This is a genomic window from Kitasatospora sp. NPDC090091 (assembly GCF_044747365.1).
In the GTDB taxonomy this organism is placed as follows: domain Bacteria; phylum Actinomycetota; class Actinomycetes; order Streptomycetales; family Streptomycetaceae; genus Kitasatospora.
This window is the reverse complement of the sequence record NZ_JBIVDY010000032.1, coordinates 1-55,214: the sequence shown is the minus strand read 5'-3', so window position 1 is coordinate 55,214 and position 55,214 is coordinate 1. Positions and strand designations below refer to the sequence as shown.

The 55,214-nt window shown below is 74.4% G+C and carries 53 protein-coding genes and 1 pseudogene (1 of these 54 running past the window's edge); 30 read left to right on the top strand and 24 right to left on the bottom strand.

The genetic code is table 11. The features are described 5' to 3' along the window. From ACIPSC_RS36010 to ACIPSC_RS35995, 4 genes are all read left to right on the top strand, one after another. A protein-coding gene (locus ACIPSC_RS36010) for a hypothetical protein (RefSeq protein ID WP_400833445.1) crosses the window boundary here: on the top strand, positions 1-430 show its 3' portion. The gene continues 17 nt to the left of window position 1, outside the view; the window shows 430 of its 447 coding nt (coding positions 18-447); its start codon lies beyond the left edge, outside the window; the stop codon is at positions 428-430. Positions 431-691: 261 nt separating this feature from the next. Then, the gene (locus ACIPSC_RS36005; protein ID WP_400833442.1) at positions 692-2,614 is read left to right on the top strand and encodes an ABC1 kinase family protein; all 1,923 of its coding nucleotides are present in this window, start codon (positions 692-694) and stop codon (positions 2,612-2,614) included. 118 nt (positions 2,615-2,732) lie between these two features. Then, positions 2,733-4,397 carry a murein biosynthesis integral membrane protein MurJ gene (murJ, locus tag ACIPSC_RS36000; RefSeq protein ID WP_400833439.1) on the top strand — a complete coding sequence of 555 codons (1,665 nt, stop codon included), beginning with the start codon at positions 2,733-2,735 and terminating at the stop codon, positions 4,395-4,397. Positions 4,398-4,670: 273 nt separating this feature from the next. Next, complete coding sequence (locus tag ACIPSC_RS35995; protein ID WP_400833437.1) at positions 4,671-5,801, top strand: DUF3103 family protein; 1,131 nt, start codon at positions 4,671-4,673, stop codon at positions 5,799-5,801. Positions 5,802-6,020: 219 nt separating this feature from the next. Here the strand turns inward: ACIPSC_RS35995 and ACIPSC_RS35990 are convergent, their stop codons facing one another. Then, complete coding sequence (locus ACIPSC_RS35990) at positions 6,021-6,278, bottom strand: hypothetical protein (protein WP_400833434.1); 258 nt, start codon at positions 6,276-6,278, stop codon at positions 6,021-6,023. 127 nt (positions 6,279-6,405) lie between these two features. On the opposite strand from ACIPSC_RS35990, the gene ACIPSC_RS35985 reads away from it, so the two are divergent. Together ACIPSC_RS35985 and ACIPSC_RS35980 are read left to right on the top strand one after the other, a co-directional pair. Beyond that, positions 6,406-7,236: a Scr1 family TA system antitoxin-like transcriptional regulator gene (locus ACIPSC_RS35985; protein WP_400833432.1), complete on the top strand. Its 831-nt coding sequence runs from the start codon at positions 6,406-6,408 to the stop codon at positions 7,234-7,236. After that, entirely contained in the window at positions 7,233-7,439 is a 207-nt protein-coding gene (locus ACIPSC_RS35980; RefSeq protein WP_400833425.1) for a DUF397 domain-containing protein, read from the top strand. The genes ACIPSC_RS35985 and ACIPSC_RS35980 overlap by 4 nt, the downstream gene beginning before the upstream one ends. Before the next feature lie 146 nt (positions 7,440-7,585). On the opposite strand, the gene ACIPSC_RS35975 is transcribed toward ACIPSC_RS35980, so the two are convergent. The 7 genes from ACIPSC_RS35975 to ACIPSC_RS35945 all read right to left on the bottom strand — a co-directional run bounded on the left by ACIPSC_RS35975 (position 7,586) and on the right by ACIPSC_RS35945 (position 12,581). Beyond that, entirely contained in the window at positions 7,586-8,461 is an 876-nt protein-coding gene (locus tag ACIPSC_RS35975) for a hypothetical protein (protein ID WP_400833422.1), read from the bottom strand. A gap of 62 nt (positions 8,462-8,523) precedes the next feature. Beyond that, positions 8,524-9,042: a SigE family RNA polymerase sigma factor gene (locus tag ACIPSC_RS35970; RefSeq protein WP_400833418.1), complete on the bottom strand. Its 519-nt coding sequence runs from the start codon at positions 9,040-9,042 to the stop codon at positions 8,524-8,526. 242 nt (positions 9,043-9,284) lie between these two features. Continuing rightward, entirely contained in the window at positions 9,285-9,626 is a 342-nt protein-coding gene (locus ACIPSC_RS35965; protein WP_400833412.1) for a hypothetical protein, read from the bottom strand. Between the two features lie 82 nt (positions 9,627-9,708). Then, entirely contained in the window at positions 9,709-10,122 is a 414-nt protein-coding gene (locus ACIPSC_RS35960) for a hypothetical protein (RefSeq protein ID WP_400833409.1), read from the bottom strand. 5 nt (positions 10,123-10,127) lie between these two features. Then, positions 10,128-10,709: a hypothetical protein gene (locus ACIPSC_RS35955; protein ID WP_400833404.1), complete on the bottom strand. Its 582-nt coding sequence runs from the start codon at positions 10,707-10,709 to the stop codon at positions 10,128-10,130. Between the two features lie 34 nt (positions 10,710-10,743). Beyond that, on the bottom strand, positions 10,744-11,730 hold the full coding sequence (locus tag ACIPSC_RS35950) for an alpha/beta fold hydrolase (protein ID WP_400833401.1): 987 nt from the start codon (positions 11,728-11,730) through the stop codon (positions 10,744-10,746). Further along, complete coding sequence (locus tag ACIPSC_RS35945; protein ID WP_400833398.1) at positions 11,727-12,581, bottom strand: hypothetical protein; 855 nt, start codon at positions 12,579-12,581, stop codon at positions 11,727-11,729. Before ACIPSC_RS35945 ends, ACIPSC_RS35950 begins: the two co-directional genes overlap by 4 nt. Before the next feature lie 97 nt (positions 12,582-12,678). Here ACIPSC_RS35945 and ACIPSC_RS35940 point away from each other — a divergent pair, with 97 nt between their 5' ends. Then, complete coding sequence (locus ACIPSC_RS35940; protein ID WP_400833395.1) at positions 12,679-13,032, top strand: hypothetical protein; 354 nt, start codon at positions 12,679-12,681, stop codon at positions 13,030-13,032. Between the two features lie 207 nt (positions 13,033-13,239). On the opposite strand, the gene ACIPSC_RS35935 is transcribed toward ACIPSC_RS35940, so the two are convergent. From ACIPSC_RS35935 to ACIPSC_RS35920, 4 genes are all read right to left on the bottom strand, one after another. Beyond that, complete coding sequence (locus tag ACIPSC_RS35935; RefSeq protein ID WP_400833392.1) at positions 13,240-14,898, bottom strand: beta-1,3-glucanase family protein; 1,659 nt, start codon at positions 14,896-14,898, stop codon at positions 13,240-13,242. A 196-nt stretch (positions 14,899-15,094) separates the two neighbouring features. Next, entirely contained in the window at positions 15,095-16,219 is a 1,125-nt protein-coding gene (locus tag ACIPSC_RS35930) for a serine hydrolase domain-containing protein (protein WP_400833389.1), read from the bottom strand. A gap of 127 nt (positions 16,220-16,346) precedes the next feature. Then, on the bottom strand, positions 16,347-17,609 hold the full coding sequence (locus ACIPSC_RS35925) for an MFS transporter (protein WP_400833385.1): 1,263 nt from the start codon (positions 17,607-17,609) through the stop codon (positions 16,347-16,349). Positions 17,610-17,655: 46 nt separating this feature from the next. Continuing rightward, complete coding sequence (locus tag ACIPSC_RS35920) at positions 17,656-18,966, bottom strand: MFS transporter (protein ID WP_400833377.1); 1,311 nt, start codon at positions 18,964-18,966, stop codon at positions 17,656-17,658. Positions 18,967-18,992: 26 nt separating this feature from the next. Here ACIPSC_RS35920 and ACIPSC_RS35915 point away from each other — a divergent pair, with 26 nt between their 5' ends. Further along, positions 18,993-19,523: a CGNR zinc finger domain-containing protein gene (locus ACIPSC_RS35915; RefSeq protein ID WP_400833372.1), complete on the top strand. Its 531-nt coding sequence runs from the start codon at positions 18,993-18,995 to the stop codon at positions 19,521-19,523. Between the two features lie 28 nt (positions 19,524-19,551). Here the strand turns inward: ACIPSC_RS35915 and ACIPSC_RS35910 are convergent, their stop codons facing one another. Next, entirely contained in the window at positions 19,552-21,174 is a 1,623-nt protein-coding gene (locus ACIPSC_RS35910) for an FAD-dependent monooxygenase (RefSeq protein ID WP_400833367.1), read from the bottom strand. 332 nt (positions 21,175-21,506) lie between these two features. Here ACIPSC_RS35910 and ACIPSC_RS35905 point away from each other — a divergent pair, with 332 nt between their 5' ends. From ACIPSC_RS35905 to ACIPSC_RS35895, 3 genes are all read left to right on the top strand, one after another. Next, entirely contained in the window at positions 21,507-23,153 is a 1,647-nt protein-coding gene (locus ACIPSC_RS35905) for a cytochrome D1 domain-containing protein (RefSeq protein WP_400833361.1), read from the top strand. Positions 23,154-23,347: 194 nt separating this feature from the next. Beyond that, positions 23,348-24,091, top strand: coding sequence for a transcriptional regulator (locus ACIPSC_RS35900; RefSeq protein WP_400833356.1), 744 nt, complete (start codon positions 23,348-23,350; stop codon positions 24,089-24,091). After that, positions 24,088-25,224 carry an aminotransferase class I/II-fold pyridoxal phosphate-dependent enzyme gene (locus ACIPSC_RS35895; protein ID WP_400833350.1) on the top strand — a complete coding sequence of 379 codons (1,137 nt, stop codon included), beginning with the start codon at positions 24,088-24,090 and terminating at the stop codon, positions 25,222-25,224. Before ACIPSC_RS35900 ends, ACIPSC_RS35895 begins: the two co-directional genes overlap by 4 nt. An 85-nt stretch (positions 25,225-25,309) precedes the next feature. Here ACIPSC_RS35895 and ACIPSC_RS35890 read toward each other — a convergent pair whose 3' ends face one another. The 3 genes from ACIPSC_RS35890 to ACIPSC_RS35880 all read right to left on the bottom strand — a co-directional run bounded on the left by ACIPSC_RS35890 (position 25,310) and on the right by ACIPSC_RS35880 (position 28,604). Continuing rightward, on the bottom strand, positions 25,310-26,506 hold the full coding sequence (locus ACIPSC_RS35890; RefSeq protein WP_400833345.1) for a GNAT family N-acetyltransferase: 1,197 nt from the start codon (positions 26,504-26,506) through the stop codon (positions 25,310-25,312). 22 nt (positions 26,507-26,528) lie between these two features. Then, the gene (locus ACIPSC_RS35885) at positions 26,529-27,668 is read right to left on the bottom strand and encodes a polysaccharide deacetylase family protein (protein ID WP_400833342.1); all 1,140 of its coding nucleotides are present in this window, start codon (positions 27,666-27,668) and stop codon (positions 26,529-26,531) included. Positions 27,669-28,193: 525 nt separating this feature from the next. Beyond that, on the bottom strand, positions 28,194-28,604 hold the full coding sequence (locus ACIPSC_RS35880) for a hypothetical protein (RefSeq protein ID WP_400833339.1): 411 nt from the start codon (positions 28,602-28,604) through the stop codon (positions 28,194-28,196). Between the two features lie 312 nt (positions 28,605-28,916). Between ACIPSC_RS35880 and ACIPSC_RS35875 the strand changes: the two genes are divergently transcribed. The 3 genes and pseudogenes from ACIPSC_RS35875 to ACIPSC_RS35865 all read left to right on the top strand — a co-directional run. Continuing rightward, the gene (locus tag ACIPSC_RS35875) at positions 28,917-29,750 is read left to right on the top strand and encodes a serine/threonine protein kinase (protein WP_400833336.1); all 834 of its coding nucleotides are present in this window, start codon (positions 28,917-28,919) and stop codon (positions 29,748-29,750) included. A gap of 45 nt (positions 29,751-29,795) precedes the next feature. Next, the gene (locus ACIPSC_RS35870) at positions 29,796-31,436 is read left to right on the top strand and encodes a protein kinase (RefSeq protein WP_400833333.1); all 1,641 of its coding nucleotides are present in this window, start codon (positions 29,796-29,798) and stop codon (positions 31,434-31,436) included. A 157-nt stretch (positions 31,437-31,593) separates the two neighbouring features. Continuing rightward, a pseudogene (locus ACIPSC_RS35865) lies at positions 31,594-31,915 on the top strand (ionic transporter y4hA); the annotation flags it as partial. Between the two features lie 100 nt (positions 31,916-32,015). Here ACIPSC_RS35865 and ACIPSC_RS35860 read toward each other — a convergent pair. Continuing rightward, a complete protein-coding gene (locus tag ACIPSC_RS35860) occupies positions 32,016-33,053 on the bottom strand; it encodes an LPXTG cell wall anchor domain-containing protein (protein WP_400833330.1) in 1,038 nt (345 codons plus the stop codon). 618 nt (positions 33,054-33,671) lie between these two features. On the opposite strand from ACIPSC_RS35860, the gene ACIPSC_RS35855 reads away from it, so the two are divergent. The 8 genes from ACIPSC_RS35855 to ACIPSC_RS35820 all read left to right on the top strand — a co-directional run bounded on the left by ACIPSC_RS35855 (position 33,672) and on the right by ACIPSC_RS35820 (position 41,581). Continuing rightward, complete coding sequence (locus ACIPSC_RS35855; RefSeq protein ID WP_400833327.1) at positions 33,672-34,628, top strand: ABC transporter substrate-binding protein; 957 nt, start codon at positions 33,672-33,674, stop codon at positions 34,626-34,628. A gap of 270 nt (positions 34,629-34,898) precedes the next feature. Then, positions 34,899-36,227, top strand: a complete 1,329-nt coding sequence (locus ACIPSC_RS35850; protein WP_400833325.1) for a geranylgeranyl reductase family protein — start codon at positions 34,899-34,901, stop codon at positions 36,225-36,227. A gap of 399 nt (positions 36,228-36,626) precedes the next feature. After that, positions 36,627-37,226, top strand: a complete 600-nt coding sequence (locus ACIPSC_RS35845) for a GNAT family N-acetyltransferase (RefSeq protein ID WP_400833322.1) — start codon at positions 36,627-36,629, stop codon at positions 37,224-37,226. Positions 37,227-37,322: 96 nt separating this feature from the next. Further along, a complete protein-coding gene (locus ACIPSC_RS35840) occupies positions 37,323-37,964 on the top strand; it encodes a GNAT family N-acetyltransferase (RefSeq protein ID WP_400833319.1) in 642 nt (213 codons plus the stop codon). A gap of 115 nt (positions 37,965-38,079) precedes the next feature. Next, positions 38,080-39,507 carry a ferric reductase-like transmembrane domain-containing protein gene (locus ACIPSC_RS35835; RefSeq protein ID WP_400833316.1) on the top strand — a complete coding sequence of 476 codons (1,428 nt, stop codon included), beginning with the start codon at positions 38,080-38,082 and terminating at the stop codon, positions 39,505-39,507. A 100-nt stretch (positions 39,508-39,607) separates the two neighbouring features. Beyond that, positions 39,608-40,069 carry an FMN-binding protein gene (locus tag ACIPSC_RS35830; protein ID WP_400833313.1) on the top strand — a complete coding sequence of 154 codons (462 nt, stop codon included), beginning with the start codon at positions 39,608-39,610 and terminating at the stop codon, positions 40,067-40,069. Positions 40,070-40,110: 41 nt separating this feature from the next. Continuing rightward, a complete protein-coding gene (locus ACIPSC_RS35825; RefSeq protein ID WP_400833554.1) occupies positions 40,111-40,812 on the top strand; it encodes an FAD:protein FMN transferase in 702 nt (233 codons plus the stop codon). Between the two features lie 370 nt (positions 40,813-41,182). Next, the gene (locus ACIPSC_RS35820) at positions 41,183-41,581 is read left to right on the top strand and encodes a hypothetical protein (RefSeq protein ID WP_400833310.1); all 399 of its coding nucleotides are present in this window, start codon (positions 41,183-41,185) and stop codon (positions 41,579-41,581) included. Here ACIPSC_RS35820 and ACIPSC_RS35815 read toward each other — a convergent pair. Beyond that, on the bottom strand, positions 41,532-42,770 hold the full coding sequence (locus ACIPSC_RS35815) for an MFS transporter (protein ID WP_400833306.1): 1,239 nt from the start codon (positions 42,768-42,770) through the stop codon (positions 41,532-41,534). The genes ACIPSC_RS35820 and ACIPSC_RS35815 overlap by 50 nt on opposite strands. A gap of 54 nt (positions 42,771-42,824) precedes the next feature. On the opposite strand from ACIPSC_RS35815, the gene ACIPSC_RS35810 reads away from it, so the two are divergent. The 5 genes from ACIPSC_RS35810 (at position 42,825) to ACIPSC_RS35790 (ending at position 45,836) form a co-directional block, all read left to right on the top strand. Next, the gene (locus tag ACIPSC_RS35810) at positions 42,825-43,622 is read left to right on the top strand and encodes an AraC family transcriptional regulator (protein WP_400833303.1); all 798 of its coding nucleotides are present in this window, start codon (positions 42,825-42,827) and stop codon (positions 43,620-43,622) included. A 134-nt stretch (positions 43,623-43,756) separates the two neighbouring features. Next, positions 43,757-44,242 (top strand): hypothetical protein, encoded by a 486-nt coding sequence (locus ACIPSC_RS35805; RefSeq protein WP_400833296.1) that lies wholly within the window; start codon positions 43,757-43,759, stop codon positions 44,240-44,242. A 70-nt stretch (positions 44,243-44,312) separates the two neighbouring features. Next, the gene (locus tag ACIPSC_RS35800) at positions 44,313-44,846 is read left to right on the top strand and encodes a hypothetical protein (RefSeq protein WP_400833293.1); all 534 of its coding nucleotides are present in this window, start codon (positions 44,313-44,315) and stop codon (positions 44,844-44,846) included. A 5-nt stretch (positions 44,847-44,851) separates the two neighbouring features. Then, positions 44,852-45,175, top strand: coding sequence for a PRC-barrel domain containing protein (locus ACIPSC_RS35795; protein WP_313767150.1), 324 nt, complete (start codon positions 44,852-44,854; stop codon positions 45,173-45,175). Between the two features lie 7 nt (positions 45,176-45,182). After that, positions 45,183-45,836 (top strand): type 1 glutamine amidotransferase domain-containing protein, encoded by a 654-nt coding sequence (locus tag ACIPSC_RS35790; RefSeq protein ID WP_400833288.1) that lies wholly within the window; start codon positions 45,183-45,185, stop codon positions 45,834-45,836. A gap of 85 nt (positions 45,837-45,921) precedes the next feature. Here ACIPSC_RS35790 and ligD read toward each other — a convergent pair whose 3' ends face one another. From ligD to ACIPSC_RS35770, 4 genes are all read right to left on the bottom strand, one after another. Further along, positions 45,922-47,859, bottom strand: a complete 1,938-nt coding sequence (gene ligD, locus ACIPSC_RS35785) for a non-homologous end-joining DNA ligase (protein ID WP_400833285.1) — start codon at positions 47,857-47,859, stop codon at positions 45,922-45,924. Between the two features lie 227 nt (positions 47,860-48,086). Beyond that, positions 48,087-48,521, bottom strand: coding sequence for an MmcQ/YjbR family DNA-binding protein (locus ACIPSC_RS35780; RefSeq protein WP_400833279.1), 435 nt, complete (start codon positions 48,519-48,521; stop codon positions 48,087-48,089). 7 nt (positions 48,522-48,528) lie between these two features. Continuing rightward, the gene (locus ACIPSC_RS35775) at positions 48,529-48,972 is read right to left on the bottom strand and encodes a VOC family protein (protein WP_400833274.1); all 444 of its coding nucleotides are present in this window, start codon (positions 48,970-48,972) and stop codon (positions 48,529-48,531) included. A 121-nt stretch (positions 48,973-49,093) separates the two neighbouring features. Further along, complete coding sequence (locus tag ACIPSC_RS35770; RefSeq protein ID WP_400833270.1) at positions 49,094-49,987, bottom strand: helix-turn-helix domain-containing protein; 894 nt, start codon at positions 49,985-49,987, stop codon at positions 49,094-49,096. A 205-nt stretch (positions 49,988-50,192) separates the two neighbouring features. Between ACIPSC_RS35770 and ACIPSC_RS35765 the strand changes: the two genes are divergently transcribed. Further along, positions 50,193-50,627 (top strand): CBS domain-containing protein, encoded by a 435-nt coding sequence (locus tag ACIPSC_RS35765; protein WP_313767155.1) that lies wholly within the window; start codon positions 50,193-50,195, stop codon positions 50,625-50,627. Between the two features lie 125 nt (positions 50,628-50,752). On the opposite strand, the gene ACIPSC_RS35760 is transcribed toward ACIPSC_RS35765, so the two are convergent. Continuing rightward, complete coding sequence (locus ACIPSC_RS35760; RefSeq protein WP_400833267.1) at positions 50,753-52,600, bottom strand: glycoside hydrolase family 15 protein; 1,848 nt, start codon at positions 52,598-52,600, stop codon at positions 50,753-50,755. Positions 52,601-53,052: 452 nt separating this feature from the next. Here ACIPSC_RS35760 and ACIPSC_RS35755 point away from each other — a divergent pair, with 452 nt between their 5' ends. Next, positions 53,053-53,406 (top strand): VOC family protein, encoded by a 354-nt coding sequence (locus tag ACIPSC_RS35755; RefSeq protein ID WP_400833262.1) that lies wholly within the window; start codon positions 53,053-53,055, stop codon positions 53,404-53,406. A gap of 20 nt (positions 53,407-53,426) precedes the next feature. Here the strand turns inward: ACIPSC_RS35755 and ACIPSC_RS35750 are convergent, their stop codons facing one another. Continuing rightward, positions 53,427-54,230, bottom strand: a complete 804-nt coding sequence (locus ACIPSC_RS35750; protein ID WP_400833257.1) for a TetR/AcrR family transcriptional regulator — start codon at positions 54,228-54,230, stop codon at positions 53,427-53,429. 61 nt (positions 54,231-54,291) lie between these two features. Here ACIPSC_RS35750 and ACIPSC_RS35745 point away from each other — a divergent pair, with 61 nt between their 5' ends. Continuing rightward, positions 54,292-55,029: a DUF4386 domain-containing protein gene (locus ACIPSC_RS35745; protein ID WP_400833252.1), complete on the top strand. Its 738-nt coding sequence runs from the start codon at positions 54,292-54,294 to the stop codon at positions 55,027-55,029. Positions 55,030-55,214: the final 185 nt, after the last annotated feature.

The following is a 55,214-nucleotide window of genomic DNA, read 5'->3' as shown; positions in this document are numbered from 1 at the left end:
AGGTGACGGCGGGAACACGATGGGCCCGCCGCCGGGCGGCAACTGGAACAGCGGCGGTGTCCAGGTCGCCGGAGGCAGCACCGTGCACGGGCCGGTCGCCGGCGGCCAGGGGGCCACCGTGCGGATCATCATCGGCGGCGGTCCCGCCGCCGAGCCGGCGGGCCCCGAGGGCCTGCGGGCGGCGGCCGAGCAGCTGCGGGCCGCACTCGGCCGGCTGCGGGCCGAGCAGCCGGACACGGTGGCGCCGGAGGACGCCGAGGACGCCGACGCGGCCCTGGCCCAGATCCTGGCGGAGACGGCCCGGGAACGGCCGCACGAGGGCGTCCTCCGCCGCCGGGTCGACACCGTGGTCGACGCCCTGCGGACGGTCACCCTGCTGGCGGCCGCGGTGGCCGGGCTGGAGAGCGCCTTCGCGGCCCTGTTCGGGTGACCCGGGGGGCGGGCCGGTGAACGGCGTCCGCCGTCCATCCCTCCGCAGTACCCGCCGTGACGGAGCGTCAATCCATCGCCGGGTGATCCGCCCCGGGCCGATCACGGACCTGCGGGCGATGGCATGATGGGTCGTTCCCGACCGTGCGGTTGGGGCACTGGGGAGTGTCAAGGGGACGAACGCCGCCCCGCTCGCAGGAGCGCCGGTGCGGCGGACCGCCGGCCGTACCTGCGGGCGGATCGGTGACGGGGGAGCGCGAACGTGTGGATCATCGGCATGCTGGTCGGCGGCTTCGTGCTGGTGGTGCCGCCCGCGCTGCTCGGCCGGCGGCTGCTCGGGATCGAGGCGAGCCTGCCCAGGGCCGTCCTCGCCGGGCTGGTCGGCATCTCCACCGCCGGCGCCCTGCTCGGAGCCCACCTGCGGCGGGACGACCAGCGGCTGGTGCTCAGCCCCGTGATGCTCGGCATCGCGCTGCTGGTCGCCATGGTGACCCTGGTCGTCCTCGACCTCGCGGCGCCCGCCGGCAGCGTCCGGCCGTTCTCCTGGCCGCGCTCGCTGCGCGACCGGCTCGCCCGGATGCGCCGCTACTCCCGGATCGTCCGCATCGCCGGCCGCCACGGCCTCGGCCCGTACCTGAGCGGCCGCGGCCGGGGCGACGGGACGCGGCACGAGCTGCTGGCCCAGGAGCTGCGCCAGGCGCTGCAGGCCGGCGGGACGACCTTCGTGAAGCTCGGCCAGGTGATGTCCACCCGCCGGGACCTGCTGCCCGCGCCCTACATCGAGGAGCTCAGCAGCCTCCAGGACCGGGTGCCCGCCGCGCCCTGGCTCGAGGTGGAGCGGGAGCTGGTGGCCGCGCTCGGCGCCGCGCCGGAGGAGGTGTTCGCCGAGTTCGACCACCGGCCGCTCGCCGCCGCGTCCATCGCCCAGGTGCACGCCGCCGTCCTGCCGGACGGCACCCGCGTCATCGTCAAGGTGCAGCGGCCGGGGGTGCGCGAGCTGGTCGAGCGCGACCTCGACATCGTCGGCCGACTGGCCGTGACCCTGCAGACCCGCACCGACTGGGGCCGCAGCCTCGGGCTGGTGGACCTCGCCAAGGGCTTCGCCGTCGCGCTGCGCGAGGAGCTGGACTTCCGGGTCGAGGCGCGGAACATGACGGCCGTCCGCCGGGCCGCCGCAGCCCGGCGTGACGACAGCGTCGCCATGCCCGTCGTGCACGAGGCGCTGAGCACCGAGCGCGTCCTGGTGATGACCCGGATCGACGGCACCCCGCTCGGCCAGGCGGAGCCCCGCGACGAGAAGCACGGCCGCGAGCTGGCGGACACCCTGTTCACCGCGCTGCTCAACCAGATCGTGCGCGACGGCGTCTTCCACGCCGACCCGCACCCCGGCAACATCCTGCTCCAGCCGGACGGCCGCCCCGCCCTGCTGGACTTCGGCTCCGTCGGCCGGATCGACCCAGGCCTGCGGGACGCCATGGGCAGCCTCTTCCTCGCCGTGGACCGCGCCGACCCGGCTGCCCTGCGCGACGCCCTGCTGGACGTCACCGACCGCCCGGAGGAGGTCGACGAGCAGCGCCTGCAGCGCGCCCTCGGCCAGTTCAGCGCCCGCCACCTCGGCCACGGCTCGACGCCCGACGTCCGGATGTTCACCGACCTGTTCCGGCTGGTCACCGACTTCCGGCTGGCCGTGCCGCCGGAGATCGCCGCCGTCTTCCGCGCCCTCGGCACCCTGGAGGGCACCCTGCTGCGCCTCAGCGCGGGCTTCGACATGCTGGCGGCCTCCCGCTCCTTCGCCGCGGACCGTCTCGCCGACCGGCTCGGCCCGAGCAGCGCCCGACAGCTGGCGCAGGACGAACTCCTCGGCCTGCTGCCGGTGCTGCGCCGGCTGCCGCGGCGGATGGACCGCATCGGCAGCGCCCTGGAGGAGGGCCGGCTCGCGGTGAACGTCCGGCTGCTCGCCGACCCGCGCGACCGCCGGGTGGCCGGTGAACTGCTCAGCCGGGTGCTCCTGACCTTCCTCGGGATCTTCTTCGGCGTCACCGGAGTGCAGCTGCTCGGCCTCAAGGGCGGCCCGATGGTGACGGACGACCTCGGGCTGTACGCGCTGATCGGCTACCACCTGCTGGTGCTCTCGGCGGCGGTGGTGGTGCGCACGGTCTACGTGCTGGGCCGCCCGCTGAGCTGAGACCGGGGGGGTGGCGTCGGAAGCGGCTGCGTGCCCGGCCCCGGCGCTCCACCCGGGTGAGCTCCACGCCGTTCCAAGTCCCCACGTGCGAGCGAGATCCGGGCCGTAGATTGTGTCCATGATCGAACAGAAGCGGGCCGAGCAGTTACCGCGATCGGGCAGGAGCCGTGGGAAGCACGCTGCGCCCGGGCGGATCGAGGCCGGCGGGGTGCTGCGGTCCTCCGCGCTGATGGCCGCCGGGACGGTGGTCTCGCGCGCCACCGGACTGATCCGGCAAGTGCTGCAGGGAGCGGCCCTGGGCACGGGACTGCTGGCCACCACCTACAACCAGGCCAACACGGTGCCCACCAGCCTGTACTTCCTGCTGATCGGCGGCGCGCTGAACTCCGTCCTGGTCCCGCAGCTGGTCCGGGCCCGGACAGAGGACGCCGATGGCGGGACGGCCTTCGAACAGCGGCTGGTGACCCTCGTGCTCTGCGTGCTCGGTGTCGGCGCCGTGCTGGCGACCTGGGCAGCTCCCGAGATCATCAGCGTCTACCAGCAGGACACGCCGACCAACCACGACGCGTTCGAGCTCACCGTGGTCTTCGCCCGCTTCCTGCTGCCCCAGATCTTCTTCTACGGCGTGTTCAGCATCTTCGGACAGGTCCTCAACGCCCGGAACCGGTTCGGGGCGATGATGTGGACGCCGGTCCTGAACAACGTGGTCCTGATCACCGTGTTCGGCCTCTACGTCGGCATGATGACCACCCCGGAGGCGGTCGCGGACATCACCGGCTCCGAGGTACGGCTGCTCGGAATCGGGACCACCCTGGCCCTGGCCCTCCAAGCGGTCGCACTGGTTCCGTACGCCCGTGCAGCCGGATTCCGGCTGCGACCGAGCTTCCGGTGGCGGGGCTCCGGCCTGCGCAAGAGCGTGAACGCGGCCCGCTGGACCCTGCTGTTCGTCCTGGCCAACCTCGTGGCGAGCACCGTGGTCACCCGCCTGGCCTCCGCCGCGGACACGGCCCTGCCGCACGACGGCGTCGGCTACACCGCCTACAGCTACGCCCAGCAGATCTGGATGCTGCCGCAGTCGATCGTCACCGTCTCCCTGGTCACCGCCCTCCTCCCGCGCATGAGCCGGGCGGCGGCCGAGGCCCGTCTCGACGACCTGCGGGCCGACCTGTCCCACGCGCTCCGGGTCAGCGGCGTCGTCATCGTCCCGGCGGCGTTCTTCTTCGTCGCCTTCGGCCCGCAGATCGCCCGACTGCTGTTCGCCCACGGTGCCGCCGACGCCGCGGCCACCGTTCCGCTGGGCCGCATGCTGCAGGCGTTCGGGCTCGGGCTGGTCCCGTTCTCCGCCCAGTACCTGCTGCTGCGCGGCTTCTACGCCTTCGAGGACACCCGCACGCCGTTCCGCATGGCGCTGTGGATCAGCGGCATCGACATCGCCTTGGCGGTGGCCTGCCACCTGCTGCTGCCTCCGCGGTGGACGGTCACCGGGATGGCCGCCGCCTACGGCCTGTCCTACGCCATCGGCCTCCTGCTGACGGCGCTGCGGCTGCGGAGGCGCACCGCGGGCCTGCTCGACGGCCGGCGGATCTGCCGCACCTATGCCAAGTTGACCGCGGCCGCCACCGGCGCCGGGGCCGCCGGCTGGCTCGTCGCCCGCCTCTGCAGTCACAGCCTGGCGTCGGCCGTCTCGCTGGCGGCGGGCGGGATCGCGATGGCGCTACTGTTCTACCTACTGGCACGGCTGCTGCGCGTCGGTGAGCTGCGCAGCCTGCCCCGGCTGGGCTGACTCCGGCGTAGGTGGTGATCGAGGGCACCGTCCACCGCCCGGGCGTCGCTCCGGGTCGTCCCGGTCGAGGACTGGAGGACTGCGTAGGTCCGTCGGTGCGGGGTGGCCGTGGGGTGCAGGCCTTCGGACTCGGGCCACGGGGCGCACCCCGCACCGACGGAGAGTGTTTTCCGAACCGCGTCTTGATGGGCGGTCCGCTCCTGACTTTACTTGACATGGCGTCGTCCAAGACGGGGCCGGTTCCCTCACCATCCGAGTCAGGAGGACAACCACATGGCGCTCTCCCTCTCCCGGTTACGGCGTACCACCGTCGCGGTCGCGGCCCTGTCGCTGGCCGCGCTGACGGCCGGCCAGGCCGCGGCCGCGCCGACGCCCGCCCCCGCCCCTGCGCCCGCCCTGGCGGCGCAGTCCACGGGCCGGGTCGCCGCCATCGAGGACCAGGTCGCCCGCAGCCTGGCCAGATCCCTCACCGACGCCACCTGGCGCTCCCGGGTCCGCGCCGCGGCCGACGCGGCCGGCACCGAGCTCGCCCCGCTCGCCGCCGCCACCGACACGCCCGCCGCCCACTCCCTCGCCGAGACCGCCGCCGACGCCGACCGCCGGATCGCCGGGGCCAAGGGCCTCGACGCCGGCCTCGGCCCGCTGCTGCGCGTCCAGTTGGCCGACGCGTCGATGCGGGCGGCCCTCGACGCGGGCGCCACGCCGCTGGTGGCCACCGCCGTCGCCGACGACCACGCCCGCACCATTCGCGCCTACGACACCGCCGGCCGCGTCCACACGCTCGACGCCACGACGATCCCGGACCGGCCGGTCTACCTCGTCGACATCGACGCCGCGAAGGCGATGGCGGCCGGAATCGACGTGCTGCGCAAGGAGTTCACCGCGCACGGCCTCGCCGGTGCGCAGGCCGCGGGCGGCTGGTGGGCCACCAAGATCGACAGCATCGAGGTCTCCGACGACCAGGAGCCGTGGTTCAAGGGCGCGGCCGAGATGTTCAGCCTGGTCACGGGCTTCGGGCAGGACGGCAAGGTCCGGGTCGACTCGGTCGCCATGCCCTACCTGCGCTACGACGGCACGGTCTACAACCCGAACCAGATCCTGGTGAACTGGTCGAACTACAAGTACAACCTGGCCGACGTGGTCCTGATGGAGGACGACGGCGACACCAACTACCTGGCCCTCGCCCAGGCCGTCGCCGCGGTGCTGCTCACCATCGCCGACCAGGGCGCGTACATCCCGCTGGTCAACGCGGTGCTCGCCGCCCTGCCGAGCTCCTGGTGGACCGACGACCCGGACTACGTGGAGTCCTGGTACACCCTGGCCCGGACCATCTCCGGCCGACTCAACGGCGCCACCGGCAACGGCTGGATGACCGTCCAGCCGTACTGGGTGGAGCAGTTCTGACGTAGTGGCCCCCGGCGGTCGCCCCCACGTCCTCGCGGCGTCGGGGCGGCCGCCGTCCGGCTGTCCGGGGTGCGTGACCGGGGTGCGGGACCTGAACGCCCGCCCGGATCGCACGGGTCGCGATCCGGGCGGGAGGGCGGGGCAGGTCCGGTCACTCCCGGCGGGTGGCGCCCTGCAGCCGGCCGGAGCAGGCGGGCATGCCGGCGATGCCGCTCACGCTCACGCCACCGTGTCGTTCGCGCGCGGCCGGCTGGGCTGCTGGACGACCAGGTAGCGGGGGCGTTCGAGCCGCTGGACGTACTCCGGGCCCGTGGTCCACTCGCAGCCGCCGGGCTCGGGCCGGAGGTAGGTCAACCCGTTGAGGGTGTCCATGTAGACGCCCTCGGTGGGGGCGCCCGTCGCGTTCCGGTGGGCGAGGTCCCGGACGACCTCGCCCACCTTCGGCGCGTACGCGGGCATACGGGGGCAGCTGGGCATGTTGTCTCCCATGGTTGCTCTGAGTCCCGGATCTCTCACCGGGTGTAGCCATGGTGGCCCGCCGGGTCGTACGATGGCCAGGGTTCCACCGTTGACCAGTCGGTCATGTGAAAGGTCTTCAGTTCGCATGGAACAGCGAACAGTTGATGTTCTCTCCTCGCCCGCGATCCGGTTCGGGCAGGAACTCCACAGGTCACGGCGGGCGCGGGGCTGGTCCCAGGTCGGCCTCTCGAAGCGGCTGGGGTACTCCAACACGCTTGTGTCGTACGTCGAACGAGCGAAGCGTGCGCCAACAAGGAACTTCGCTGTCAAAGCCGACGAGGTGTTCGAGACGGGCGGGACGTTCTACGAACTCTGGCGCCGGTACGCCAAAGCGAGCCTGCTGGAGGGCTTCCCCGAGTATGCGGACGCGGAAGGGCGGTGCCGCCGTCTGCGCTCGTTCGGGCTGACCGTCGTCACGGGCCTGTTCCAAGTCCCCGCATATGCGGCCGCTCTGGCGTACGCCGCCGTGGCGCGCGGGGCGATCACTCAGTCCCAGGCGGACGAGCGTGTCGACTTCCTGGCAGCGCGTCAGCTTGTGCTGGACAAGAAGAATCCACCGGTGATCCACGCTGTGCTGGACGAGAGCTGCCTGGCGCGGCCGATCGGCGGGCCGGCCGTCATGATCAAGCAGCTCGACCGGATAGCGGAACTGGCGGCGCGGCCCAACGTCACGATCCAGATCGCGCCGTTCGACCTCGGCGAGCACCTGCCGTTCACGATGCCCGTAACACTGCTGGATCTGCCGGACAGCTCGGTCGTGGGCTACGCCGAATCTCATGCACGAGGCCACCTGGAGCGGGCGCGCGAAAGGGTCATGGAGTGGGAGAGACAGTATGATCAGCTGGTGGTGGAGGCGCTGCCCAAAGCGGCATCCTTGGCTGTGATTCGCAAGGCTCGGAAGGAGTTCGCCCCATGAACCTCGATCTGTCTGCTGTGTCCTGGGCCAAGTCCTCGTACTCCAACAACGGTGGCGAGTGCGTCGAGGTCTCCGCGAGCCTCCCGGGCCTCGTTCCCGTCCGTGACTCCAAGGACCCCGAGGGCCCGGCGCTCGTCTTCCCTGCCGACGCCTGGCGCTCGTTCGTCGCCGGCGTCCGGACGGGTGAGTTCGGCACCGTCTGACGCTCCAGTGGCCCGGGTCGGGCCGGGCCGCACCTTGCCGCGCCCATCCTGGCGAGCTGACATTCCGGGGGTGCCTGCGCCGCGAACCCGCGGGCACCCCCTGTCTCCTGGCGGCAGCCGACCGCCCAGCAGTCCCGGCGAACGGCTCAGGGCGTCGGGCCGTCCTGCCAGCCGTCCCGGATCGCGGGGAGGAAGCCGGGTGTCTGGCCCAGCGTCAGCAGTTGCTGCAGCGAAACGGTCGGCGAGGTCTCGTCCGGCTGGGAGACGACCCGCAGGAACGTCAGGGCGTACGGCGTGTTGTCCGGGGTGATGACATTGACCTCGCTGACCTGACCCTGGAGGGTCTGGGGCAGGTGCCGGACCATGACGACCGAACCGTCCGGCAGCACCCGGCTCTCGCAGTCCGCGGCCAGGGGTTCCGCCCTGCCCCCGGCAACGGTGTGCGCGTCGCACGAATCGTTCGGCGTGGTGCGGTCGACCTCGCGCAGCCAGGAGGGGCGCCGGACCACGGTGACCAGTCCGCCGTCCGTCCTGGTGGCCTTGTAGACACCGGGCCGTCCCTCCTTCGGGCCGTCGGCGATCGCGCTGAAGTCCTCCGGCAAGTGGGCCCGGAGGAATTCCAGCAGTGCCAGGTTCCCCTGTGCGCTGAGCTGCCGCTGGTACGCGTTGGTGGCAGCGGTGTCCGCAGGATCCGGCCGCGGAAGGCCGGTCACCGGTGCCGCAGTGCTCGGTGCCGCGGTGCTCGGCACCGCTCGGGTCGCGGCAGCGGGGGAGTCCGGCCCCGCCGGGGTGTGCTGCGCCGCAGGGCGCCCACTGACCACCCAGCCCGCCGTCGCCAGCACGCTCACCGCCGCGACCGTCGCGCCGCCCGCCAGCAACTGCCGGCGCCGTCGCAGCCGTCCGCCGCTGCGACGGACCTGCGGCAGCAGGGCCGGGGGAAGGCCCGGCTCCGGCTGGTCCAGCACCGTGCGGAACAGCGCGCCCATCTCGTCGGCGCCGAACGCCGGATCGTCCTGGTCCATCCCGGTCTTCCTCTCGTCTTCCGTGCCTGTCGCGTGGTCCCGCCCGGGCGGGGTCGCCGTGGTCAGCCGCCTGCGATCTCGTGCAGCGAGTCGCCGAGGATGGCCCGCAGCTGGATCAGCCCCCGACTGGTGCCGGACTTCACCGCACCGGTGCTCTGCCGCAGGATCGCCGCCGTCGCCTCGATGCTCTGGTCCTCCCAGAACCGCAGCACCAGCACCGCCCGGTACGCCGGGCTCACCTGTGCCAGCGCGGCCAGCAGCGCGAGCCGCAGCTCCGGATCCGCGGGAGCGGGCGACCGGCCCGGCGCCATTGCGTCAGGCAGGTCGGCCGCCGTCACCTCGGTCGAACTGCGCCGGCGCCGGGTGTCGACGAAGGCGCGCACCAGCGTGGTGCGGGCGTACCCCGCCGCGGCCTCTGGCTCCCGCAACCGCGGCCACCGTGCGTACAGCTTCACGAGGGTGGTCTGCACCAGGTCCTCGGCCAGGTGCCAGTCGCCGCACAGCAGATAGCCGGTCCGGCGCAGCGCCGCGTACCGGCCTGCGACGAACTCGTCGAACGACTGCTCCAGCTCCGGTGACATACGGCCTCGCTGCTCCTCGCGTGTACTCCCCGGCACACCACACGTGCCCTCGCTCCTTCTACACGGAATCAGGGCCGCAGAATGTTGCGTCCGATCGGAGGTGATCGATTCGTGGGCGTGGAGAAGGCGCATCGACGGTGTCCGGCCGGGCGGGCTCGGCGCGGTGTGACGACGCATGAACGGCAATCGGCCGCCCTCGTGAACCACGAGGGCGGCCGATCTCCGGTGACCAGGCCAGAGGGTCAGGCCTTCCGGATGTTGTACGCGTAGCCGCTTCCGACGCAGTTGCCGGTGCTCTGCGAGCCGGTCACGACCCAGCCTGCGGGGATGGGGGAGAAGGAGCAGACCGTGGCGTAGCTCTGGTTGGCGGTGCTGGCGAGGGAGTAGGCGACGCCGGTGCCGGCGCAGCCGCCGCTGCTGTAGGAGCTGGTGATGACCCATCCGGTCGGGATGGGGGACATCGAACAGGCGGTGGCGCTGGTGCGGTTGGCGGTGCTGGCAAGCGAGTAGGCCACGCCCGTGCCCGCGCAGCCGCCGCTGCTGTAGGAGCTGGTGATGACCCACCCGGCGGGGATGGGGGACATCGAACAGACCGTGGCGTACGTCTGCGGTGCCGCTGGGCGGCGCCGATGCCCCCTTCGACGGGGCCGGGGGAGCGGGGCGCGTTCAGGAGCGCCTGCTCCCGTTCGCCAGCGCGGCCCTGCGGACCCGCAGCAGTTCACCAACCGAGGCGCTCTCCCGGAACACGTCCGCGCCCGGACCGCCACCAGCCCCCGCGACGCCCGCCTCGAACGCCGCCCCGACCAGCGTCGCCTCCTCCGCGAAATTCGCGATGGCGTCCAGGATGTTGTCGCCGATGTCCGTCAGGTTGTCGACATCGCTGCTGATGTCCGACTGGACGTCACTGACGTCCTGCGCCTCCCGGACGTCGTCGCCGATGTCCCGGGCGCCCTCGACGTCCTCGCCGGCGTCCGCACAGAGCGTGGGCGGCACCGAGACCGCCGCCGGCTCCGCCCCCGCCCCTTCCCCCACGACACGGTCGGCGAACCCGGTCACCGCCGAGACCTTCACCTCGAACATCCGAATCACTCTCCTTTGCTTCCCGCAGGGATTCCGTACATGCCGGGCCCGGCGTCCAGGTCGTGGAAGTCGGACACGAAGAGGATCTCCGGCTCCACCCGCGGCTCGTACGCCGCCGTCCTGGCGATCGCGAACTGGGTCTGCCGCGCCCCCCGTTCGTGGAGGACCCCGAACGTGGCCACGTTCAGCAGCGCCAGGTACGCGATCGTGGTCTTCCACTGCCGCGCCCCGGCGCCCCCGCGCCGGATGACCGCCATCTCCCGCGCCGCGTCGAGCAGCCCCTTCTCCACCCGCCGGTGCGGCGCCCACAGCACGTGGACCGCGCTACGCTCCCGGCCGACGTCCAACTCCCGCCACCGCCCCACCCGCTCGCCCTCCAGCCCGTCCCGCACCAGGACGTGCAGATCGTGCATCGACGGGGTCGGCCCGAAGAACCGGTAGTTCGGGACGACCCTGCCCGCCCACCCCAGACGCACCAGGACACCCCGGCCCAAACCCATCTGACGCAGCACCGTCAGAGCGCCCCAACCGCACAGGCCCGCGTACAGCAGCTCACGGGCCACCGGCCCGGCAACCGTCGAAGCCATCCGTCCTCACCACCCTCTCTCCGCAACTCCCGCTTCACCCGTGGTCGATGACCCAGTGGACCGCCTCGGCCACCCGCGCCGCGTGCCACCGATCGGTCAGCAGCGACACATGACCGGCCCCCGCCACGACCTGCGACCAACTCACCGACGACAGCGCACCCAGCTCACACTGAAGCCCGCCGTACGCCGGATCCCGCCCGTACGTGACGCCCGCGGAGACCACCGCGACCGGACACGGCGCCACCGAGGCCAGCACAGCCGCCCGCCCCGACCAGTCCGCCCGGCTCAGACCGAACTCACCCCGCGCGGCCAGCAGCGAGGAGAACCGGAACATCGCCCGCTTCGTCGCAGCGCGGACCTCCGCCGGCAACAGCAACAGGTCCTCCGCCACCGCACCCTGCTCGGGCAGGCCCAGTACACTGCGCGTGACCATCCGGTCCAGCGACTGCCCGAACAACGCCAGACCCGCCCGCTGCCGGGCCGAGCGCCGGCACTGCTCGGGATGCGCGGAGTCCACGAACACCAGACCGGCGGTCAGTTCCGGACAGCGCTGCGCGAAGATCCTGATCAGCAGCCCGCCGACCGAGTGCCCCACCAGAACGAACGGCGCCCGCGCACCCGAACGCCGAAGAACCTCCAGCAGATGGTCCGGATACCGGGCACCGTCCAGCCCGCTGCGCCCCGCGGCGCTCCATCCGATCCCGGGCCGGTCGTACGCCACGGCGCACGTGCCCTCCCGCAACTGCTCCAGGACCCAGCTCCACACCGTGGCCGGGGTGCCCAGGCCGCTCTCCAGGACCACCGTCGGCGCCCGCCCCGGCCGCTCCAGGACGTGCAGCGCACGGCCGCCCACCCGAACGATCCGGCCCGGCGGGGCCGGGGGCGTGCCGCTGTTCCTCAGCTCCGTGACGACCACGCCCGCGGCGGTGGCGACCAGGGCGCCGGCCATCAGCCGGTCCTGGAACGCACCACTGCGGCTGCGGCTGGGGACGGCGGCCGGGGCCACCGGACAGGTGTTCACGGGCGGAGCGACCGGGAGACGTGGGCGATCGCCGGGTAGGTGGCCGTGAACGCCCACAGGAAGCGGTTCAGGCCCATGTACCGGCCGTTGGCGAGGTGGAAGACGACGCCCGCGCCCAGGATGCCCCGGGCCACCGGTTTGGGGGCCACCAGCACCAGCGGGAACGTCAGCTCGCCCAGGATCACGCCCCACGCCACGGTACGGGCGAGGGCGGGACGACGGCGCACCAGCCGGTACAGGCCCCGGTCCCCGTAGACGCGGGTGCGCAGGATCCCGGTGATGGCGGAGCCGTCCCGCCACACCGGGGACACCAGCTTGACCGCCCCGGCGGCGGTATAGGCCACGCATGCGTGGAAGGCGATGAACCGCAGGCACGCCTCCCGCGCCCGATCGTCGCCGGGGAAGGCCTTGGCCGCCGTCGCGACCAGGAAGGTCACCAGGGAGATGTTGTCCGACCCGTCGAACCCGTAGTACTGACGCACCTGCATCCCGGCGGCCGTGCCGGTGAGCGCGAACAGCAGCAGGGCGCGTTCCCCTCCGCCCGGGTGGCCCAGCAGCATCCGGGCCGCCGCCGCCAGCCGCACCCGCGGAATCACGAGCACCCGCGGGTACTCCAGCACCTTGGACAGGTAGGTCAGAGGGAACCGGTCGATGCGGCGGAACCTGGTCCGGTTCACGGTCCAGGAGAAGATGCCGTCGTCACCGAGCGTGGACGGCACGGCGAGCTGCTCCAGCGCCCCGATCAGCGCACCCATGGCGCCGATCTTCTCGATCCTCACGAAGACCCGGTCCACGGCGGCGGCCTCACCGCCGGCGACCGGCCTGCCCACGGCCTCTGGGATCCGTCTCATCGGTAGCATGCGGCCTCCGAACAACGCCACTGCTGCACCGCGCCGTGCAGACACCTGCTGTGACGGGTGTCCCACACACGGTCCCTACCGTTCCACCGTGGCCGATGCCGGCGGCTGCTGCAAGCCGGGCGCGGGCAGGCTCACGGACACGATCGGACGATGCCGAATCGGCTGGTTCGCCGCGGTCGGGGCCCTCGCGGTCGGGGCCCTCGCGGTCGGAGCGCCCGGCCGCAGCGGTTCGCGCGGCTGCACGGCAACGCTCGTCGACCCGCTCTGGGTCCTCACCGCGGCGGTCATCATCGTGCCGGTGCTCTGCCTGTTCGGCCCGATCTGGGGGTTGGTCAACGGGTGGATGCGCCGCAGGACGACGGCCGTCCGGGCAACGTGGTACTGGCCTGTGTGCACGGCTGCGACGCTCGTGCCGTTCTTCGCGCTCTTGAGTCAGTCCTGAAGCATGTCCCGTCTCCATGGAGTTTGGGTCAGTCTCACCGAAGTGGACTGGCGAGGGGTTGTCTCAGTGATGGTTGCCCGTCGGGTGCCGGCGGCGGCTTGGTGCGCCTGTCGGCGGAGGTGGCGGACGGTTCTCGACCCGGATTGTCCCGGCAGGGTGCGGGCGTCGTGATCGCGGGATGGCTGAGGCCGACCTTGACGACGATCCCTAGCCGAACGTGAACCAGTTGAGGTTGACGAAGTCGGCGCCCTGTCCGCTGGCGAAAGTCAGATACACGGTGTGGGTGCCGGTGGTCCGGGCGATGTCGGCGGGTACCGTCCGCCAGTTCTGCCAGCCGCCGGTGTTGGCGACGGCGAAGCTGCCGACCGGGGCGGCGGTCGGGCTGTCCAGCCGTACCTGGACCAGCCCGCTGACGCCGGGCGCGGCGCCGGAGGCGACCCGTGCCTGGAACCGGGTCGCGCCGGAGCTGCCGAACTCCACGCCGGCGTAGCCGAGCCAGTCGCCGTTCGAGATCCAGCCGACGTCCCGGCCGCCGCCGGTGTCGCCGCAGCTCTCCACCGCGGTGCCGGACTGCGAGTTGTACGACTCGGCCTGGATGGTGCCGAACGCGCTCGTCCCGCCGCCGGGTGTCGGCGACGGCGTGGGGTCGGTCTGGCCGTGGCCACCGCCGACGGTGACGGAGAACAGGCGCGGGCTCGCCGACTGCACCCTGCCCTCGAAGTCCACACCCTCCGGGCGGACGTCGTCGTACGGGAACGCGTAGCCGAGGTGGTCGGGGTTGGCCGCGTGCAGGATGCGGGCGTAGTGGTTGGTGCGTGCGGCGGTGTAGAAGGCGGCCGGGTTCTCGCCGTTCGGCTGGCGCGGATTGTCCAGCAGGGTGGTGCGGTTGAGTGCGGCGGCGAGCCGCGCGCTCAGGTTGCCCATCAGGTCGTTGCCGGTGGTGAACGGCGCCGAGCTGCAGTTGAAGACGGCGGCGGTGGAGGGCTGGGCGAAGCCGCCGACGCCAGGGAAGGTCAGCACGCCGTTGGCGACCCGGCCGGTGACGGTGCCCCAGCCGGCCTGGGTGTCGATGACCAGGTCGGTGGTCCGGTACTTCTGCCACACGGCGCCCAGGTAGCTGTCCAGGTAGCCGTTGAACAGCGACGGGTTGGCGCTGATGGCGGTGTTGGGGCTGAGGATGCGCAGCGGTCGGCCGGCGGAGTCCGGGACGATCAGCCGCGCCCAGTCGCCGCCGTCGCGGGCGGCCTGCGTGCGCAGCGCACTGGCTGCCGACTCCAGGCCGCCGGCGGGCAGGCCGTTGACGCTCTGCCGCCCGTCGGCGGCGGTCAGGTCGAATGCGATCGGGACGGAGGCGAAGTCGACGTAGCTGATGTTGGCGTACAACTGGTCCGGCCCGTAGGTGAATTCGCAGAAGCCGTAGGGCGTGCCGATGTTGGGGTCGGTGGGGTTGCTCACCGAGGGCAGCGCGATGCCCGGCCCCGGGTTGATCAGGAAGACCAGCTCGCGGCCGACGGAGAAGTAGATCCGCCCGCTGGAGAGGTACGGCAGGTGGATCCGGCGCGGCGCGCTGCCGGCGGCACCCAGCGCGATGGCGCAGTCCGCGCCGAGCGGCGCGCCCGGCGAGGCGGGGGAGGAGGGGTGGTAGAGGGTGCTGCCGTCGGAGCGCAGGAACGCCCAGCTGTTGCCCTGGGCCGGGTCGAGGCCGAGGACGTAGGCGTAAACCGGCTGGGACGACACGGTGTTGACCAGATCGACGTCGAGCCGCTGCGGGGTGGTGCTGCCGTCCGCGGTCTGCGACAGGGCGAAGAGGGTGGGCGCGGTCAGGGCCGCGACGGAGGCGCCGAGCATGGTCCGACGAGTGATCACGAGGGCTCCGGGGGCGTGGGGGTGGATCGGCGGCGCGGACTGCACCGCCCTGCCGCCACCCTCCCGCCCGGACCCGGACACGTCAACGTCTGAAACCGTAAGTGGCCCTTAAGCCTGAATGTGTTCATTTGTTGAAGATCACGAAAGGGGCCCGGCAGGGGGTCGGTCGTCGGCCGGGCTCCTCGGCATCACCCGGTCAGCTGCAGAACTCGGCCTCGGCGAGACCGAGTTCGCCGGTGAACCAGTCGGCATTGACGTTGAACGCCACCGCGTGGCCGCCGTCCCGCGTCGTCAGGGCGAGGGTGGAGGAGCCGTGGATGCCGCCCTCGTGACCCCAGACGGTGACGCCGCAGGAGAGCGTGGCGCCACCGATGCCGAGCCCGCGTTTGGCGTCGGCGCCGCCGCCGAGCATCTCGTCCAGCGCGGCCTTCGGGAGGAGCCGGCCGCGCATCAGTGCGGAGAGGAAGCGGGTGAGGTCTTCGCCGGTGGAGATCATCTCCCCGGCCGCGCCGCCCCAGGAGGGGTTCAGCTCGGTGGTGTCCACCGGGGGCGGCGTGCCGCCGGCGAGGGTGGAGTAGCCGCGGGCGTGCGGTCGGGGCAGGCCGGCGGCGGTGCCGGGCAGGCTGGTGGCGGAGAGGCCCAGCGGCCGGATGATCCTCCGTTCGATCTCCTCGCCGTAGGGGTGCCCGGTCACCCGGGCGACGATCATCCCGGCCAGGACGAAGTTGGTGTTGGAGTACTGACGCTGCGTCCCCGGCGGGAACAACGGCGGGTGCGACGTCGCGATCCGCACCAGCTCCTCCGGGCGGTAGGTGTCGTAGCGGTGGGTGAGGAACGCCGGGGTGAACAGGAGCTCGGCCAGCCCAGGGTCCTCGTCGTAGCTGAACAGGCCGCTGGTGTGGGCGAGCAGTTGCCGGACGGTGATCCGTGATCCGTCGTTCCCGTTGCCGCCGACCACGCCCGGCAGCCACTTCTCCACGGTGTCGTCGAGGTCGAGCCGCCGTTCGGCCTGGAGCTGGAGCACCACGGTGGCGACGAAGGTCTTCGTCACGCTCCCGATCCGGTACCGCTCCCGGGGCGACCGCGGCTGCCCCGTCGAGGTGTCGGCCACGCCGACGGCGGCGGACCACGTCCTCTGCCCCGTCCGGGCCGTGGCGATCACGCCGGGCAGTCCTTCGGCGCGGAGCGCCGCGTCCATCGCCGTCCTCGTCGCGCCGTGCCCGGTGCCGCCGGCCGCCGCCGGCAGCGCCGTCCCCACCACCAGCGCGGATGCCGCCGCCACCGCGGCCGCCGCACGCCGGATCGTCCTGCTGAGAGCCATCGTGTCTCCTGAGGTCCGTAGCCCTCGTCCCCCGCCCCCGTGTGCACGAGGACGACCCGCCGACGGCGGGCGGTTGCGAGGCACGCAGACCTGTCCGGAAACCGTCGGGGGCCATGGCCGGGGCGGGTCAATGCCCCGGGGCGGCGCCCGCCTCCGCCGCTCGCAGCCCGGGCCGGAGGCGGTCGGTGCCCGGGCGGACGACCTCCCGCGGCCGTCCGGTCAGCCTGACGACGAGCGGGGCGGCGAGGCCGGTCAGTGCCAGCAGCGCGCCGACGACGTACCAGCCCGGGCGGCCCCAGGTGAGGCAGAGGGCGATCAGCAGGCCCGGCCCGACCGCCTCGGCCAGGCCGGCGCCGAGGCCGAACACCCCCTGGTACTGGCCGGTGGCGTGCTCCGGAGCCAGCGCGAAGGAGATCTCGAAGCCGCCGGCGGCGTGCCAGAGTTCGCCGACCGTGTGGATCACCACCGCGGTCAGCACCAGCACTGTGGCGGCCCACGCCGGGGTGCCTGCGGAGAGCGAGAACAGGGCGCAGGAGAGCAGGAACGCCACACCCGCCCGGCGGTAGGCCCGCGCTCCGGCCGCCGGGGAGGTGATGCCGCGGCCGGCCCGGACCTGGCAGCCGACCACCAGGGCGGTGTTGACCAGCATGGAGCCGGCGACCAGCCAGCGCGGGGCGGCCGTGGCGGCGATCAGCCAGAGCGGGACGGCCACCGTGAGCACCTTGAACTGGATCGCCATGACGCCGTCGACGGCGGTGAGCAGCAGGTACGGCCGGTCCCGCAGGGCGATCCAGCGCGGGCCGTCGACGCCGGGCCCGGGGGTGACCGGCGGGAGCAGGAGGATCACGGCTGCGGAGGCGGCGAAGGCGGCCGCCGTACCGAGCACCAGGAGCCGGTAGGCGGCGGGGGTGCCGGTCTGGACGGCCCAGCCGGCCAGCAGGGCGCCGAAGGAGACGCCGACGTTGGTGACCGCGCGCAGGTAGCCACGGAACTCCTGGGGCCGCGCGCCGCCGTGCCGTCGGATGATCGGTCCGCGCGCGGCGAGCCCGGCGGCCTGCGCGCCGGCGGCGGCACAGACCGCGAGGACGAACGGCCAGAAGCTGTCGGCCGTGAGGAAGGCGAGCGTGGCGAGCGCCCGCACGGCCAGGGTGGCCGTGTAGACGCCACGGGCGTCGCGGGTGTCGGCGAGCCGTCCGGCGGCGACGCCCACCGCGAGGGCGAGCAGGCCGGCGATGCCGAGCCCGAGGCCGACCTGGCCGGCCGGCAGGTGCGCGGCCTCGGTGAAGTAGAGGACGCCGGCGGTCAGGTAGAGGCCGCTGCCCAGGGTCTGGACGAAGTTGGAGGCGGCGACGACGCGTTGGGGGCCGGGTTCCGGGAGGAGACGGGGCATGGCGGGGGCTCCGGTTCTGGAGGGGGGGAGAGGGGCGGCTCTGTGCTCAGACGCCGGTCGGGCGGCGGCGCTCGGCTCGGGCCGTGACGGCCAGGGCCGCGGCCGTGAAGGCGGCGAGCAGGCCCCAGGCGGGGGCGAAGCCGTGCGTGGCGTCCCGCAGCAGGCCGAGCACGGGCGGGGCAGCGATGACGGCGACCTGGTTGACGGCCATGGCCAGGCCCAGGGCGAAGCCGGTCCGCTCCGGCGGCGCGGACTCGGCCACGTACGTGACCCAGGGGCCGTACCAGCCGAGGCCGAAGAACCCCAGACCGACGAGGAGCAGGCAGGCGGCGACCGCCGAGTGCCCGAGCGGGGTGGCCAGCGCCGCCGTCGCGGCGGTCGCGGCCGCCATGCAGGCCATGACAGTGGCGTAGCGCCCGGAGGTGCGGCGGTCGCTCCAGGCCGCGAGGGAGATGCGGCCGACCGCGCCCGCACCCTGCGCGGCCACCAGGACGAGCGCCGCCGCCCCGGGGCCGAGCCCGGCCGTGTCGTGGAGGTGAAGCACGGTCAGCACGAGGACGCCGCTCTGCACCGCGACCAGGCTGGTCCCGGAGAGCATGATCCTCGCCATGGCGGGATCGCGGACCGTCCGCAGCCGCTCGCGCAGCCGTCGACCCGCCGGAGCACGTGCTGCGGGCGGCGCGTCGGCCCGCCGGCCGGCCGGAGACGCGGCCGCGGGCCGGCCGGGCGGCGGGCGGTACAGGCCGGTGAAGACCGCCGCCCCCAGCAGCGCGACCAGCCCGCCGCACAGCAGCGTCGCCCGCCAGCCGAACGCCTCGGCCAGCACCGGCTGGACGGCCGCGGCGAGGGCACCGCCCAGCGGCAGACCCGCCTGCCGGATGCCCATCGCGAGCCCCCGCCGGGACGGGTCGAACCAGCCCGCCACCGACTTGCTGCCGCCGGGCTGCGCCGTGCTGTAGCCGGCGCCGACGACCACCAGGGCCGACAGCAGGGCCGGGTAGCCGGGCGCCGCGCTGCCCGCGAGCAGGCCGGCCGCGACCACGCAGGCCCCGGCGCCGACGATCCAGCGCTCGCCGTAGCGGTCCAGCAGCTCGCCGGCCACCAGCAGTCCGACCAGCGGAACCGCCTGGGCCGCCGACAGCAGCAGCCCCAGCTGAGCGGTGCTCAGGTCGAGGTCGTGCCGGAGCTGCACACCCGTCGCCCCGATGCCCTGGACGAAGAAGCAGGAGGTGACCTGGGCGAAGGTGGCGGCGCCGAGCACGGTCCACCGGTATCCCGGCCGGGCGGTACGACGGTGATGATCCGTCACCACGGCGTCGGCCGAAGAACTTCGCACCGCGACGGGGGGCTGTGTCATGCCGACCAGCGTGCTGTAATGCCCTTGTGCACCTCAACCCTTACGGCGCGGACGCCGTCAACCTCGCCGCCGACCTGGCCAACCGTCGCCCGACCGGTGTCGAGGAGCTCGCGGACCGCTGCCGCGTCGCCGGGCTGACCCTGGAGCACGCCGTCGGACCCGAGGACCTCGCCCGCACGCTGTCCGCCGTCGACGCCTGGGAGCGCGTCGTGGACGCCGCTCCCGGGAGCGAGCGGGCCGGGCGGCTCAACCGGATGCTCGCGGAGGCCTCCGCCCACCCGCGGCTGATCGACCACGCCGGCAGCGGCTGGCACCTGCACTACCGCGACGAGCACCAGCCGCTCGGCGCTGTGCTGTTCTCGCTGTTCGCCGTCGGCACCGCGCTGCACCTGGCGGGCCGCGGCATGGACCGGCTCGGCCGCTGCACCGTGGCCGAGTGCACCGTGATCTTCGCCGACACCTCCCGCACGGGCCGCCGTCGCTACTGCTCCCAGCGCTGCGCCAACCGCGACGCCGTCCGCCGCCACCGGGCCCGGGGCGCGCCGGCGCGGCTCTGACCCACCGGGGCCCGTCCGCGGCCCACGGTCACGCCGCGAACGTCCGGCGCAGGCAGGTGGCCAGGCGCTCCGGGGCGGGCGGGGCGAAGCGGCCGGCGAGGTACCCGTCGGGCCGCACGAGGAAGGCCTCCCCGGGGCGGGGCCGGTACGCGGCCGCGAACTCGGCCGCGGCGTCGCGCACGGACGGCAGGCGCCACTGCGGCGCGGGCGCGCCGGGGGCGAGCACTGCATAGACGTCCAGCTGCCCGTGGGCCGCGGACAGGGCGGCGACCGCGCAGGTGGTGACCTGGTCGTCGGGGGCGCCGGGGTCGACGTGGAGCAGCAGGGTGTGCCGCGGGCTGCGCAGCAGGTCGAAGAGGCGGACCGGGTACGTCGCCAGGTCGCGCTCCAGCCCCCGGCAGTCCGGCGCCCGGTCGCCCGGCGCGGGGCCGGCGGGCGCGGCGTCCGCCGCCCCCGGGGGCGGCTCGGTCAGCGGGCCGTCCGGGTACCCGACCAGCAGCTGCGCCTCCCGCCGCAGCACCGTGTCGAGGTCCTCGGCGTCGGCCGGCACGCCCGCTGCCCTGGCGTGCCGCACGGTCCGCCCGACCACCTCCTCGCCGACCGGGTGCCGTTCGGCGTGGTAACTGTCGAGCAGGCCGTCCGCGCCCAGCCCCCGCACGGCGAGCGCCAGCTTCCAGGCGAGGTTGTAGGCGTCCTGGATACCGGTGTTCATGCCCTGGGCCCCGGTCGGCGGGTGGATGTGCGCGGCGTCGCCGGCCAGGAAGAGGCGGCCCGCCCGGTAGCGGTCCACCAGGCGGTGGCTGATCCGGAAGGTGGACGACCAGCGCAGCGAGGAGGCCCGGGCCGGCTGGGGCGAGAGCCGGTCGAGCACGGCCTGGATGTGCCGAAGCTCGGGGGTCCGGCCGCCCTCCAGCCCGTGCTGCACACCGCCCGCCGGGTCGGCGGCCAGCTCGTCGGGCACCATCATCGACATCCGGTAGCGGCCCCGCCCGGGAAGCGGGATGCAGACCAGCACGTCGTCGACCCGCCCCTCCGCGTCGTGGTGCGTGGACCGGATGCCGTACCCGGGCGGGAGGTCCCAGTCGACCTCGACGTCGCCCAGCATGTACTGCTCGGGGAAGGCGTCGCCCCCGAAGCTCAGCCCGGCGGCCTTCCGCACCGGGCTGTGGGCGCCGTCGCAGCCGACCACGTGGCGCGCCCGTACCTCCCGCGGCCCGTCCGGGCCCCGGAGTCCGGCCCGGACGTGGTCGGCGTCCGGCTCCAGGGAGACCAGCTCGGTGCCGCGCTCGACGCGGGTGCCGAAGCCCGCGAGGTGCTCGGTGAGCAGGCGCTCCGTCGTGTACTGCGGCAGGGCGGCGAAGCAGTACGGCACGTCCGGCGGCAGGACGAGGTCGATCCGCGGGCCGGGCTTCCCGTCGGAGTAGAGGAGCTGGCCGAGCATCGGCACCGCCTCGTCGAGCGCCGCGCGGACCAGGCCCATGGTGTCCCAGACCTCCATCGTGCGCGGCTGGACGCCGACCGCCTTGGCGTAGTGCTGCGGGGCGGCCAGCCGGTCCACGATCCGGCAGCCGACGCCGTGGCGCCGCAGCTCGGCCGCGGCCGTCAGCCCCACCGGGCCCGCACCCACCACCAGCACGTCGATCTCGTCCATGACCGCTCCCGGGGGCTCGTCCGACTCCCTCCAGGCTGCGCCCGACCTGCGGCGGGCCGCCACCGGTGGCCGGCGCCGCGCTGCGCGGCCCGGCGACCGGACGGGGCCGAGGGCGGGGGAGGCGGCGAGGTGAACGGCAGGCCCGGCCGTCCCCGTCAGATTGCGACCAATTTTGAACACTTGGCAACAAAGACGATCAAGTCCTGACGGTCGGTCAAGCAGGCTTCTACGCTTCGTGCGGCTCCGGTTCGATCACGGAGCCGCCACCGTGCGGCACGGGTCACCGTGCCGCACACCCGCCCCGTCCCCCGACGAGCCTGGAGAAACCCCTCGTGAGAATACGTCGTTCACCCCGCCGCGCCTGGACGGCCGTGGTCGCCACCGGTGCGGCCACGGCCGCGCTGCTGGCACAGCCCGGCACCGCCGCGGCGGCCGCGCCGCCGCCGAACGTCACCGCCACCGTGGCCGTCGCGGCCTACCCGGCGGGCGTGGCGCTGGCACCGGACGGCGCCCGGGCCTACGTCGCCAGCCAGAGCAGCGGGGCCGTGACCGTCCTGGACACCGCCACCGACACCGTGGCCGCCACCTTCACCGCGGGCACCGGCTCGTACGCGGTGGCCGTGGCGCCGGACGGGCGGCACGCCTACCTGACCCACCACCTCGACGGCACGGTCAGCGTGGTGGACACCGCGAGCAACACCGTCACCGCGACCGTCCCGGTGGGTGCCGGGGCCTTCGGCGTGGCCGTCGCCCCCGACGGCGCCCACGCGTACGTGACCAACGCCGGCGACGCCACCGTCAGCGTGCTGGACACGGCGACCAACACCGTGACCGCCACCGTCGCCGTCGGCGCGGAGCCGCACGGCGTGGCGGTCGCCCCGGACGGCGCGCACGTGTACGTGGCCGCCTCGGGCGCCCAGTCGGTGGAGGTGATCGACACCGCGAGCAGCACGGTGGGCGCGCACATCCCCGTCGGCCACGGCGTCTTCGGGCTGGCGCTCAGCTCCGACGGCTCCCGGCTCTGGACCGGCAACGGCGGCGACTCCACCGTGAGCGTCCTGGACCCGGCCGCCCGCACCGTCACCGGCACCGTGACGGTCGGCACCAACCCGTTCGCCGTCACCCTCGCACCCGACGGGCGCCACGCCTACGCCTCCAACTACGCCGACGACACGCTCAGCGTCATCGACACGGCCACCCTCGCCGTGTCCGCGACCGTCCCGGTCGGCGCCAGCCCGTACACGCTGGCGCTCAGCCGCGACGGGCGGCGCGGCTACCTCGCCGACTTCACCGGCGGGACCGTCACCGTGCTCGGCTTCCCGCTGCCGGTGCCCGCGGTGACCGGGATCAGCCCGGCCTCCGGTCCGCAGGCCGGCGGCACGACCGTCACCGTCACCGGCACCGACCTGGCCGGCGCGACCGCGGTGAGCTTCGGCGCGGCCGGGAACGCCACCGCTTTCTCCTGCACCGCGACCAGCTGCACCGCCACCGCGCCCGCGGCCGCCGCGGCCGGCGCCGTCGACGTCCGGGTCACCACCCCCGGCGGCACCAGCGCGCCCGTCGCCGCCGACCGGTACACCTACGTCGCGCCCACCGCCGACCTCGCCGTCTCGCTCGGCGCCACACCGGTCGGCGGGCTGCTCACCGGACGGGTCGACTACACCCTCACGGTGACGAACCGCGGCCCGAACGCGGCCACCTCGGCCACGGTCACCGCCGACCTGCCCGTCGGGATGATCGCCTCCTCCACCGACTGCACCGTCGCCTCCGGCCGGCTGACCTGCACGCTCGCCACGCCGCTGGCGTCGGGCGCGAGCACCACCCGGCACCTGTCGCTGCACGTCGGGCTGTTCAACCTCGGCCGGACCTTCACCGTGACGGCCGTCCGCACCGCGAGCGCGCCCACCGACCCGGCCCCGGCCAACGACAAGGCGTCCCGCACCTGCACCTCCAGCCTGGCGCAGCTGAGCTGCAGCTGAGCGGTGACCGCACCCGCGTGACCGGACCGCGCCGGGCCGCCGGCCCGCCGCCCGGTCATCGGCCGGCGGCCGGGTGATCCGCCACGGCCGGGCCCGCCGCGACCGCCCCCTCCCCGCACCCGGGGAGGGGGCGGTCGCCGTTCCGGGCCCGAACCCACTGGACGAATCGTCCAGACTGGACGTACAGTCCAGATATGACCGCAGAGACCCCAGACCCGCGCGTCCAGGCCTGGTCGCCCGTCTGTCAGGCCGTGGCACTGCTTCTCGGGCCGTACGCCGAGGTGGTGCTGCACGACGCCGTCCGGGACGAGGTGCTGGCCATCTGGAACCCGATGACTGCGCGCGCCCCCGGCGACCCGTCGCTGCTCGGCGAGCTGGACCGGCAGGGCCCGTCCGCTCCTGACGTCTACGGGCCCTACGCGAAGCTGCTGCCCGACGGCCGGCGGCTCTCCTCGGTCAGCGCCGTGCTGCGCGACGCCGAGGGCACGCCCTCGGCGGTGCTCTGCGTCAACCTCGACCGCGGCCCGCTGGAGCAGGCCTCGGCGCTGCTGGCCGCCTTCGCCGCCCCGACCGCGCCCCGCCCCGCCCCGCTCTTCGAGCGCGACTGGACGGAGCGGATGAACGACGTCATCGGCGGCTACGTCCGCGCCCACGGCCGCCCACCGGAGCGGCTCACCCGCGAGGACCGGATCGCCGTGCTGCGCCGGCTCGACCAGGCCGGGGTGCTCGCGGTGCGCCGCGCCGTCCCGGCCGTCGCCACGGCGCTCAAGGTGTCCCGCTCCACCGTCTACACCCTGCTCGCCGACCTCAAGGCCGAGCCCGGCAGCGACCACGAGCCCGAAGCCGACCCCGACAGTGATCCCGACGCCGACCCCGGCCCTGAGTCCGACTCCACCCCCACCCCCCGACCCGCCGCACAACCCAGGACGACGCGATGACCAAGCTTCCCGACTTCCGGCTGGAAACCTACTTCTCCCGCTGGGAGTTCACCGCCCGCCACCACCTCACCGCCTCCGACGCCCAGACCATGGCGATGTCCGAACTGCTCGACCTCGCGAGCCCCGAGGACCGGCAGGCCTGGGACACCCTCACCCTCGGTTACACCGAGACCTTCGGCGACTCCGGCCTGCGCCGGGCCATCGCCGGCATGTACGAGCGGGTCGAGGCCGACGACGTGCTCTGCTTCGGCGGCGCGCAGGAGGGGCTCAACCTGGCCATGCAGGTCCTGCTCGGACCGGACGACCACGCCGTCGTGGTGACCCCCAACTACCAGTCCGCCGAGACCATCCCGCTCTCGCTCTGCGAGGTCACCGGCGTCGCCCTGGACGCCGACCGGGGCTGGGCGCTCGACCTGGACGCGGTGGCCGCCGCGCTGCGCCCGAACACCCGGGTGGTCTCGGTGAACTTCCCCAACAACCCCACCGGCGCGGTGATCGACGCCGCCGACTTCACCCGCCTCGCCGAACTCTGCGACGAGCGCGGCATCCACCTGTTCAGCGACGAGGTCTACCGAGGCCTGGAGCGCGACCCGGCCCGCACCCTGCCGAACGCCGCGGACCTCTCCGAGCGCGCGCTCTCGCTCAACGTCACCTCCAAGTCGCTCGGCCTGCCCGGCCTGCGGATCGGCTGGATCGCCTGCCGGGACCGGGAGTTGCGCTCGCGGCTGGAGCGCGCCAAGCACTACACCACGATCTGCAACTCCGCGCCCAGCGAGATCCTGGCCCGGATCGCGATCGGCAACCGCGAGCGGATCCTGGAGCGCAACCGCGCGATCATCGCCGCCAACCTGCCACTCTTCGACGAGTTCTTCGCCGGGTTCGCCGAGCTCTTCGACTGGCAGGCTCCGGACGGCGGTTGCGTCGCCTACCCGCGCTACCTCGGGGCCGACGGCGTGGAGGCGTTCTGCACCGGGCTGGTCGAGGAGGCCGGCGTGCTGCTGCTGCCCGCGAGCATCTTCCGCTCCGGGCTCGCCCCCACCCCGGCCGACCGGTTCCGGATCGGCGTCGGCCGCCGCGACCCGGAGCCCGCCCTGGACGCCTTCGCCGGCTGGCTGAAGGGCCGCCGCCGGTGACGCCGGCGGAGCGGCGGTGACGTCCGCGGAGCGGCGGTGACGTCCCTGGGCCGAGCCGACCGCCGTCCGGCCGGCGCGCCGGCTCTCAGCTCCTGCGGGCCGCCTTGGCACGGTACTTGAGGCCGATCAGCGCTCCGGAGAGCCCGTGCGGGACCAGCCACGAGACGTCCTCCCGGTCCACCGCGTCGAACCGGTACTTGTACGGTTCGGTGCCGCGCAGGAAGTCGAAGGTGGCCAGGCCCTGTTCGGCGGAGGCCCGCAAGGCCTCGGCGATCACCGCCGTGCCGAGCCGCAGCGGCGCCCAGGCCTGGTCCCAGCCGATCTGGTAGTAGGCGAACGTGTCGCGCCACCGGAACCCGTAGAGCACGCCGACCGCCTCGCCGGCTCGCTCGGCGACCAGGAAGGCCGGCCCCTCGCCACGGCCGGTGGCGGCGGCGCGCTCGATCAGCCGCAGGTGCAGCGGCGCGCGGGCGGGGTCGAAGGTGGTCGGCAGGCCGAGTGCGGCCCGCCGCTGCCGGTGCAGGCGCAGGACGGTGTGCAACAGCTCGGTGCGCTCGGCGAGTTCGCCCTCCCCGGCGGCCGGGGCCACCCAGCGGAAGGTGATCCCCTCGGCGGCCAGCTTCCGTCCGTACCGGCGGAGGTTCGCGCGGAACTGGCGGGAGCCGAGCGCGTCCGGTCCGGCGGTGAGGTCGGCGCGCGGGCAGGGGGTGCGGCCGGTCTCCACCGCGCCGGGCGGCAGCAGACCGGTCTGCTCCGGGTCGAGGTCGGTGAGCAGCAGCGTCGCCCGCCGGCCCCGCCGCCGCAGCCAGTCGGCCACCTCGGCGCGCCGCTCGGGCGAGGCGGTGAAACCGCAGTGGTCGGCGGCGCCCGGGCCGGAGCCCAGCACGGTGAGGCAGGGGACGGCCAGCGGCGCGCGCGGGTGGAGGCGGCGGCGGGTGCGCAGCAGCGGGACGACGGCCGAGACCCGGCCGTCCGCCTCGCGCCAGACGGTGACCTCGCCCGTCCCCTCCTGCGCGCCGAGCGTCTCCCACCAGGAGAGCGTCCACTCGGGCGTGGTGAACCACGAGCCGGCCGGATCGGCGGCCGCCAGCGCCCGCCAGCCGTCGAGCACCTCCGCCGGCAGGGCGGGGGACCGGTAGCGCACCGGCCGGGCGGCCGCCCCGTCCGCCGGGCGAGTCCGGACGGCCGCGCCGACCACCGCTCCCGCCCACGGGGCGCTGCCGCCGCTGCTGTCCGTGCCGTGCGTTCCGCCTGCGGGCGCCCCGCTCCCGGTGATCCCCAAAACCCCAACCCCCCAGTGCTGTTCAGACCCCGCCGCGCAGCCGGTGCACGGCGGGATGAAGCCCGGAGAGAATTGTGTCGAACCGGTCGCGGCTGGTGGTGGAGTTCACCCGAAGTCGGCTGATCCGCAGCGGCTGTCGGGGCAGCAACCGGTCGTGCCGGTGGTCGAAGAGGAAACCGACGCGGTAGCCGAGGCGCCGCAGCAGGGTGTCGGCGCGCCCGTCGAAGTTGCCGTTGGGGTAGGCGAAGGCGGTGGGCGCCTCGCCGCCGAGCCAGCCGGTGAGCGCGTCGTGGGAGCGGGTGATCTCGTCCTGGACGGTGTCGTCCTCGCAACGGTCCAGGCAGGGGTGGCCGGCGGTGTGGTTGCCGATCGCCACCCCGGAGCGGTGGAGCGTCAGCAGGTCGTCCCGGGTGAGCTGCTCCTGCCGGGGCGCGCGGGTGCCGGCGCTCTCCCGGAGTTCGGCGAGCGCGGTGCGGCGGTCGGGGTCGGGCAGCGTCTTCAGCCGGCGCACCACCGCGCCGGGGGCGCAGCCGGCCAGGCTGCGGGCGGTGCCGCCGCGGGCGGCCAGGAAGGCGGCTTCGGACCACCAGAACGGCCGGTCGCCGTCGATGTGTTCGGTGACCACGAAGGCGGCGGCCGGGATCTGCAGCCTGGTCAGCACCGGCAGCGCCTCGGTGAGGACGGTGCGGTCGCCGTCGTCGAAGGTGACCAGCACGCTGCGGTCCGGCAGCGGGCGGCCGTCGTGGACGGCCTGCTCGACCCGGGCCGGCGAGACCGGGCGGGCGATCCGGACCAGGCGGGCCATCTGCAGGGCGAAGGTCCGCGGGTCCTCGATGCCGTGGTAGGCGAGGACGGCGAGCCGATGGGTCGCCAGGAGGCGGAACAGCGGCTGTGCGGGGGAGTGGCGGAGCAGGGCGTCGACGGTGCTGCGCCGGTCGGCGAGGCGTCCGCGCGGTCCGGGCGGGGCGGTCGGAGTGGCCGGCGCGGGCGGCGCGGTCGGTGCGGCCGAAGTCTGCCGGGCCTGGTCGTGCAGGTGGCCGGTCTTGCGCGCGTCCTGGCCGATCGTCACCCGTCGGCGGTCCCCGCCGTCCGGGCCGGTCGGTCTCGTGCTGGTGGTCGGGCCGGCGTCGGCCCCGGTCGAATGCGTGGGCCCCTCGGGCATCGGCACGCTCCCCCTTCGTCCCCGTAGGTCCTGCGGCGGCGGGGGTGGTGCACGGTGCGCGGGCAGGCTCCGCCGTGTCGGCATGTGCCTGCCGGATGGGCGGCCCGCCCCGCCCGGGTGAATTCCCAAGATAGTGCAAAATCCCATGCTCCGAAGAGGGTTGTACAGGCCGGTCGGCGTTCGGCGGGAGGTTGGCGCATTGTTGACGAGGCCTTGGCCCGAGTGCGGGCTGGGAGGTTCCTGGGGGTGCTGCTGGGAAGGGGGAGGGGGAGGGGCCGGGGAGGGGGCCGGGGCTGCTGCCCGCCGTCCCGATCCCCACCCGGCCCCCGTCTCGGGCCGGCTTCACTGCTCGCTGCCGGCCCCGGCGGGCCTCACCTCGTCGAACGCCGGCCGGGCGCTTTCACCCGAACGACGGTGACGGACTCTCACCCGCCCGGCCCACCTGGGGCCTCATTCCGCCAGACGACGACGCGGTCACGACCGCCCGCGCACTGACGGATCATCATTCACCGCACTGCGGTGGGATCAGAACGGCCCGGTGCAGGCGGTCACCCGCTGGGTCGCGTCCAGGGCCGGGCCGCCGGTGGCACAGATCATCTTGAGATCGTGGGTGGAGACCCGCGGGGTGACCGCCTTGACGAAGCCGGTGGTGATGGTGGTCGCCGAGGCCGTGGTGATCCACGGGCTGCCCCAGGCCTTCTGGGTGCGGACCTCGACCTGAACCATCGTCAACTGCCCCGGGTCGGCGGCGGAGAACTGCGCGACGCCGACGACGCCCCCGCCGTCCTTCTCCTGCCAGACGCAGGGCCGGTCGACCACGGCGGCGCAGGCGGCTGCGCCGGTCTCGGCGGACGTGACCGCCGCCGAGGCGGGGGCGATCGTCGCCGCCGTGATACCTGCCGCCGCGACCATCAGAGCTGCGATCCGAGCGCGCATGATGTGAACCTCCTTGGAAAGAAAGGGAATCTCACTGGGTGGGATGAGTCTTGCATATTTCGAACGTGTGACATATGTGCGCTGCATCACACTCAAGGTGACTGTTCAACTACATGCTGCAACCGGATGATGTGTCACTGCTTGTTCCGAAGCGTTCAACTGTCAGTCAACTATGCTTACGAATCATGTGCTTGACGCCAGGTCGGAGCGGGCGGACGTGCGCGCCGCACCGGCGTTCACTCGTCCGGGTGGCGTACCCGCGGGAGTCGGTTCGGACGGCTACGATCGACCCGATCCACGGAGGTGGTCCGGATGGACACGGTCATCGTCCAACTGCCCGAACCCCGCCCGGAGGCCGCGTCCGGCGGGCGGTCCGCCCGGTCCTGCGCCGGGCCCCCGCGCCCCGCTGCCGCCGCCCGGGGCCCGGCGCCGGCCAGGCCCGCCCTGCTGCACCTCGGCCCGGGCGAGAGCGCCGAGTTCGGGCGCGGCGAGCCGGGCCGGCCCGCCGCCATCCCGCTCGCCGACCAGGGCATCTCGCGCCGCGCCGGGGAGGTCACCGCAGCCGAGGACTACTGGCGGCTCTCCAACTTCAGCCCCTCCGCGACCTATGTGGTGGAGAACCTGGAGGGCGCCGGCGAGCACGTCAAGGTCGCTCCCGGCCGGCTCGGCGCGCCGGTGCCCTTCGAGTTCTCCCGCGTCCTGCTGCCCGCCCTCGGCGAACCCGTCGAGTTCAAGGTCTTCGCCCCCCAACACGCCTACCTGGATGGCGAGTCGGCCGCCCACTCCGGAGAGCTGACGGTCAGCCCGTTCGCGCTCGACCCGACGTCCAAGTACTTCCTCGTCCTGCTCGCCCTCTGTGAGCCGCGGCTGCGCTCGCCCTCCGCCGCCGTGGTCCCCGGGGCCACCGACGTGGTGGAGCGGCTGCGCGCCCTGCCGTCCTGCCGCGGGCTCACCCGCTCCGCCGTCAACTACCACATCGACTACCTGGTGGCGACCAAGCTCCGGCTGCGCGAGGCGCCGGAGGAGGCCGCCGCCCCGGGCCCGCGCAGCGGCGGCAAGCGTGAGGAACTCGTGGCGCTGGCCCTGAAGTTCGACCTCGTCCGGGAGGAGCATCTGGCCCTGCTCCCGCCCCGGCACGGGCGCTGACCTGCCGTGCGGGCGACCGGACGGCCCGGCGAACCGAACCCCCCGGTGCCGCCCGGCGACCCCCGCTGCCCGGTGCCGCCCGGCTACCGGGTGGCCGGCTACCGCATCGGCGAGCCGATCGGCGCCGGCGCCTGGGGCAGCGTCTACGCCGCGCACGGGACGGGCGAACCCAGGGAGGCCGCGGTCAAGTTCCTCGGCCCGGCCCGGCTCAGCCCCGGGCAGCGGCGCACCATGGCGCAGATCGCCCGCAGCGAGACGCGGTTCAGCCGCCGGGCCGACCACCCCCACCTGATCCGCACCCTCGCCGTCGTCACCGTCGACGACCCCGCGCACCCGGAGCTCGACGGCGCGGTGGCGCTGGTCATGGAACGCGCCGCGCGCAGCCTCCAGGACGTCCTCGCCAACGCCCGCCCGCGCACCCCCGTCCCGGACGCCGACCGCCTCCTCGCCGAGGTCTGCGCCGGCCTGACCCACATGCACGCCGCGGGCTGGGTGCACGGCGACCTCAAGCCCGGCAACGTCCTGCTGATGCCGGACGGCACCGCCAAGCTCGCCGACTTCGGCCTCACCGCCGAGCTGGAGGGCACCCACGCCTACGCCCCTCCGCTCGGCTCGCCGGACCACGTCCCGCCCGAGTGGTGGTCCGAGCGGACCGGGGCGCGCGGCGTCGCCCTGCGGCCGAGCGCGGACGTCTGGGCCTTCGGTGTCCTCGCCCACCAACTGCTCACCGGCGGGCTGCACCCGTTCCTCGGCGCCACCGCCCGGGCCCGCTCGCTCGCCGCCCTGGCGTACGCGCGCGGCGCGGCGCCGCTGCGGCTGGACGACGCGCTGCCGCAGCGGTGGCGGTCGGTGGTGACGGCCTGCCTGGTGGCGGACCGGGAGGAGCGGGCGCGGGTGGACCTCGCGGCCCTGCTGCCGCCACCGGGCGGCCCGGGAGGCCCGGGCGGCCCGCGGGAGCCCGGCGGGAACGGCGACCGCCGGGACGCGGGGGCGTGGCGCAGACCGAGGGTCGGGGCGGTGGCCGGCGCCGGCGGCCTGGCTGCGGTGGCCGCCGTGCTGCTCGCCCTGGCCGGCGGGCCCGAGCCGGCGTCCGGCCCGGCCACCGCGTCCGGCCCGGCCACCGCGTCCGGCCCGGCCACCGCGTCCGGCCCGACGCCGGGCCGGGCCGTGACGGCGCAGCCCGCCGGCCGTCCGGCCGTCCCGTCCCCGGGCCGGCCGTCGCCCGCCGGTGCCATCCCGGAGGGCTCGGACGTGCCCGCCGCGCTGCGCGGGCCGATCGAGGACGCCGCCCGCCGCTGCCCCGAGCCGGAGATCACCCCGGTGCTGATCGCGGCCGTGCTCAAGGCCGAGAGCGGCTTCGACCCGCAGGCCGCCCGGCCGGAGTCCGGCGAGTACGGTGTCGCCATGTGGACGCCCGCGGTCTTCAACGCCTGGGCGCAGGACGGCGACCACGACGGCGTGAAGGACTACATGGACCCGGCCGACGCGATCGTCTCGATGGGCAACTACGTCTGCTGGCTCGACCAGCAGTTCAAGCACCGCGGTTTCACCGCCGACCTGCCCGCCCTCGTCGCGGCCGGCTACCGGACGAGCGACAAGACCGTCGCCGACGCCGGCGGCGTCCCCGAGCGGGTCCGACCGCATGTCACGAAGGTGCTCGGCTACCTCGCCGAGTACGGTGGTTGACCGGCGGGACGGCCCTCCGGAGGGCCGCTGAGCCTGGTCGCACCGGGTCGGGCCCCCGGCGGCGTTGCGTGGCGGACGGGGGCCGGTCTGCCATGGTGACCGCATGTCCCCGAAGCTCCGCGCGGTCGCCACGCAGTGGACCGTCGTCGTCCCCGTGGCGGCGCTGGCCTGCATCGGCACCCTGGCCACGCTCAGCCTGGTCCTGCCGACCTTCACCACCAGCTCGCCCGGCCCGCAGTTCTCCACCACCCAGCTGGCCTTCGCGGCCACCGCGTCGCTCCTGCTGTACGGGCTGTTCGTGGCCACCCTGACGGTCCGGCCCGCTGGTGCTCGGTCTCGGCCCGTCCCACCTGGTGCTGCTCGCGCTGACCGTCGTGGTCGGCACCCTGACCGTCATCCCGCGCCGGGCCACGCCGCTGCAGGGCGCCGTGCACCTGGCCGTCCTGGCGGCCTACGTGGTGCTCGCGGTGAACCCCTGAGACGCTCCCGCCCCCCGCGACGGGAGCGGCCCAGGGGAGACACGGTGGCGGGCCGGCGACCAGTGGGTCACCGGCCCGCCGTTCGCGGTCCTGCCTGGCGTCAGGAGGACTTGCGGGTCCGGCGGGTGTAGACCACGGCGCCCGCGCCGGCCAGCAGCAGCGCGGTACCGGCGCCGGCCACCAGCAGGGTGCCGTCGCTACCGGTGGACGCGAGGTCCTTGCCGGTCTGGGTGGCGCCCGGGATCGGGGTCGGGACGCTGGCCGTGGCGGGCATGATCAGCGGCTTCTCCGGGTTGACCACGGTGCCGGCCGGCGGGGTCTGCACCGGGACGGTGGCGGTGGGGGCCGTGGACGGGCCGGAGGTCGGCGCCGGAGCCTGGGTGGTCGGCACGGCCGACGGCGAGGTGGTGGCCGACGGCGAGGCGGAGGGGGTCGCGGTGGCCGTCGCAGACGGGGTGACCGACGGGGTGGCGGTCACGGTCGGGGTGGCCGTCACGGTGGGGGTGGCCGTCACGGTGGGCGTGGCGGTCGGCGTGGCCGGCGGGGTGGTCGGCGGCTTGGTCTTGGTGGGGGTGGCGGTCGGCGTCTGAGTGACGGTCGGCGTCGGCGTCGCGGTCATCGTGGGGGTGGCGCTCGGCGACGGCTTGCCGGTGGGCGTCTTGGTCGGCGTCGGCGTCGGGGTGGTGCCCCCGCAGTCCACCTTGAACACCTTGTGCTTGGGGTTGTTGAGCTCCGGCTCGGCCGGCAGCTTGCCGTCGGTCATCTCGACCGAGGCCCAGTACAGCTTGTAGTGACCGTCCGGGAGGTTGATGTCCTCGGTGCGGACGTGGCCCTTGCCGTCGACCGGCAGGTCGCCGTAGGCCACCGCGGTCTCGCCCTTGTCGTGGACCTCGGCGATCAGCCAGATGACGTCCTGGCCGGCGTCGAAGCCGAAGGAGTCCAGGTAGAACGTGCAGACCTTGGGCTCGTTCCGGGTGTCCTCCTGCCCGGTCGCCGCGTCGTGGATCTTGACGGTGCCGTTGTTGCCCTTGGCGGGCTTGCCGCCGGCGGCCGCCTGCGCGGTCGGGGCGAGCAGCAGCAGAGCGGCGGCGGTGGGGACGGCGACAAGGGATCGCGCCGCGGTGGAGCGGATGCGCATGCTGGTTCCATCGTGGATTGGCGGCCCGGAAGGGCCTGCGCGGCAGGTGGGAGAGCCCTCGTCCGTCCCGCCGGTCCGGTGACGGACTGTGACGGTGAACGAGAGGGCCTAAGGTCCCGCAGCCGCCGCCGTGACGCAAGGTCGATTTGGTCGGATTGTCGATTGGTCATCCCAAATGCGCGGGATAGTCCAGTGCAACGATCCGGTCACCCGATTGTGTGGGCGGTGTGCGACGCGTGGACACGCGCCCGGACGCTCCCCTCCGCGCCTGCCCGGCGCTCCCTTCCGCACCCGTCGGGCACTCGCCTCCGCGCCAGTTCAGGGGCTTCCGTCGCACCCGCCCGCGAGCGTCCCTCCCCGGAGGTGCCGACGGCCCGCCCCGGCGGTGCGGGTCGTCGGCCGGGGTGCGAGGATGACCCCGACCGCCCCCGACGGCGGACCTCCGCCGACGGCCGCCCCCTCACCCCGGGGCGGCCCGATCAAGGGCACACGGCGATGCGGTCCGCACTGCGTACCCGGCAGGCACTCCGGCGCGGCGTCTCCCTGAACGCACTCCCTCACCTGCGAAGAAGACGCATCGCGATGCACCACACCCTCATTCCTTCCGTTTCCCCTTCCATGTCCGCGTCCGCGCCCGCCATTGCCCCGGCCGGCGCGGTCTCCGCCCGCTCCCGGTCCCCGCTGCGCACCGCCGCCGCGCTCGGCGCGGGCGGGCTGCTGCTCACCGGCTGCGGTGGCGGCGCGACCCCGGCCGCGGGCGGCAGCGACGACCTGCACGCCCGGCTTCCCGAGGCGGTCCGCGCCACCGGAGTCCTCAAGATCGGTTCCTACCTCAACTACCCGCCGGTCGAGTTCCGGGACTCGAACGCCTCGCCGGCCGGGATCGATCCGGAACTCGCCAAGGCGATCGGCGGCCGGCTCGGCGTGAAGATCGAGTTCGTCGACATGCCGTTCGAGAAGCTGATTCCGGCCGTCCAGGCCAAGCAGGTCGACCTGGCGATGTCCGCGGTCATCGACACCAAGCAGCGCCAGCTCGGCGCCGCCGACGACGGCCATCAGGCCGACCCCGGGGTCGACTTCGTCGACTACTTCGGCTCCGGCACCGTCATGGTGGTCAAGGCCGGCAACCCGCTGAACCTCTCCAGCCTGGACGGCCTCTGCGGCCGCGCGGTCGCCGTCCAGCGCGGCACCGTCCAGGACGAGCTGGCCGCCCGGCAGGTCCCGGCCTGCCAGCGGGTCGGCAAGCCGCTGCAGATCCACCGTTTCGACAACGACGACCAGGCGCTCGCCGAGGTCGCCTCGGGCGCGGCGGCCGCCGACCTGAACGACTACCCGGTGGCGCAGTACAACACCACCCAGCCGGGCCGTGCCGGAACGTTTCAGCTGGCCAACACCAACTACCTCCAGGCCGGCCCCTACGGCATCACCGTCGCCAAGGACAACACCGCACTGCGCGACGTGCTGGCCAGGACACTGGACAACCTGATCCACAACGGCGAGTACGACAAGATCCTGGCCAAGTGGAACGTGCGCCGCGGCGCCGTCTCCAGCGCGGTCGTCAACGGCGGCCTCTGACCGCCGGCCGGACCCCCGGACACCCCCGGACACCCCCGGACACCCCCGGACGGCCGCAGCGGCCGTCCCGTCGTACGGCCGCTCCGGAGGACCCCGCGCGTCGCCCGACAGGGCCCGTCCCGATGGCTGGTAACCACCGGTCGTCGGGGCGGGTCCGCGTGTCGGGGCGCGGGGCGGAGGCCGCTTTCCCTATCGTCTGAGACCGCTGATTCCGCTTCGTTCCGCCGATTCCGCTGGTTCCGCAGCCGATCCGACCCGTGGGAGTACGTGATGCCCGGCCCAGAGCAGCAGTTGTCCGACGCCGGCTCCGCCGCCGACCCCGTGCGGGGGCGGGACAGCGCCGACGTGATCGTGGTCGGTGCGGGCCCCGCAGGCTCCACCGCCGCCTACCACCTCGCCCGCACGGGGCTGGACGTGCTGCTGTTGGAGAAGTCGGCCTTCCCGCGCGAGAAGGTCTGCGGCGACGGCCTCACCCCACGCGCCGTCAAACAGCTGATCGACCTCGGCATCGACGTCTCCGAGGAGGCCGGCTGGCTGCACAACCGCGGGCTGCGGCTGGTCGCCGGGCACCGCACCGTCGAGCTGGACTGGCCGCAGCTGTCCGCCTATCCGCCCTTCGGGCTCGTCCGCCGGCGCGCCGACTTCGACGAGCTGCTAGCCCGCCGCGCCGCCTCGGCCGGCGCCCGGCTGGTCGAACGGGCCAATGTGGGGGGCCCTTTGGTGGACGAGCGGACCGGCCGGATCACCGGCGTGACGGCCCGGCTCGGCGAGGAGAAGCAGCCGGTCTCGTACCACGCGCCGCTGGTGGTCGCCGCCGACGGCAACTCCACCCGGCTGTCGCTCGCGATGAAGCGATACCGCCGTACCGACCGGGCGATGGGGGTCGCCTATCGGACGTACTTCACCACCCCGCGGCACGAGGACCGCTACCTGGAGGCCTGGCTCGACCTGCGCGACCCGCGCGACCCGAACCGCCGCCTGCTGCCCGGCTACGCCTGGGTGTTCGGCATGGGCGACGGCACCGCCAACGTCGGCCTGGGCGTGCTGGACACCGCCGCCGTGGCCCGCGAGGTGGACTGGCGGGACCTGCTCCGCCGCTGGTGCGCCGACCTGCCCCCGGAGTACGGCTACACCCCGGAGAGCGTCACCGAACCCGTCCGCGGCTCCGCCCTCCCGATGGGCCTCAACCGCCAACCACACTATGCCGACGGCCTGTTGCTGGTCGGCGACGCCGGCGGCACGGTCAGCCCGGCGACCGGTGAGGGCATCGCGTACGCGATGGAGTCCGGCCGGTACGCCGCCGAGACGGTCGTCCAGGCGCTCGCCCGGCGCACCGACCGCGGCCGCGACCTCGCGTTGCGTGCCTACCCGCAGGCGCTGCGCGCCGCCTACGACGGCTACTTCGCGCTCGGCCGGCTCGCCGCCGACGTGCTGGGGCGCCCGAAGCTGATCGGCGCGGCCGGTGCCATGGGGCTCGGCCATCCGGCCCTGCTGAAGGGGCTGTTCCGCCTGATGGTCAACCTGACCGAGCCGAACTCCCGGGACTCGCTGGACCGACTGCTGCACCTGCTCGGCAAGGTGGCGCCCAGCAGCCGGTAGGGGCCCGCGCGGACGGGGGCGGGGGCGGCCGCACGTGACGGGCCCGCCCTCGCCCCGGACGCACGTTCGACCCACGGTGACCCTCCGGCCCGCCCACCGCCGGCCCTCGCCGGGGCCGGATTCGCCGGTTCCGCGGGGCGGGTGGGCGGCGCCCTGCCAGAGGTCGCCGTTGCGCCAGTCGCAGGCCAGGGCGCCCGAGAGGTCGAGCGGCGCCGTGCCCGGCAGTACGAACACCGCGCCGTCCAACTCGGCCGTGTGGGCGGTGAACACCTCGCAAATGTCTCGATCCTCGCACACGGCCCGGGGCGTCCCGCCGCTCCCGTCAGGCCCGGCGGCGGCCGCCCGACGGTGCCGGAAATCCGCTGGCGCCGGGGGTGGGAGGCGAGGTAGGAAGGCCGGATGAGCACCGTGGAATCCGCCTCCGACCAGCGCGCCTTCGTTCCCCTCACGCTGGACCTCGGCGACATCGTCCTCCGCCCCTGGGGCCATCGGACAGAGGTGCGCGGAGGGGTGGTGGCCCGCCTCCTGGAGGCGTCGGCCGACCAGGCCATCGCGCTCTGGAACCCGATCCGCGCGATCGACGCGGCGGGGGCGAAGGCCTACCTCGACCGGTGGGAGACCGGTTGGGACTCCGGCAACGCCGCCGCCTTCGCCGTCGTCGACAGCACCGACAGCGACCTGCTCGGCAACGTCGCGCTGCGCTGGACCGACCGGGCCGACGGGCTCGCGATGATCGGCTACTGGCTGATGCCGGCCGCCCGCGGCCGCGGCGTCGCCACCCGCGCCACCCGGGCCGTCACCAGCTGGGGCATCGCCACGGCGGACACCCGCCGGATCGAGATCGCCCACGCGGTCGGCAACGCGGCCTCCTGCCGGGTGGCCGAGCGCTGCGGCTACCCGGCCGAGGGGACGCTGCGCGCCTCCTACCGCTTCGGCGACGGCGAGTACCACGACGAGCACCTGCACGCCCGGCTGGCCACCGACCCCGAGCCGGTGTAGCAGGCAGCTGCCTTCTCCGCTCGCGTCCGCCCGGGCGCCGCGCCGGCGCCCGCTTCGCGCGAGGCCGCCCGACGAACGCACTCACCTGGAGGCCGCGTGATCACGCTCAGGCCCGAGATCATCCGCACCGACCGGCTGACCCTGCTCCCGCTGCAGGTCGAGCACGCCGACGAGATGGCCACCGTGCTGTCCGACCCCGGCCTGCACACCTTCATCGGCGGTGCTCCGGAAACCGCCGAGGCCCTGCGTGCCCGCTACCGACGCTGGGCCGCCGGATCGCCCGACCCCGCCGAGGCCTGGTGCAACTGGGTGATCGAGCTCCGCGACGCGGCCGCTCTGGCCGGCACGGTCCAGGCCACGATCACCGCCGACGACCGCGGAGCCACCGCGGAGATCGCCTGGGTGGTGGGAACGCCCTGGCAGCGGCGCGGCATCGCCACCGAGGCCGTCCGCGGCCTGGTCGCCCGGCTGCGGAAGCCCCTGGATCCCCCGGTGGCCCCGGTGCCGGCGGTGCACACGGTCGTCGCCCACATCCATCCGGACCACCGGGCCTCCGCCGCCGTCGCGGCTGCCGCAGGGCTCACTCCCACCGACCGGTGGCACGACGGCGAGGTCAGCTGGCAGCTGGACCTCGGCCGAGGCCCGCTGGACGTCGGCCGAGGCCCCGACCGGTCGGTACCGGGTGAGAATGCGGTGAGATCCCCGCGGGCCGGCCACGCCCGACTAGACCCATCCTGACCTGCGGAAACATCCCCACCGGTGCCCCCTGAAGGGTCTCTGGGAGCCGCGCGGAGCGGCGGCTCCGCTGGCAGGGTGGGCCTCCCACGCCGCACCGGCCGCCGAGGAGGGCACCGTGACCGCACCGCAGCTCGCCCGCGCCGTCCACCGGGGAGGGTCCGGTGACGTCGCCGGCCCGACCGGCCCGACCGGCCCAGCCGTCACCGACGGTGACGACGGCGCAGGGCGGCACCGGCCGCGCCGTCTTCCGCCGGCCACCACCGCCGTCGCCGTGCAGACCGCGGTCGTGCTCGGCGCCGCCGCCGTCCTGGCGCTCTGGTGGCAGGACACCGCACGGATCTCCGGCGCCGCCCAGTGGCTCACCGGCGCCGGCCGCATCACCGGCCTGCTCGCCGGCTACGCGGCGCCGGTCCTGCTGCTCCTGATGGCCCGCCTGCCACTGCTGGAACGCGGGGTCGGCGCCGACCTGCTGGCCCGCCGGCACGCCCAGGGCGGCCGCTACCTCATTGGCCTGGTCACCGTCCACGTCCTCACCGTGGTCTGGGGCTACGCCCTGACCGACGGCCGCGGCCCGCTCGCCGAGGGCGCGGAGATCGTCCTGCACTGGCCCGAGATGCTGAAGGCCGCCCTGGCCACCCTGCTGATGCTCGGCACCGGCGCGGTCTCCGCGCGCGCCGCCCGCCGCCGCCTCAGCCACGAGACCTGGTACTACCTGCACCTCGCCACCTACCTCGCGGTCGCGCTCGGCTTCGGCCACCAGCTCGCCACCGGAACCGACCTCGGCCCCGGCCCCGCCCGCGTCGCCTGGACCGCCCTCTACGTCGCCACCGCCCTGCTGCTCGGCTGGTACCGGCTCGCCCTGCCCTGGCTGCGCGACCGCCGCCACCGGCTCACCGTCGCCGAGGTCCGTCCCGAGGCCCCGGGCGTCGTCTCGGTCTTCCTGACCGGCCGCCGACTGCCCGAACTGCACGCCGAGCCGGGCCAGTTCTTCCGCCTCCAGTTCCAGACCCGGGAGCTGCACTGGGCCGCCAACCCGTACTCGATGTCGGCCCCCGCCCACCCGCACTTCCTGCGCTTCACCGTCAAGGACCTCGGCACCCACAGCGCCGCCGTCGCCGGCCTGCAGCCGGGCACCCGGGTCCGCGCCGAGGGCCCGTACGGGGCGTTCACCGCCCGGCGGCACCGCGCGGCCAAGGTCCTGCTGCTGGGGGCGGGCGTCGGCGTCACGCCGCTGCGGGCGCTGTTCGAGACCCTGCCCGGCGAGCTGACCCTGGTCCAGCGGGCCCACGACGCCGAGTCCGTGCTGTTCCGCGCGGAACTCGCGCGGGTGGCGGCGCGGCGCGGCGGCCGGGTCCACGAACTCCTCGGCAGCCGCGCCGAGGCGGGGGAGCTGGGCGCCGCGCTCGCCCGCCTCGTCCCCGACCTCGCCGCGCACGAGGTGTATCTGTGCGGGCCGCCGGAGTTCACCGCGGAGGCCGTCCGCGCGTTGCGCGCCGCCGGGGTGCGGCGCGGCCGCATCCACCACGAGGCCTTCGCACTCTGACCGCGCTGCCGACCACCCGGCCGGCACACATCCGTCCACGTCCGTCCACGTCCGTCCACGTCCATACGCGTCCATGCGCGTCCGCACCGAGGAGCGACCGATGCGCCGAGCCGTCGTCACCTGCACCGCCACCGCCGCCGGGGTGGTCCTGCTGCTCTCCCTCAAGCCACACGACGGCGGTGGCGCCGGCTCGCTCGCCCCGTCGTCCGCGGCCCTCGCCCCGTCCGACGCCGACTCCTCGTCGGGCTCCGGTTCCGGTTCCGGCTCGGGCTCGGGCTCGACCGTGCGGACGGTCACCGGGGACGCCGTCGCCACCCGGTACGGCCCGGTCCAGGTGAAGGTGACGCTCGACGGAACGAAGATCACCAAGGTCGACGTGGTCCAGTACCCCACCGGCGACCGCCGCGACCGCGAGATCAACGCGAGCGCGATACCCGTCCTCAACGAGGAGGTACTGGCCGCCCAGAGCGCGGACGTCGACGTCGTCTCCGGTGCGACCTACACCAGCGACGGCTACACCCGCTCCCTCCAGAGCGCCCTCGACCGGGCGGCCGACCGGTGACGCCCGCCGCTCCCAAGACCCTCCGGCACGCCGAGCACGTGATGGGCACGGTGTTCTCCTTCGCCGTCCGCGACCCCGGTCCCGGCACCGAGGCCGCACTGCGACGGATCACCGCCCGCCTGCACGAGATCGACGCCGTCTTCTCCCCGTACCGGGCGGACAGCGACATCAGCCGGCTCGACCGCGGCGAGCTGACCGTCGAACGCTGCCACCCCGACGTCCCCGAGGTCCTCGCCCGCTGCCGCGAGCTGTCCGCCGAGACGGCGGGCTACTTCACCGACCGGCCCGCCGGCCGCCTCGACCCAAGCGGCTGGGTCAAGGGCTGGGCGGTCGAGGAGGCCTCCCGGCTGCTCCGCGCCGCCGGTTCGGCGGACCACTGCGTGAGCGGCGGCGGCGACGTCCAGACGGCGGGCGGCCCCTGGCGGGTGGGCATCGCGGACCCGCTGCGCCCCGGCGCCCTGGCCGCGACAGTCACCGGGCACGACCTCGCGGTCGCCACCTCCGGGACGGCCGAGCGCGGGCCGCACATCATCGACCCCCACACCGGCCGCCCGGCCACCGGCCTGGCCTCGCTGACCCTGGTGGGCCGCCACCTCGCCCACACCGACGCCCTGGCCACCGCAGCCTTCGCGATGGGGCGGGAGCGCGCTCTCGCCTTCGCCACCCACCACCCCGCCGTCGAAGCCCTCGCCATCGACCCCACCGGCACCCGTCACCCCACCCCGGCCTTCCCCCGCTCCTGAGCGCACCCCGGACTCGCCCCGGGCTCCCCACCACGACGTCGGCAGCGGCCTCTTCCTCGGCCCGGCGAGGCCGCCGCCGCCCGGCTCCATTCCGTCGCCCGAGCGATGTTGCACCACGACGACCGTGGCCACGTCGAGCCGGTCTACCCGCCCGTGCGCCGCGGCGATGGGACGCTCGACCGGTAGACACCTCGGCCCATCCGGCTTCCCGCTCGGACTTGTCAGCGCGCAGGAAGTCGGATGGGCCGACTTCCTGCGCGTGGGCCGGCCCGGGCGGCCGACTGGGTGAAGGTCGGCCGGGGGCCGCGACCCGGATGTGTGGAGGGGCGTTAGCCGGGCAGTCGTGTCCGCCGGCCGAGGAGTACCCCTGTTGCGCCGCTCTGTCGCGGCGGCGATCGTCGCCGCCACCGCCTCGATCTCGATCCTCGCCGGCCCGCAGGCCGGGGCCGCCACCCGGTCCTCCAGCGCCTGCACGCACCACCCGATCGAGGGCGGCCCGCAGGTGTGCATCCGGGTCGAGGGCGTCGGCAGCCATGTCGACAAGGCGGTGGCGATCTGGACCAACCCGCCCGCGGGCGTGAACGAGCGCACGGCCCACCTCCTCCTCAGCGGCCACGAGGTGCACTACCCGCAGAAGGCGACCCGCCACGGCAGCACCCTGAGCGCGGAATGGGGCTGGTTCGAGCACTCCGGCGAGCTCTGCGTCGAGTTCGACGGCATCAAGAACCGCCGGGCCTGCGAGGACGTGTACGACTCCAACCACTCCTGACGCCCGGCGTGAGCGTTGCGGCCCCGGCTTCCGGCTGCGGCGCCGCCGCGAGGTGTGGCGCGGCGGGTTCGGGCAGGGCGCGGAAGAGCAGCCAGCTCAGCACCGGCATCAGGACGAGCGGTGCCAGCGCGGTGCGCAGGGACGTCGCGTCGGCGAGGCGGCCGATGACGGGGCTGACCAGGCCGCCGATGCTGACGGTCAGGCCGAGGGTGATCCCGCCGGCGGTCCCGACCCGCGAGGGCAGGTAGTCCTGGCCGAGCGTGACCTGCAGCGAGAAGGGGACGTAGAGGCCGATCGAGGTCAGGGCCACGAACAGGTACAGCGCCGGGCCCGGCGCGGCCACCACGCCGGCGACCGCTCCGATCGTCATCAGGTACGACCAGCGGCAGACCGCGACCCGGCCCCAGCGCTCCGCCAGCGAACCGCCCAGCACCGAGCCGACCGCGCCGCCGAGGTAGAGCACGAAGAGCGCCGCGGTGCCGGCCGTGCTGCTGCCGCCCGAGCGCTGCTCGGCGTAGAGCGAGAGGAAGGTGCTCAGGCCGACGAAGACCGTCGAGCGGCACACCACGGCCAGTGACAGCCGCACGAACGACGCGCGGTCGTCCGGCCCGCTCGGCCCCGCCGCGGCCGTCCCGGCGGTCTGCCGCTCCAGCGCGCGGAGCACGGGTACGGAGAGCGCGGTGCCCGCCAGCGCAGGCAGCACCAGCAGCGGTGTCAGGTGCAGTCCGCCGGCCCCCACCACCGCGCCGACCAGCAGCGGGGCCGTCGCGAAGCCGAGGTTGCCGCCCGTCGAGAACCACCCCATGGCGCGGTGGCTGCCCCGGCCGGCGACCCGGGCGACCCGCGCGGACTCGGGGTGGTAGGCGGCCACGCCGATCCCGGAGACCGCCACGAACAGCAGGGTGAGCCCGTAGGAGCCGCTCGCTCCGCTGAGGGCGATGCCCACGCCCCCGAGCAGCGTGCCGACGGGCAGCAGCCAGGGCATCGCCCGGCGGTCGGTGAGCGCGCCGAACGCCGGCTGCACCACCGAGGAGAGCAGCGAGGCGGCCAGCACCATGCCGGAGACCGCGGCGTAGCTGTAGTCGCGCTCGGCGACGAAGAACGGGACCAGCGACGCCACCGCGCCCTGGTAGACGTCGACGCAGGCGTGTCCGACGGAGAGCAGAGTGATCTTCGTATTCCTTCGCACCCGGCCAGGATCCGGGACCGCCACCGTGTCGCGCTTCCGATAAAGTGACGAGTGATGACGAAAATCCGCCACGATCCGGTGGCGCCGACACGCACCCAGCGGCTGGCGGCCGGCGGCGCGATCGACGCCCACCGGCACGACGACCACCAGATCGTCTACGCCGGCCGCGGAGTGCTGGTGGTCACGACCGGGCAGGGCTCCTGGGTCGCCCCGGCCACCCGCGCCATCTGGGTACCGGCCGGCGTCGTCCACGCCCACCAGGCCCACGGGGAACTCGACCTGCACCTGGTGGGCCTGCCCGCGTCCGAGAACCCGCTCGGCCTGGACGTGCCCACCGTGCTCGCCGTGGGGCCGCTGCTGCGTGAACTGATCATCGCCTACACCCGGACGCCCGCCGGCAGCCGTACGGCCGACGACGACAGCCCGCCCGCCGGCGACAGCCCGCCCGACGACGACAGCCCCGAACGGGCCCGGCTGCGCGCCGTGCTGCTCGACCAGTTGCGGGCCTCCCCGCAGCAACCGCTGCACCTGCCGGCACCGGCCTCACCCCTGCTGCGCGCGCTCTGCGAGCTCCTGCAGGCCGATCCGGCCGACAGCCGCACCCTCGCCGAGCTGGGCCGCCGGGTCGGCGCGAGCGACCGCACCCTCTCCCGGCTGTTCCGCAGCGACCTCGGCATGACCTTCCCCCAGTGGCGCACCCAACTCCGGCTCCAGCACGCGCTGATCCTGCTCGCCGAGAAGCAGCCGGTGACCGCCGTGGCCCACCGGTGCGGCTGGTCGTCGACCAGCGCCTTCATCGACGCCTTCCGCCGCACCTTCGGCCACACCCCCGGCTCCCACCCGCCGGCCTGACGGACCGGGCCCGTCCCGGCTGTAACGGGGTGCCGACAGCCGGTGGTGGCGCTCTGTGGCCGGGCGCGCGGTGGGGCGGGGGCCTAACCTGGAAGGGCGCGCCCGTGCGTGGCACGGAATGGGAGCGGTGGGCCATGACGGTCATCTCGGCGGCACTCTTCGGTACCGATTGGCGCGCTGCGCTGCCCACCGGTGCCCCGGCCGCGGTGCGCCCGCCGGCATCCGGTGAGGCCGAGCTGCTGCGCGAGTGCGACGCCCGGGGCTGGACGGTGGTGCTGACCGGACCCGGTCCGGCCGGTGCCCCGGCACTGACCGTGGCCGCGCCCGGCACCGATCCCGTCGGGGCTGCGCTCGACCTGGTCGACGGCGAGCCGTCGCACGCCGTGTTCGTCGCCGGCAGCGTTCCCGAGGTCCTGGCCGCGCGTCGTGCGGCTGTCCCCTGCGTCGCGCTGGAGACCGCCGTCGCGCGTGGGCCCGAGTTGCTGGCGGCAGGTGCGGCGGAGGTGCACCACGACGCCGCCGCCCTGTTGCACGTGCTGGACGACAGCCTGTTGGCCCGCCCGCGGGCCTTCGGGGCCGGTCGTCCGACCGCCGCCGCCGCACCCGGCCGAGGTGGTTGACGCACCCCCTGAACCGGGCATCCGCCCGGATGCGAGAACGACGTCACCGGACGTGTCGGAGGTGACCGAGATGGACGGACCCGCATTGAGCGGTCGGGAGCGACGGCTCCTGGAGGAGATCGAGTGCGATCTGCGCCAGGACACCAAGCTGGACCGGCGGTTGAGCACCATGGGGGCCAAACAGCCGAGCCGGGTCCGGACCGTGCTGCAGGGCACTGCGCGCAAGGTCCCGCCCGGGGTGCTGATGACCGCGCTGGTGATGTCGGCGATCTGCCTCAGCATCGGCGTGCGCGCCCCGAGCACGGCAGCCGTGGCCACCGTCGCGGTGGTCTGGGCGGCCAGCGTGGGCATCGCGTTCGTCGTCGCGGTGCTGCTGCGCCGTCGCCGTCCCGGCGTCGAGGGCGGCCCTGCCGGGGTGGGCCCCGGTGAGGGCGGCCGCACGGACGCGGACCGGGCGGACGGCAACGGCCGTACGGGCGGGGGCTGGTGGACGCGCCTCGACCGGCGTGACCGCCGGGACCGCAGCGACGGCCGCGACCGCAGCGACGGCCGTGACCGCCAGGACCCGCCGGACCGCAGGCCCTGGGACCGGCCGGAGGCGTGAGTGCCATGACGACCGAACTGTGGGAGTACCGACCGGGCTCCCACCACGCCGCCGACCTGAACCTGGTCGGGTACGAGGTGGAGGCGACCGACGGCCCACTGGGCCGGGTCGAACAGGACGCCGGGGACCACCTGGTGGTCGACGCCGGTCCGTGGGTGCGGGGCACCCGGCTGCTCGTCCCGGTGGGGCTGGTGGCGCGGATCGACCACCTGGAGCTGGTGGTCCACCTCGACTGCCCGCGGGCCCGCGTCCGCTCCGCCCCGCCGCCGGCCGCCGTCGAACTCACCGAGCACGGCCGCTCCGTCCTGGCCGACCACTACGCGAGGTGAGTTCGCGATGCCGCCGCTGGTCACGCTGATCGGCCGGTCCGTCGCCTTCCTGGTCGCACCGAAGGGCGCCGAACAGGTCGAGCTGACCACCCCGTGGCAGGCGGTGGCGGAGGCGGGCGGCACGCCCCGGCTGGTCTCGACGCGGGCCGGGCTCGTGCAGGCGTTCAAGCACCTGGAACGGGCCGACACCTTTCCGGTGGACGACGTCGTCGGCGACGCCGACCCGGCCCACTACGACGCCCTGGTCCTGCCCGGCGGCGTCGCCAATCCCGACTACCTGCGGATGGACGACGGAGCCGTCGGCTTCGTCCGCGCCCTCTGCGAGGCGGGTCGGCCTGTCGCGGTGATCTGCCACGGCGCCTGGACGCTCGTCGAGGCGGACGTGGTGCGCGGCCGCACGCTCACCTCGTGGCCGAGCATCCGCACCGACCTGGTCAACGCCGGTGCCCGGTGGGTGGACGAGGAGGTGCACGTGTGCCGGGACGGTCCGGGCGTCCTGGTCTCCAGCCGCAAGCCCGCAGACCTCCCGGCCTTCGTCGACACGTTCGTCACCGAGTTCACCCACGCCCGTGCCTCCGGCGTGAAGCCGCCCTGGCCCACCGCGCACGCGCCCGACCCCTCGCGCCACGCGCCGGGCAAGCGGGCCGGGCGAGCGGCGTGACGATCGGGTAGGGCCGGCCCCGAATACCCATTGTCAGACAGTAAGTTGACGACAAGTCAGATAAGTGTGTTCGCCCCTTGCCGTGTCAGTCCCCGCGCAACCGCACGAAGGTCGCCATCGGCGGGCGCCCGGTGACGGTGACCTCCGCCCGCAACGGCGCGGTGAGCGGGCGGACGCTGCCGTGCTCGGGGTCGCGGACCGTCCTGCCGAGCCGGCCGTGCACCGCCTCGGCGACCCGGCCGGCCTGCACGGACGTCAGCCGCGGCGAGGAGAGCACGACCCGCCCGTCGTCCAGCTCCAGCACCAGCGCCTCCGGCCGGGCAGCGGAGCCGACCACGGCGCGGACGGTCGCGTCGAGGGTGTCGCTGCGGCGGTACTTCACCCAGACCCGGCCGGCGCCGCGCGGGCGGTAGGTGGAGCCGGCCGCCTTGCAGACCAGGCCCTCGACGCCGGTGTCGGCCAGCTGCTCCATCCAGGTCAGCGCCTCGACCCGGTCGGTGGTGGCCATCACCGGCTGGATCGGCGGCGGCACGTCGGCGAGCGCCGCCAGCAACAGCCGGCGCCGGTCGGCGAGCGGCAGCCGGCGGACGTCCCGCCCGGGCAGCGCCAGCACGTCGAAGGCGATCAGACCGAGCGCCGTGGACTCGGCGGCACGGGCCTGCCGGGTGCGCAGCAGCTCCTCGAAGGCGAACCGCCCCTCGCGCCACGCGACCAGTTCGGCGTCCAGCACCAACCCTGCGGGCAGCCGGGCGACGGCTGCCGCGATCGGCGGGAACTCGGCGGCGAGGTCACGGCCGGACCGCGACTGCAGGTACGGCGGCCGCTCCCCGCGCGCGAAGGCGACGCAGCGGAAGCCGTCCAGCTTCAGCTCGTACAGCACACCGGACCCGTCCAGCCCGTCCGCCGGCGGCACCGCCGTGACGGCGGCCGGGCGCATCACCTCGACGGGCGGCTCCAGCACCAGCGGCGAGCGGGTGCGCGGGGGTGACCGTCGGGCGGCGGGTGCGGAGCCCGCATCGGACGCCGGTGCGGCGGCAGCGGGAGCAGCCGAGGCAGCGGCGGCGGGTTCGGTTCCGGCTTCGAGTTCGGTTTCGGGTTCGGGGGAGGGCGGCTGCTCGTGGGCCCGGCCCGGTCTCTCGGGGGCGGGGAGCGGGCGGGCGCGGTCCGGGTCGAGCAGCGGGGCGAGCAGGTCGCCCAGCTCGGCGACCCGGCCCGGCACCTCGGCCAGGGTGAAGACCAGGTCCTCCTCCGTCCGGGCCTCCGCCAGCTCCGCCCACGACACGGGTGTCGACACCGTCGGCCGGGGCCGGGCCCGGAGGGTGTACGGCGCGGCGGTGGTCTTCTTGGCCGAGTTCTGCGACCAGTCCACGAACACCCGGCCGGCGCGGCGGGCCTTGGCCATGGTGTGCACCACCAGCTCCGGGTGTGCCGCCTCCAGTGAGGCCGCCAGCGCCTTGGCGTACGCGGAGACCCGGCTGCCCGGCGTCGGCTCGATCGGCGCCAGCAGGTGCAGCCCCTTGGAGCCGGAGGTCTTCACCCAGCAGTCGAGCCCGTCCGCCGCCAGCCGCTCGCACAGCAGGCCGGCCACCGTCCGGCAGGTCAGCACCGAGGCGCCCTCACCCGGGTCGAGGTCCAGCACCAGGCGGTCCGCCAGACCGGGGGCCGCGGCGTGCCACTGCGGCACGTGCAGCTCCAGGCACCCCAGGTTGGCAGCCCAGAGCAGCGCCGCGCCGTCGTCCAGCACCACCTGCCGCAGATCCCCGCTGCTGCTCGGCACCTCGACCGTCCGCACCCAGCGCGGCGTCCCGGCGGGCGGGTTCTTGGCGATGAACACCTCGCCCTCCACCCCGTCCGGACAGCGCAGGAACGAGACCGGACGGTCGTACAGGTGCGGCAGCAGCGCAGTGTGCACGGCCGCGTAGTACCGGAGCACCTCGCCCTTGGGCGTGCCGGTGCGCGGGTAGTACACCTTGTCGAGGTGCGAGAGCGCGAGGGTGCGCCCGTCCACCACCATCTGCGGCATGGCCGCCTCCGAGTTGCGGGGCTGGGCTGCGCCGGCCCGCGGGTGCCGCCCAGGGCGCCCGGGCGCGGCAGGAGCTCGCGGGGCCTGCGCAGCCAGTCTGCCCGTGCACCGGCTGCGGCGCGAGCAGTGCCCGGGCCCGTCCCTCGCGGTCCGGGCCGTGCGGCCGTCCTGACCGGCTGCGCCGGCGGGGCGTCGCCGGGGTGTTCCGGTGCGGCGCGCCCCCGGCGTCAGCCGGTCACCAGGGCGTGGGCGTCGGTGACCAGGTCCTCGACCCGGGCCCAGTCGACCGGCTCCACGTCCAGGCGGACGCCGACCCAGCCGCGGTGGCCGACGTACGGGGGCCGGAAGAAGCGCGTCGGGTCCTCCGCGATCAGCGCCTCCTGGGCCCCGGCCGGTGCCGGGCACCAGAAGGCGAGCCGGTCGTCGTGGTGGTGGTCGGCGAGCATGGTGAACACCCGCGCCCGCCGGCCCGTGCCGCCGAACCAGGTCGGCTCCCCGTGGCTCTCCCGTTCCTCCACCGCGGGCAGCGCCAGGCAGATCGCCCGCAGCCGCTCCACCGGGTCGCTCCCGCCCGCCCGGTCCGCCCAGTCCCCGCGGGACGGCTGCCGCTCGGCGGGACGGCCACCGGCCGCCGGGGCGGCGGCCCGGGCCTGCCGGGACATCACGGCCTCAGCCGGCCGCGGGGCGCGGCGAGCCCGGGTAGGTGCCGAAGTACCAGCGGTTGCCCTCGGGATCGGCGGCCGCGAAGTCGCGCGACCCGTAGTCGGTCTCGTGCAGCGCCGTGGTGATCCGGGCCCCGGCGGCGACCGCGCGTGCGTGCACCGCGTCCGGATCGGCCGTGACCACGTACGCCGTGAAGCCGCCGGGCCGGCCCGGCCAGATGTCGCTGCCCTCGGGTTCGGGCCGGTCGGAGCCGAGCATCACGCCGCCGCCCTCCGGCCAGGCCAGCTCGGCGTGCGCGACGAAGTCGCCCTCGCCGTAGGCGACCACCTCCTGGAAGCCGAAGGCGTCCGCCAGGAAGCGGATCAGGGCACGGGCGTCACGGGCCCGCAGGCTGGGCCAGACCTGCGGCGGGGGAGTCTTGGCGTCCGAGGCGGGAACGTTGGTGTCCATGGCGAAACTCCTTCTGAACGGGGCGTGGGCCTGAGCCGGGGGCGCGAGCGTGCGGCCCGGGCGCCCGGGGCTGTTCCGGTCGGCCGGCCGGTGCGGCCGCGGTACGGCTGCCGGGCGGCTGTCACAGCTCCCACTCTGGCGCCGGCACGCCGGCGCCGCCTTGGACGTTTCGGAACTTCGCGGCATCCGCCCCCTCCGCCGCCAGCCAGACACTCGGCGCGCACCCGGCCAGGGCACGGAACTCGCGGGCCAGGTGTGCCTGGTCGAAGTAGCCGCAGCGGACGGCCAGCTCGGCCAGGCGGGGTACCGGTCCGGGAGCGCCGAGCAGATGCTGGGCGCGGTCGAACCGGATCACCCGGGCGGCGGCCTTCGGCGTCAGCCCCGTCTCGCGCCGGAACCGGTCCTGCAGGTGCCGACCGCTCCAGCCGGTCTCCTGTGCCAGCGCCGCCACCGGCAGCGCCCCGCCGCTGCGCCGCAGCGCCTGCCAGGCCCGGAGCACCTCCGCCGGCACCTGCCCCGACGGGCGTGCGGCCCGCAGGAGGGCACCGTCCAGCGCGGCGAAGCGCGCCGGCCAGTCGCCGGCCTCCCGCAGCCGCTCCTGCAACCGCCGGCCCTCGGCCCCGAGCACCGCCTCGGCGGGAACGTCCAGACCGGCCAGTTCGCCGGCCGGCAGGCCGAACAGCGCCCGGGCGGCCAGCGGATGGACCGCGATCTGGACACCCGACTGCCGGCCGTCGTGCGTGATCAGCGCGGGCCGGGTGTGCAGCCCGCCGAGCAGGGTGGCGTAGCTGTCGCCCGGCTGGGCCGGATCGGGGTGCTCGGCGACGGTGAGCGGTTCGTCCAGCGTGAGGATGAAGGTCAGGTACGGCGACGGCAGGCCGCGGTGGACGGCGGGCCCGATCCCGCGCTGGCGATAGCCCGAGTACCAGGCCACGTAGGGCCGCAGGGCCGTCGCGGGCCGCGCCCGCACGGCTTCGTCGACGGTATCGACGGCATCGGCGAGGTTCCGCGTCACGCCCCCAGTATCGGCCGCCGCCGCGCCGAGGGCACGGGTGGCGGCACCCCCGCCGGCTCGCGTGACGGCCCGCGCGCCTCCTTCCACCACCCGCCCGCCTCCTCCCGTCGACCCGGGTCCGCGGCTCGCGGGAGCCGGAACTGGTGCTTATGGTGATCGCACCGGAACACCCGGTACTCGGGGGCAGACCTGACAAGGAGTCCCAGTGACCACTGCCCGAGACATCATGCACACCGGCGCCCAGTGCATCCGCGCCGACCAGACTCTCGCCGAAGCCGCCATGATGATGCGCGACATGAACGTCGGCGCGCTCCCGATCTGCGGCGACGACCAGAAGCTGAAGGGCATCATCACCGACCGCGACATCGTCGTCCGATGTATCGCCGAGGGCAAGAACCCGGCCGACATGATGGCGATGGACATGGCCGGCCACCTCCACTGCGTCCGCGCCGAGGACAGCATGGACACCGTGCTCAAGAAGATGGAACAGCACCAGATCCGCCGCATCCCGGTGATCGACGGCGACCGGCTGGTCGGCATGATCAGCGAGGCCGACCTCGCCATGGGCCACCGCAACGGCCAGCGCCTGACGGACCAGCAGATCATCGAATTCATGGACAGCGTCTACATGATGCGGTGACGTCCGCATGATGCGGTGATCAGTCCGCCTCGGGCTGCCGCCCCGGTGTGCCCCCGTCGCTGCGCCGTGCAGCGGCGGGGGCGCTCGCCGTTCCCGTGCCGGACCGTGCCGGACCGGGCCGCGGATCAGCCGAGCGCGCGGTCGAGGTTGAAGGCGGCGCTGATCAGCGAGAGGTGGGTGAAAGCCTGCGGGAAGTTGCCCAGTTGCTCGCCGGTGAGGCCGATCTCCTCGGCGAACAGGCCGAGGTGATTGGCGTAGGTCAGCATCTTCTCGAAGGCGAGCCGGGCCTCCTCCAGCCGGCCGGCGCGGGCCAGCGCCTCGACGTACCAGAAGGAGCAGATCGAGAAGGTGCCCTCGTCGCCCCGCAGACCGTCCGGACTGGCGGCCGGGTCGTAGCGGTGGACCAGCGAGTCGGAGACCAGCTCCGTGCCGAGCGCGTCCAGGGTGGAGAGCCACTTGGGGTCGGTCGGAGCGATGAACTTGGCCATCGGCATCATCAGCAGGGAGGCGTCGAGCACGTCGTCGTCCAGCCCCTGGACGAACGCCCCCCGCTCGGCGGACCAGCCGCGGGTCATGATCTGCCGGTAGATCGCGTCGCGGGTCTGCCGCCAGCGGGGCAGGTCGGCGGGTAGACCGCGCCGGTTGGCCATCCGGATCGCCCGCTCCAGGGCCACCCAGCACATCAGCCGGGAGTAGACGAAGTTCCGCCGGCCGCCCCTGGTCTCCCAGACGCCCTCGTCCGGCTGGTCCCAGTGGTCGCAGAGCCAGTCCACGACGGAGCCCAGCTCGTCCCAGTGGCCGCTGCTGATCGGCCGCCCCCACTTGTCGTAGAGGTAGATCGAGTCGATCAGCGCGCCGTAGATGTCCAGCTGCAGCTGGCCCGTGGCGGCGTTGCCCACCCGTACCGGAGCGGATCCGAGGTACCCCTCCAGGTGGGAGAGCTCGTACTCGGGCAGGTCGGTGCGCCCGTCGATGCCGTACATGATCTGCAGCGGTCCGGTCGGGGCGGCCGGGTCGTTGCACTGCAGGACGGCCGCGCGTTCGGAGAGGAAGCCGATGAACGCCTCGGCCTCCGAGGTGAATCCGAGGCGCAGCATGGCGTAGAGGCAGAAGGCGGCGTCGCGGACCCACACGTACCGGTAGTCCCAGTTGCGCTCGCCTCCGACCCGCTCGGGCAGGCTGGTCGTGGGTGCGGCGACGATGCCGCCGGTGGGTGCGTAGGTGAGCAGCTTCAGCACCAGCGCGGACCGGTGGACCATCTCCCGCCACCGTCCGCGGTAGCGCGACTGGGCCAGCCAGTGGCGCCAGAACCGGACCGTCGCCTCGAACTGCGCCTGCGCCTCGGCGCGGGGGCAGGCACGCGGGCGGACGTCGCCGTCCACCACGTCGAGGGCGAAGACGGCGGACTCGCCTTCGAGCAGCTTGAAGTGCGCCCGCACGTCCGTGCCGTCGCACTCGATCGGCACCGTCGCGGTCAGCGCCAGCGTCAGCGACGGCGTGTGGAACACCGCCTGGTCGCCCTCCTGCCGCACGGTGTGGCGCTCGGCGCCGTAGCCGAAGCGGGGCGCGACGGCGGCCCGGAACGGGAGGGTTCCCCGGACGCAGATCAGCCGCCGGATCATCCGGTGCCGGTCCTCCTCGCGCGGCTCGTCGGCCACCGGCATGAAGTCCTGGATCTCGGCCACGCCGTCCGCGGCGAAGAACCGCGTGATCAGGACGTTCGTGTCGGGGAAGTAGAACTGCCGGGTGCGGGTCGGCACGTCGGCGGCCAGTTCGAAGGACCCGCCCCGGTCGGCGTCCAGTATGGAGGCGAACACGCTGGGTGCGTCGAAGCGCGGACAGCAGTACCAGTCGATGGTCCCGTCGGTGGTGACGAGCGCGGCGGTCCGGAGGTCGCCGATCAGGCCGTGCTCGGAGATCGGCGTGTAGCGGGGGCTGTGCAGCCTCCGGCCGGCGGTCTCGTCGGGTGCCATGACGGCCTCCTCACACAGCGGACAGCAGCGAGGGACAACCGGGCAGGACGTCCCTTCATGGTAGATCGCCCACCGGGTGGCCGGCGACTGTGTGGTACGCCGGGCCGGCCGGCGACCGGGTTCCGCAGGGATGCCGATCAAGGAGCGTGGTGACGCCTCCACCGCCCACCGGCTCCTCGGGCCGGCAGGGCGTGGGGTGACCCCGTTCCGATCGGCACGGTGGTGCGGAAATCCTCTGGTGGGTCACCGATATGACGCCCCATCGGTCGACGGTGCGTCTCCGATTCGTCCCGATGGGTTGCTGACACCGCACGCCGCCCTCGCGGCGGATTCCTGACGGGGCGGCGGGCGCTCGGACGGGCGCCCGCCGCCCGTCGCGTTCGCCCGGGACCGGGGCGCCGGCGAGGGTGTGGTGCCGGGCCGGGCTCGTCCCGTCCTGGCAGGATGGCGGCATGGAACGTGTACTTGGAATCGGTGGGTACTTCCTGCGGGCCGCCGACCCGGAGGCGCTGAGCGCGTGGTACCGCGACTGCCTCGGTCTGGGCTTCGACGAGTACGGTCTGTGGCGGCAGGAGGCCGGGCCGACGGTGTTCGCGACGTTCGAGTCCGAGACCGACTACTTCGGCTCCCGCGCCCAGCAGACCATGCTCAACTTCCGGGTCCGCGACCTGGACGCGATGCTCGCGCAGTTGCGTGCCAAGGGGGCGGACGTCGCCGAGGAGACGCAGGACATGGAGGGCGTCGGTCGGTTCGGCTGGGTCACCGACCCGGCGGGCAACCGGGTCGAGCTCTGGCAGCCCGTCTGAGCGCCGAAGGCGTGAACCGACTACCCGCCCGCCGATGCCGTCGACCGGCTGCCTCGGTGGGCGGCCGACGTCCAACCCCGCCGGTGGAGGCTGTCGATGCCGTCGAGGAGGAGGTCGAGGGCGAACTCGAACTCGAACTGATCGTCGCAGCCGCCGCTGATCACCGAGCCGTCGGTGTGCACGGCGGAGGCGGCGATCTCGGCGATGTACGGGTAGCGGGCGGCGAGTTCGGCGGCCTGCGCCGCCGCCTCCGGTGCCGCCTGCCCGGTGGGGGCCTCGCCGGGCGGGGAGGCGTCGAACAGCTCCTGGGAGAAGCCCAGCACGCGGCCGCCGAGGGCGTGCATCGCATGGTGGGTCAGATCGGCGGAGAGGCCGCCGGAGCGGAACGTCCCGATCACCGAGTCCAGGTATCCGAGCATCGCGGGCGTCGGCGCCGGCAGCGACTCGATCACGCGCGGCGCCCAGGGGTGGTGGCGCAGCACCCGGCGGGCGGACAGCACGCGCTGCCGGACCACGTCCTTCCAATCGGCGCCGGGGGCGGGCGGGTCGATCTCGCCGACGACGGCGTCGACCATGCCGGCCAGGAGCTCCTCCTTGTTGGCGACGTGCTTGTAGAGCGCCATCGGCACCACGCCCAGCTCCTGGGCGAGTTTGCGCATGCTGAGCGCCTCGACGCCGGCACCCCCGCCGGCCGCACCGTCACCGCCCGCTCCGCTGCCTGAACCGCCCGCCGCACCGCCGGCGCCCGAGCCGTCGGCCAACGCCACGGCGGCACGCAGCACGCGCTCCCTGCTCAGCGGGGTACGGCGCGTCCCCTCGGCCATCTCCACTCCTCCCGTCGCCGTCGACTTGACGAGTGTACGGCGTACGCCTACCTTGTGCGAGGTGTACGCCGTACACCTGAGGTGGGGCAGAGAGGGGATTCCGGTGGAGTGGTCTGCGGGCAGGAGAACGGCAGTGGTCACGGGCGTGCTGTTCCTCGTGACCGAAGTTGCCGCGATAGCAGGGATGTTGCTGTACGGTCCGGTGCTCGACGGTGCCGCGTACGCCGCCGGGCGCGGCGCGGACGGGCGAGTGGCGGCCGGGGCCCTGTGCGAGATGGTGCTGCTACTGGCCGTGGTCGGCACCGGGATCACGCTCTACCCGGTGCTGCGGCGGCACCAGGAGGTGGTGGCGCTCGCATACGTCTGCGGCCGGCTACTGGAGGCGGCCGTGATCGCCGTCGGCATCGTGAGCCTGCTGGCCGTCGTCACGCTGCGGAAGGACGCGGGCGGCGCGGCGGCTGACGTCGCACAGGCCTTGGTCGCCGTGCACGACTGGACCTTCCTGCTCGGGCCGAACGTGGTGCTCGGCGCGAACTCCCTGGCGCTCGCCTGCCTGATGTACCGCTCGCGGCTGGTGCCGCGTGCCATCGCCGTGCTGGGGCTGGCGGGCGGCTCGCTGATCTGCGCCTCGGCGGTGGCGGTGCTGTTCGGGCTCTACCCGCAGGTGTCCACGGCCGGGTCGCTGGCGGCGCTGCCGGTGTTCGCCTGGGAGGTCACCCTGGCGATCCGGCTGATCGTGCGGGGCTTCGACGCGTCCTCGGCGCGGGTCGCGGCGGTGGGTCGGCCGGCGCTCGGCTGACGGTGCTCGGCTGACGGTGCTCGGGTCGGCGCGGCCGGGCAGTGCGGGTGTCGGCTGCTCGCGTGTCCGGTCTCGCGGTGTCCGCATTCCGGCTGTGAATGCCGCGACGCCGCTGCTCCCGGGCCCGGTGTGGTGGTCGGGTGGGGTGCAGCGGCGTTGTCGGGGTGGCCCTGGTGGGGGCGGGT

What these genes read in the sequence shown, in the direction of transcription:
- murJ (WP_400833439.1), top strand. Translation starts at nt 2,733, where the DNA reads ATGATCGAACAGAAGCGGGCCGAGCAGTTACCGCGATCGGGCAGGAGC.
- ACIPSC_RS35995 (WP_400833437.1), top strand. Translation starts at nt 4,671, where the DNA reads ATGGCGCTCTCCCTCTCCCGGTTACGGCGTACCACCGTCGCGGTCGCG.
- ACIPSC_RS35990 (WP_400833434.1), bottom strand. Translation starts at nt 6,278, where the DNA reads ATGCCCAGCTGCCCCCGTATGCCCGCGTACGCGCCGAAGGTGGGCGAG.
- ACIPSC_RS35985 (WP_400833432.1), top strand. Translation starts at nt 6,406, where the DNA reads ATGGAACAGCGAACAGTTGATGTTCTCTCCTCGCCCGCGATCCGGTTC.
- ACIPSC_RS35980 (WP_400833425.1), top strand. Translation starts at nt 7,233, where the DNA reads ATGAACCTCGATCTGTCTGCTGTGTCCTGGGCCAAGTCCTCGTACTCC.
- ACIPSC_RS35975 (WP_400833422.1), bottom strand. Translation starts at nt 8,461, where the DNA reads ATGGACCAGGACGATCCGGCGTTCGGCGCCGACGAGATGGGCGCGCTG.
- ACIPSC_RS35970 (WP_400833418.1), bottom strand. Translation starts at nt 9,042, where the DNA reads ATGTCACCGGAGCTGGAGCAGTCGTTCGACGAGTTCGTCGCAGGCCGG.
- ACIPSC_RS35965 (WP_400833412.1), bottom strand. Translation starts at nt 9,626, where the DNA reads ATGTCCCCCATCCCCGCCGGGTGGGTCATCACCAGCTCCTACAGCAGC.
- ACIPSC_RS35960 (WP_400833409.1), bottom strand. Translation starts at nt 10,122, where the DNA reads ATGTTCGAGGTGAAGGTCTCGGCGGTGACCGGGTTCGCCGACCGTGTC.
- ACIPSC_RS35955 (WP_400833404.1), bottom strand. Translation starts at nt 10,709, where the DNA reads ATGGCTTCGACGGTTGCCGGGCCGGTGGCCCGTGAGCTGCTGTACGCG.
- ACIPSC_RS35945 (WP_400833398.1), bottom strand. Translation starts at nt 12,581, where the DNA reads ATGAGACGGATCCCAGAGGCCGTGGGCAGGCCGGTCGCCGGCGGTGAG.
- ACIPSC_RS35930 (WP_400833389.1), bottom strand. Translation starts at nt 16,219, where the DNA reads ATGGCTCTCAGCAGGACGATCCGGCGTGCGGCGGCCGCGGTGGCGGCG.
- ACIPSC_RS35925 (WP_400833385.1), bottom strand. Translation starts at nt 17,609, where the DNA reads ATGCCCCGTCTCCTCCCGGAACCCGGCCCCCAACGCGTCGTCGCCGCC.
- ACIPSC_RS35920 (WP_400833377.1), bottom strand. Translation starts at nt 18,966, where the DNA reads ATGACACAGCCCCCCGTCGCGGTGCGAAGTTCTTCGGCCGACGCCGTG.
- ACIPSC_RS35910 (WP_400833367.1), bottom strand. Translation starts at nt 21,174, where the DNA reads ATGGACGAGATCGACGTGCTGGTGGTGGGTGCGGGCCCGGTGGGGCTG.
- ACIPSC_RS35900 (WP_400833356.1), top strand. Translation starts at nt 23,348, where the DNA reads ATGACCGCAGAGACCCCAGACCCGCGCGTCCAGGCCTGGTCGCCCGTC.
- ACIPSC_RS35895 (WP_400833350.1), top strand. Translation starts at nt 24,088, where the DNA reads ATGACCAAGCTTCCCGACTTCCGGCTGGAAACCTACTTCTCCCGCTGG.
- ACIPSC_RS35885 (WP_400833342.1), bottom strand. Translation starts at nt 27,668, where the DNA reads ATGCCCGAGGGGCCCACGCATTCGACCGGGGCCGACGCCGGCCCGACC.
- ACIPSC_RS35880 (WP_400833339.1), bottom strand. Translation starts at nt 28,604, where the DNA reads ATGCGCGCTCGGATCGCAGCTCTGATGGTCGCGGCGGCAGGTATCACG.
- ACIPSC_RS35875 (WP_400833336.1), top strand. Translation starts at nt 28,917, where the DNA reads ATGGACACGGTCATCGTCCAACTGCCCGAACCCCGCCCGGAGGCCGCG.
- ACIPSC_RS35860 (WP_400833330.1), bottom strand. Translation starts at nt 33,053, where the DNA reads ATGCGCATCCGCTCCACCGCGGCGCGATCCCTTGTCGCCGTCCCCACC.
- ACIPSC_RS35855 (WP_400833327.1), top strand. Translation starts at nt 33,672, where the DNA reads ATGTCCGCGTCCGCGCCCGCCATTGCCCCGGCCGGCGCGGTCTCCGCC.
- ACIPSC_RS35850 (WP_400833325.1), top strand. Translation starts at nt 34,899, where the DNA reads ATGCCCGGCCCAGAGCAGCAGTTGTCCGACGCCGGCTCCGCCGCCGAC.
- ACIPSC_RS35845 (WP_400833322.1), top strand. Translation starts at nt 36,627, where the DNA reads ATGAGCACCGTGGAATCCGCCTCCGACCAGCGCGCCTTCGTTCCCCTC.
- ACIPSC_RS35830 (WP_400833313.1), top strand. Translation starts at nt 39,608, where the DNA reads ATGCGCCGAGCCGTCGTCACCTGCACCGCCACCGCCGCCGGGGTGGTC.
- ACIPSC_RS35825 (WP_400833554.1), top strand. Translation starts at nt 40,111, where the DNA reads ATGGGCACGGTGTTCTCCTTCGCCGTCCGCGACCCCGGTCCCGGCACC.
- ACIPSC_RS35810 (WP_400833303.1), top strand. Translation starts at nt 42,825, where the DNA reads ATGACGAAAATCCGCCACGATCCGGTGGCGCCGACACGCACCCAGCGG.
- ACIPSC_RS35805 (WP_400833296.1), top strand. Translation starts at nt 43,757, where the DNA reads ATGACGGTCATCTCGGCGGCACTCTTCGGTACCGATTGGCGCGCTGCG.
- ACIPSC_RS35800 (WP_400833293.1), top strand. Translation starts at nt 44,313, where the DNA reads ATGGACGGACCCGCATTGAGCGGTCGGGAGCGACGGCTCCTGGAGGAG.
- ACIPSC_RS35795 (WP_313767150.1), top strand. Translation starts at nt 44,852, where the DNA reads ATGACGACCGAACTGTGGGAGTACCGACCGGGCTCCCACCACGCCGCC.
- ACIPSC_RS35790 (WP_400833288.1), top strand. Translation starts at nt 45,183, where the DNA reads ATGCCGCCGCTGGTCACGCTGATCGGCCGGTCCGTCGCCTTCCTGGTC.
- ligD (WP_400833285.1), bottom strand. Translation starts at nt 47,859, where the DNA reads ATGCCGCAGATGGTGGTGGACGGGCGCACCCTCGCGCTCTCGCACCTC.
- ACIPSC_RS35780 (WP_400833279.1), bottom strand. Translation starts at nt 48,521, where the DNA reads ATGTCCCGGCAGGCCCGGGCCGCCGCCCCGGCGGCCGGTGGCCGTCCC.
- ACIPSC_RS35775 (WP_400833274.1), bottom strand. Translation starts at nt 48,972, where the DNA reads ATGGACACCAACGTTCCCGCCTCGGACGCCAAGACTCCCCCGCCGCAG.
- ACIPSC_RS35760 (WP_400833267.1), bottom strand. Translation starts at nt 52,600, where the DNA reads ATGGCACCCGACGAGACCGCCGGCCGGAGGCTGCACAGCCCCCGCTAC.
- ACIPSC_RS35755 (WP_400833262.1), top strand. Translation starts at nt 53,053, where the DNA reads ATGGAACGTGTACTTGGAATCGGTGGGTACTTCCTGCGGGCCGCCGAC.
- ACIPSC_RS35750 (WP_400833257.1), bottom strand. Translation starts at nt 54,230, where the DNA reads ATGGCCGAGGGGACGCGCCGTACCCCGCTGAGCAGGGAGCGCGTGCTG.